Consider the following 54,971-nt stretch of genomic DNA (forward strand, 5'->3'; position numbering starts at 1 on the left):
GCCATACTTGGAGGGGACGTCGATGTACCACCCTATTCCGTCGCAGCCTGACTGCGTCTCGGCTTGGCGTGAGGCAGTGCGTCTGGCCGACAGCCAGCCGCATCATGAAGCGCATAATGTGGTGATCGACGTGCTCGATCCCGTCGGTCGTAGCACGATGGAGGACCCGGTCGTGCGCGAGGTTGACGCATTCCTGCTGGCGAAGGGGACGAAGGCGGTTGAAACCGTCGCCAACACAATTTTCCCCGCCGCTCTCTATCGCCGATACGGCGCGCCAGCGTTCTTCAACCGGTTCACCGACAACGTGTTGCCGAAAGTGCGGCGCAGCGGCGACCGTTGGTCAGGCTATTACTTCGAGCGGATGATCGCCCTGCCGCGAGAGGGCGGCGGCGAGCCGATCAACCAACTCACCGATATCATCGCCAGACTGCGCGATCCTGCGGTTCTAGCGCGCAACAAATTTGAACTCAGCGTGTTCGATCCCACCCGCGACGTCGACAAGTCCCCCTACGGTGGGCAATGCCTCAGCTTCGGCAGCTTCAAACTGCGCACGGAGGCGGGTCAGGATCGGCTGGATCTGACGGTTCTGTACCGCAATCACTTCTATATCGAGAAGCTGCTCGGCAACCTGATCGGACTCGGGCGGTTGATGCAGTTCGTCGCGACAGAGGCCGGGTTGGCCACCGGCGCGCTTACGGTGGTGTCCACCCATGCGCAGGTTGATCTGCCGGGTAAGGCGCCGACGAGCTCAACCCGCAAAGACATCACTGGTCTGCTGGCGCGGTGCGACCTGCTTGGTTGATCGCCATCCGGCGTCGTGGTCCGCAAACGGCAATTGCTGTTCGACTGACTCCTCCGGTGCGACGCCGTATAGCTCGTACATGCTGGCGATGAATTCGGTTTGACCACCATAGCTCGGGTGACGCACCGCGCTCGTCTCAAGACCAAGTTCAGAGAGCGCAAGGCTCGCATCTCGTCCGATCGCGATGATACGGCTGGGCTGGACCATTTCCACGAGAGCTTCCAGCAGGGGCCAGGTGTCGTCTCGCTCGCCCCGTGTGTGACAGCGGTTAGACATAGGGTCGCCGTCGGCGTGAGGATGGAAGGGGAAGACGTTCCAGAGGATAACAGGGGTGCCGATCCGAGCCAGGACGCGCCAGATGACCGCGGCGGTGCGTTCGGCGACCGGCGGTCCCCCGGTCGCGCGGCTCAAGGCAATACCGCCCAGGAGCGCCGCTGCCGAATCGAGGTGGACCTCGTCGGTTAAGGGGAGGCCCGTCCGCCGGCCCCCGCGATAACCCAGGTCGCGCGCGATCCACATGGTCCGTACATCAGCGCTGACCGCGGCCTCAAGGTACTCCTGCAGATTCTTCCGTCTCCGCTCAGGTGCGTTCTCAACATCATGGATCGGGCAATGATCTCGCCATGGATTGAAAACGGACGGGAGACTGGCGGCTTCCAGCGCCGAGACGAATTGGCTCGGGTTCATGGCTGAAGCTCCTCAATATGCAGTCGCCGGTTGGCGAAATCGATCGTGATGCGAGCGCGGCGGTGCGCTTGCAGAAAGCGAAAAGCTTCGTAGCCTTGGAGGATCGCCTCCTCCCAAAGCCAGAGGGGACAGGCCTCGGCCTCGTAGCCGGTGACGAACTCGCGCACATGCTTCAGCATGTCCAGCGGAAGGTCGCCGGCCTTTAGGTCCTTGAAGAACTCCAGCTGCTGGGCCTGTCCGAAAATCCAAGTGGTCACACCCTCTTCGATCAGGTTGGCCCGCGCGCCATCCTGAGCTTCATCGACCGCCGGCTCGCTCTTTCGCTTCAGTTTCAGGAGGGCGCGGATCACAGGGGACCAGCCGAGGACGGCGACATGCGCGAAGTGGAAGACATCGTGGAAGCGGTAGTCATCCGGTTCGACGGCGTTGTCCGTCAGCCGATCGCCAATGAAAATCCCGCTACAGCGTTGGAAGACGAAAGCCTGGCCCCGCACTTCTTTTTCGAAGATGTCGATAGTGAGGTTTCGCGGCAACTGTTCATCGACGTCAGACTGATCGTCAAAAGGAACGGGGTAGACTCGCTCCTTCGGCCAGCGGTCGAAGATCTTGTTGAGGTTCTTGATCGCTGCGGCTTCAAGCGTCACACCGGCCTCGTTGGCCGCCTGGATCAAACGACGCAATACCGTGACGAGGTGACCGGCGAGCGCGGCTTGGTTGTTTTCGAGCTTGCCGGCATGCTGGTCGTTGAGCAGGGCGCCTACCTCGCCCGCGAGCTGGAGCAGGGTGGCCTCAAATGCGGGTGTCGGCGTGCCGTCTCGCGAGATAAGGTCGGGCTGCAGCGCCTCGAAGGTCAGCGTGGCGTCGTCGTGCGCCCAGTCGGCGTAGCCCCGGTTCACATTCGCCGCGATGGCGCTGAGGCGGATGCCCCCTCGGCGGGCCACGGCTGAGAGGTACCAAAGGACATCGCCGAATTCCTCCACGACTGCCATGGCGTAGCCGAGGTAGGAGGCGCGATCGCGTTGCTTCTTCTTGACGACGCTGAGGAGGCTACCGGTTTCGCCAAACAGACCAAGGAGCGGAAAGCTCAGGGAGCTGGCGTCGGAGCCTTGATCCGTGGTGGCGGCTTCCTGCGCGTATAGCGCGACGGTGAGCGGTTCAAAGTCCTCTTCCGTCATGCGCGGTTCCTGCGGCGATCTTGAATCGCTCCCGACGGGACCTCGACGCCGTAGGCGTCGAGGGCTCGCAGAACGACCATCCGAATGGGCTCACGCGCCTTGGCGGCTTTTACTGCCAGGTCCAGCTTCGTCGCGGACGGCACCTGAACCTGCAGGTGTTCGTCATCGCCCTCGGCACGGTCAGAAGTCGCTTTCATATTTTCATGAAATCATGCTTTCATGAAAATAACAATGACCATGCCCGCTCGGGGCTCAGCGTCACTTGCCAGTCCGTCGCCGGTAGACTGCGGCCACCAGAGGAGGGCATGGCTTGACGGCCGACGAGATGTCATCTGGATGACTTGGTCGGAAGCGGGCGTGGCCAGATGCGGATAGACATTCCAGCCGATCTCACCGTGCTGCAGGCGTATCTGCCGCGCTTCCTCGCGTTGGTGGGCGAAGACGCCTGGTTCAAGCGCGCCGATCATCTGGAGCGGGAGGCGCAGGCATCTCCCTTCCGCTGGAAGATCGTAGCCGACTATCATTGGCTTGAGATGGCGATCAGCCATCAGAGCGACGTGCTCGCCAAACGCGGCAGCCTTGATCCACAGCTAATGGATGGCCGCGCACGGGCAGCGTTGCTGTTCGCGGCGGGGGTCGTGGAGTGCCACGACTATCTCTCGCCCCAAGGGCGGCGAACTTTGCTCGGTCGCCTGCGAGATGGTCTGAACGCTGAAACGGGCTATGCGGCGCTTTATCTAGAAATCGACTTGGCGCTGCGCCTGATGGCCGACGGGCTCGATGTAGCCTTCCCAGACATGGAGGGCGCCGGCCAGTTCGATCTCGCTTTCTCGCGGGGAGGCTTCACCGGGGAAGTGGAGTGCAAGAGCGTCTCGGAGGACGCAGGCCGGCAAATCCATCGCAAGGACTTCTACAGGCTGATGGAGCTGCTGCGACCGGCCCTCGACGCACAGGCCGAAAAGGCCGCCGCCGAGGTCTTAGTGGTAACGCTGCCCGGACGGCTTTCTCCAAATACGCTCAGCCAGCGAGATCTCGCCCGGGCGCTATCCGGCATGCTGCGAGAGGGAGGGCCGTCCCGCCTAGTGCATGCCGGCGCCGAACTCGTGCGCCAGCCCTATTCCGAGTGTCTGGGCGACGTCTCGATGGACGATAGCGTGGCCTACTACGCCGCCTGCACCGAGGTCTTTGGCGCGAACTGCCATGTTGCGGGTCAGCTTGGCGAGGGTCGCGGGTGTCTCGTGGTGTTGCGTAGCCAACGCGTCGATGATCCGTCGAAACCTGTTCTTGAGGCGCTACGCAAAGCGGCGACACAATTCAGTCGGCAACGGCCTGGGTTCATTGCGGTTCAATTTCACGGCATTGAGCCCGCCGACCTGATGCTTCCGAACTTGCGGTGGCGCATGGGCGTGCTGAGCTATGCGCTCTACGGGCACTATGGGGCCGCTCACGTCGCGGCGACCTATTTCACAGGCTTTGGCGCGGTCGTAGCGCGGGATGGCGATATCGGGACCCCAGCATTCTCCATCCCCAATCCACGCCCCACCTTTCCGGTCAGCGCCTCGGATGCTGGGCCGTTCCTGAGCCACATTCCAGACGGGGACTATGCGGCCGCTATTGGAGCCCCACTTCCTGCCGAGAATATTTCGCACCTCCCCTTGTAGCGGCATGCAGAGAGGGAGTGCGACGGCAGCCTACACAGCCACTGCACAGTGAGTTTTAGCTTGAATTTATCTAGCGAAAACAGTTAGATAATTAAGCCTGATCTCCCGCAAGGGGAGAAGGGTGACTCACGAGCATTCGCCGCCCTCCATCCCCGGCCTCAAAACCTGCCGTACTCTCTCTCCACCTCGTCGCGAGGAAAGGGCGCATGGCCAGCGACCGATTGCGGCGGCGGGGGGTGATCGAGCGGGGCTGGGTCCGAGGGGGATACTCGGACGGTCCGGGGATGGGCTTGCTGGGCTCACCCGCCCGCCGTCGGCGTGGTGGGAGGCAAAGGGGCGTGTCAGGCTGTAAGCCCGTCCTCTTCTACCGCTGGGGTCTTCCGGAAACGGAAGAGTCCGGGTCCCGGTAAGGCCTGAACAGGGCCACCCGACGGGACGCTGGCGGATAACGGTCGCGCGGAGCGTTGGGCTTCGTCGAAACGGTATTTCTATTTCCAAACTCCGGACGCTGTCCGGCGCTCCGCCTCCCTTTCCACACCTTCAGCGAGCGATCGCGTGAAGCGGCGGACGCGCATCCCCCATCCCAAGGAAGAGGCTGGCGCTCGGCGAACAATGCTCGCACACTCATTCAAACGGCCGTTCATCGGCCTTCCAGTGTCCGAGCGCGACCAACAGCGCGGGGAGGAGTACAGAAATGTCCGAGCGCCCATCAACTCAACGACGATCTTCGTGGGCCCTGGCGGCCTTCGCCTCGCCCAATATTCCGATCGCGGCGCTCGGCCTGCCGCTCGTTGTCTACCTGCCCGAATTCTACGTCAGCACGATCGGGCTCTCGCTGGCGGCGGTCGGCGCGGCCTTCCTGTTCGTGCGGCTGATCGACATCTCGCTGGACCCGTTCCTGGGCGGGATCATGGACCGCACCCGCACCAAGCTCGGACGCTTCAGGCCCTGGCTGCTGGGCGGCATGCCGATGGTGGGAATCGGGGCGCTGGCCCTGTTCATGGGCCAGCCTGGCGCGAGCGCCTTCTATCTCTGGGCCTGGCTGCTGGTCACCTATGCCGGCTATTCGATGGTCGTCCTGTCGCACACCGCCTGGGGCGGGGTGCTCTCCAGCGACTATCAGCAGCGCTCGCGGATCTATGGCTGGTGGCAGGCTGGCAACATGGTCGGCATGATCCTGGTGCTGTGCCTGCCGCCGCTGCTGGTGGGCGTCTTCAAAACGGGTCACGCCGAGGGCGTGCGCGCCATGGGCTGGTTCATCGTCGCCCTGCTGCCGATCACCATCCTGATGGCCGTCCGCGTCGTGGGCGAGCCGGCCGCGCCGGTCGCGCGGCATGCGGCCGGCATCAAGCAGTACCTGGCCTTGCTGGGCCGTCCGTCGGTGCGCATGCTGCTGTTCGCCGACCTTTTGATGGGTCTGGCGCCAGGCATCGCCGGGGCGCTGTTCCTGTTCTTCTTCGAGCGGGTGAAGCACTTCGACAAGACGCAGTCGGGCGTGCTGCTGCTGATCTATTTCCTGGCCGGCCTGCTCAGCGCGCCGCTGTGGCCCCTGCTGGCCAAGCGAATCGGCAAGCACCGGGCCCTGTCCGTCGCGGCCGTGATCTACGCCATCGTCCAGGTCGCCACCGTGTTCACGCCGGTCGGCAATTCCGGCATCGGCACGCTCGTCCTGATCTTGGCGGGGATCCCCTACACCGCCGCGCCGGTGCTGGTGCGCTCCATGATGGCCGACATCGGCGACGAGGAGCGGCTCACCAGCGGCGTCGACCGCACCGGCCTGCTCTACGCCATCCTGACCGGCACGGTGAAGCTGGGCTACGCCCTGGCGATCGGGGCCTTCCCTGTCCTGCAATGGATGGGTTTCGACCCCAAGGTTCCGACCGTCTCCGGCGACAACGCGCTGATCGCCATGTACGCCGTCGTCCCGGCGACGATGGGACTGGTGGTCGCCGCCGTCATGTTGCGCTATCCGCTGGATGCGACCCGGGTCGCCGAGATTCAGCGCCAGCTCGGGGCGCGGGACGCGGCCGAGGGGGACGCCCCCACAGCGGAGCCGCCACCGAATGTCCTCCCCCAGCAAATCCCCGCCCCTGGCCCCGCCGAATGAAGGCTCTCAAGGCGAGGATGGCCACCCCATCTTCCGCCTGGTGGAGATCATGGCCAAGCTGCGCGATCCGGACGGCGGCTGCCCCTGGGACCTGGAGCAGACCTTCGCGACGATCGCGCCCTACACGGTCGAGGAAGCCTACGAGGTCGCCGACGCCATCGAGCGCAACGACCTGCCGGAGCTGCGCGACGAGTTGGGCGACCTGCTGCTGCAGGTGGTGTTCCATTCGCGGATGGCCGAGGAACAGGGCGCGTTCGACCTGAAGGACGTGGCGGCCGCCATCTCCGACAAGATGATCCGCCGGCATCCACATGTGTTCGGCGATCACGCCTATGAAGACCTCTCGGCCCAGGTCGCTGGCTGGGAAGAGCTGAAGGCCCAGGAGCGCAAGGCCAAGGCCAAGACCGGCGTGCTGGACGACGTGCCAGCGGGGCTCCCCGCCCTCACCCGCGCCGTCAAGCTGACCAAGCGCGCCGCCCGCGTCGGCTTCGACTGGCCCTCGGCCCGCGAGGTGCTGGACAAGCTGCGCGAGGAGACCGCCGAGATCGAGGTCGAGATCGAGGCCGGCGACATGGCCAAGGCCCGCGAGGAACTGGGCGACATCCTGTTCGTCTGCGCCAACCTGGCCCGCAAGCTGGACGTCGACCCCGAGGACGCCCTGCGCGCCACCAACGCCAAGTTCGCCCGCCGCTTCGCCTTCGTCGAGGCGGGCCTGGCCGAGCGCGGCAGGACGCCCGACCAGTCCGATCTGGCGGAAATGGACGCCCTGTGGAACGACGCCAAGGCGGCGGAAAAGAAGGGCTAGCCGCCCCCTCTCGTCGCGCTTTCTAGTCGATCGTCCCCACGAGGGCGCCGGGGTACTGTCGCTCGAACCGCCCCTGCGCCTGGCTGTCGAGCCGGGTGACGATCGTGACGTCGCCGTCCGGACCGTCGTAGCGGTTCAGCACCCGGCCGTTGCGGTAGATCCAGGCGATGGCCTGACCATCCTGGGCCTTCAGCTGAATCTCGACCGGCGGGGAGTCGTCGATCAGCCCGCTGATCCGGCGCAGCAGGGCCTCACAACCCTCGCCGGTGACGGCCGAGACCGTCGAGGCCTCCTTGCGACGGGCCTGGCCCTCGATGACCTCGCGATCCTCTTCGGACAGCAGGTCGATCTTGTTCCAGACCTCGACGACGGTCTTGCCCTCGTCGAACGTCACGCCCAGTTCGGCCAGCACGCTCTGGACGTCGCGGGCCTGGGCCTCGCTGTCGGGATTGGCCACGTCGCGGACGTGCAGAACCACGTCGGCCTCCTGAACCTCCTCGAGGGTGGCGCGGAAGGCCTCGACCAACTCGTGCGGCAGGTCGGAGATGAAGCCGACGGTGTCGGACATGATCGCCGGCCGCCCGTCGGGCAGCTTCACGGTGCGCAAGGTCGGGTCCAGCGTCGCGAACAGCATGTCCTTGGCCAGGACTTCCGCTTCGGTCAGGCGGTTGAACAGCGTGGACTTGCCGGCGTTGGTGTAACCGACAAGGGCGACGGTCGGGTACGGGACTTTCTTGCGGGCGCTGCGGTGCAGGGTCCGCGTCCGGCGCACCTCCTCCAGCTCCTTCTTGAGCTTGAGGATGTTGTCGCGGATCAGGCGGCGGTCCAGTTCGATCTGGGTTTCGCCAGGACCGCCGGTATTGCCGGTGCCGCCGCGCTGGCGCTCAAGGTGGGTCCAGGTGCGGACGAGGCGCGAGCGTTCGTATTCGAGCCTGGCCAGCTCGACCTGCAGGCGGCCTTCCCGGGTCCGGGCCCTGCGGGCGAAGATCTCGAGGATCAGCCCGGTGCGGTCCACGACCTTCACCCCCAGCGCCTTCTCGAGATTGCGCTGTTGGATAGGCGTGAGCTGATCGTCGAAGACGGCGACGTCGATGTGCTCGACCTCGCAGATCGCCGCGAACTCCTCGACCTTGCCCTTGCCGAACAAGGTGGCGGGCGTGACGGCGCGCAGTGGCGCGATCATCGTCTCGACGACGTCGAGATCGAGCGCGGTGGCGAGACCGACGGCTTCCTCGAGCCGGGCATTGGGATCCCGGGCCTCAAGGGCCGCCTGGCCGCGCAGCTGCCGCGCCGGATGGATGACGAGCGCCTTCAGGATCGGCGCGGCGTGGTCAATCGACCTGGATGTGGATTTGGACAAGCGTCTCTAAATTCAGTCGTCGGAGTCGGCGCTGGGCTCATAGAGCTGAACAGGCTGAGCCGGCATGATGGTGGAAATGGCGTGCTTGTAGACCAGTTGCGACTGACCGTCGCGACGCAGCAGGACGCAGAAATTGTCGAACCAGCTGACCACGCCCTGCAGCTTCACGCCGTTGACGAGGAAAATGGTGAGCGGCGTCTTCGACTTGCGCACGCTGTTCAGGAAGGTGTCCTGAAGGTTTTGCTTCTTCTCGGCAGACATCGGGGGTTCCCCTCTCGTTGTTATCGGAGGGCAACACGCCCCCCACACAAACAAGGCCATGCTAGAGGATTTTTCGCTGAAAGCGACAAGCGCGCAGGGAAAATTTCCGCAAGGCCGTACGCCATCAAAACGTTTGGATCGAATATTGCTCCGATCTCAGACGGATTTCAGGCGCGCTCGCTCCATATAGGAACGCCGCAGGCCGATCGCCACCGGCCCCGGTTGTCCGTCGCCCAGCTTGACGCCGTCGATCTGGGTGATCGGGGTGACCAGCGAGCCGGCGCTGGTGATGAACGCTTCCTTGGCGGCTTGGGCCTCGGCGATGGTGAACGGCTTCTCGCTGAAGGGCAGGCCGGTTTCGCGGATCACTTCCAGCAGGGTCGAACGGGTTACGCCGCGCAGGATGTTGGCGTTGGTGTCGCGGGTCCGCAGGGCGCCCTCGGCGTCGATGATCCAGGCGTTGGACGATGCGCCCTCGGTCACCAGGCCCATGTCGTCGACGAACCAGGCCTCCAGCGCGCCGCGCTCACGCGCCGCCTGCTTGGCCAGGACGTTGGGCAGCAGGCCGATCGACTTGATGTCGCAGCGGGCCCAGCGGTTCTCGGGGACCGAGATCACCGAAGCGCCCTTGGCGGCCTTGGCCTCGGTAGCCGCGCGATCCAGCGACTTGGCGGTGACGACGATCGCCGGCGGCACGGCCGGGTTCGGGAAGGCATGGTCGCGCTTGGCGACGCCGCGGGTGATCTGCAGATAGCAGAGCCCCTCCTTGACCTTGTTGCGACGCACGGCCTCGCGCAGGACCATGGTCAGCGCCGCTTGGCTCATGGGATGGGCGATGCGCAGCGCGTCGAGACTGCGCCACAGGCGAGCGAAGTGCCCCTCGGCGTCGGCTAGCTTGCCGTCGAACACGGCCCAGACCTCGTACACGCCGTCGGCCAGCTGATAGCCGCGATCCTCGATATGCACGGCGGCCTCGCCGTGACGCACGAAGCGGCCGTTCACATAGGCGAAACGCGACATCTACTCTTCCTCTTCCGCCCGGGCGCCGGCCACGCCCAGGGACTTGAGCTTCCTGTGCAGCGCCGAGCGCTCCATGCCGATGAAATTGGCGGTGCGCGAGATGTTGCCGCCAAACCGCAGGATCTGGGCGTTCAGGTACTCGCGTTCGAACAGCTCGCGGGCCTCGCGCAGCGGCAGGGCGATGATCCGCTCGGCCCCGATCGCTCCGGCGTTGCCAGCGCTGGGTTGATCGGCCCCCGCCAGCATCTCGGCGGTGATCACCTCGCCGGGCTCGCCCGAGGCCAGGATCAGCATGCGCTCCACGTTGTTGCGCAACTGGCGGACATTGCCGGGCCAGGTCTGCACTTGCAGCGTGGCCAGGGCGTCCTCGCCCAGCTTGCGGCGCGCCAGGCCGGTGGCCTCGCTGATCTTGTCGACGAAATAGGCGATCAGTTCGGGGATGTCCTCGCGGCGCTCGGCCAGGCCCGGCACGCGCACCGGCACCACGTTCAGGCGGTGGAACAGATCCTCGCGGAAGCGACCACTGGTGATCTCGTCGCGCAGGTCCCGCGAGCTGGACGAGATCACCCGCACGTCGACCTGGACGTCGTTGTCGCCGCCGACCCGACGGAAGCGCTGCTCGACCAGCACGCGTAGGATGCGACCTTGCGTCTCGCGCGGCATGTCGGCGACTTCGTCGAGATAGAGCGTGCCGCTATGAGCGCGTTCGAACACGCCGATCTTGCGCGGGCGACCGCCCTCGCCTTCCTCGCCGAACAGCTCGACATCGAGCCGCTCGGGGGCCATGCCCGCGGCGCTGACGGCGACGAACTCCTGCTTGGCGCGGGCGCTGGCGCCGTGGATCAGGCGCGCCACCAGTTCCTTGCCCGAGCCGGGTGGGCCGGAGACCAGAATGCGGCTATTGGCCGGCGCGACCTTGAGGATCAGCTGCCGCAGGGCCTGGGCCGGCGCCGACTTGCCGATCAGGCCGTCCGGCGTCAGGGTCTGGGTCCGCAGCCGGCGGTTCTCGCGGCGCAGGCCCGCCGCCTCCAGCGCCCGCTCGACGATCATCAGCAGCCGGTCGGACTTGAACGGCTTTTCCAGAAACTCGTAGGCGCCGCGCTTGATGGCGCTGACCGCGGTCTCGATATTGCCGTGCCCCGAGATCATGATCACCGGCAGGTCGGCGTCCAGTCCCTTGACCATGTCCAGCAATTCCAGGCCGTCCATGCCGCCGCCCTGCATCCAGATGTCCAGGACCAGCAGGGCCGGCTTGCGGGCCCGGATCGCGGCCAGGGCCTGGTCGGAGTCGGCGGCCGTACGCACGGCATAGCCCTCATCCTCGAGGATGCCGGCCACCAGCTCGCGGATATCGGCTTCGTCATCGACCACAAGAACGTCGGCGCTCATATCATCTCCTCGGCGCCACTCTGGTCCGCATAATTGGGGGCCGTGGCGTGCAGTCGTACGGTCGTCGGGAATTTCAGGATCACGCGGGCTCCGGGAAGCTCGCGGGCGTCGGTCAGGGCCAGGCCGCCGCCGTGGTCCTCCATGATCCGCTTGACGATGGCCAGGCCCAGGCCCGTCCCCTTCTCGCGGGTAGTCACATAGGGTTCGGTGAGGCGATCGCGGTCCTTGGCGGGCAGGCCGACGCCGTTGTCCTCGATCGTCACGCACAGCTCGTCGGCGTCAGAGCTGAGGATCGCGGTGATCCGGCCCTTCAGGTTGGGATCGGCCAGCCGGCGCGCGCCGACCGCCTCGCCGGCGTTCTTCAGGATATTGGTCAGAACCTGGCCGATCATCCGTTCGTCGCAGGTGATCCAGACATCCTCGCCGCCCGGCTCCCGCAGCTTGACCTCGATCTCGGCGTCCTGGAACCGCTGCGCGAAGACGGCCTGACGCAGCATCTCGGTCAAGTTGGCCGGCTCGAAGCGCGGCGCCGGCATCCGGGCGAAGGCCGAGAACTCGTCGACCATCCGGCCGATATCGCCGACCTGGCGGATGATCGTCTCGGTGCAGCGGTCGAAGGTCTCCAGGTCGCTGGCGATCTCCTTGCGGTACTTGCGCCTCAGGCGCTCGGCCGACAGCTGGATCGGGGTCAGCGGGTTCTTGATCTCGTGGGCGATGCGGCGCGCCACATCCTTCCAGGCGGCGTTGCGCTGGGCGGCCATCAGGCGCGTGATGTCGTCGAAGGTCAGAACGAGCCCCTCGGCCACGTGGCCGGCGGCGCGCACCCGCAGGCGGCGGGTCTCGCCCTCGCGCTGAATATCGACCTCGACGTCGGTGTCGGGGCGGCTCTCCTGCAGCGCCTGCATCACCGTCTCGAACTCGGGCGCCAGTTGAATGAGATCGGTTCCAAGGGCGCCCTCCGGCAAGCCGAGCAGGGTCACGGCGCGACGGTTCACCGCCGAGACCTTGCCGTGCTCGTTCAGGCTGACGACGCCGGCGCTGACGCCCGACAGCACCGTTTCGATGAACAGGCGGCGGCTCTCGGCGTCGAGGCTGGCGGCCTTCAGCGCGGCCTGCTGCAACTGCAGCTCGCTGGTCATCATGTTGAAGGCGTTGGACAGCGCCCGGATTTCCTCGGGGCCGGTGTCGGCCTCAACCCGGGCGTCGAGGTCGCCGCCCGAGACGCGGCCCGCCGCCTCGACCAGGCCCGCCACCGGGCCGGCGATCGAGTTGGCGGCGGCGATCCCCACCCAGATGGCGGCCACGAGGACCAGCAGCGCCGTCTCCAGATAACTGAGGCCGAAGATCGCCTGGATCCGGCCGCGGCTGCGTTCGGCGTCGCGGTACGAGACCAGGGCGTCCTGAGTCTCGATCAGGTGGGTCAGGATGCCCTTTTCGATCGGCCGGACGACATAGAGATAGGCGTCCGGGAAGCCGTTCAGCTTGTAGAGCGCCCGGAAAAGATCGGTCGAGACGAAGCGCTGGGCGGTGACCTCGCCGCTGTCGGTGGCCTGGTAGCTGGACGGTGGCGGCGCCAGGAATGGCGGCGCGTCGCGCAGTTCGGCCCGGGCCAGGACGCGGCCGTCACGGTCGAGGATGTAGGCGGCGGCGAAGCCGTTGTTCCTGGTCTCGTCCGCCAGGAAGTGCCCGAACGCCACCGGCGAATGGGCCAGGGCCGGCGCGGCCTCATTCAGGTTGGCCGCCATCGGGCCGATGTGCTCGGAGATATAGTTCTTCTGCTGCTCGACATACGAGATGGCGACCTTGGCCGAGTTGCCGACCACGGTTTGGACTCGCTGGCTGAACCAGCCATCCACGCCGCGGTTGACCAGCACCCCGAAGAACAGCGCCACGATCACCGCCGGGGCCACCGCCGCCAACGAGAACAGGCCGACGAAGCGTAGGTGCAGACGGGCGCCGGCGTCGCTGGCCCGGGCGTCGATCAGGTCGTAGAGGCGCAGGCCCACCACGGTGGCCACGCCCAGGATCAGCACCAGATTGAAGCCCAGCACCACCAGGATGACCGTCGAGGCCGTGCTGATCGAATCGGTCTTGGGCGGCGACGAGGCCAGGGCGACGCTGGCGACGGTCAGGATCACCGCCAAGGCGTAGGCCCCGCCGGTCAGGTAGCGCGACCGCAGAAGCTCTCGCCACCAGGCCCGGCTGAACCGGGTCGGCGGGGCTTCCGATCCCGTCGCGTAAGCCACTGAAGACATCGGCGGGGAGTTTAGGAGCGTGTGTCCTAAATTCAACAGCTATGTGCCGAGAAAGCTTCAGCGCCACGGAGCGCGCCCGGCGCGCTCCGCTCCTTTTCGAGACTAGGGCCTGCTCAAGCAGGCCCTACCGGCGACCGCGCGTCATCTCCACGCCCAGGTCCTGAATCTTCTTGCGCAGGGTGTTGCGGTTCAGGCCTAGGATCTCGGCGGCCCGCACCTGGTTGCCACGCGTGGCCGACAGGGTCAGCTGGATCAGAGGACGCTCCACCTCCTCCAGGATCCGGTCGTAGAGGCCGGGCGGCGGCACGCCGTCGGGCTGGTCGGCGAAGTGCGAGGCCAGGTGGCGCTCGACCAGCATGGACAGGGTGAGCGGCCCCTCCTCCGAGCGGACGGCCGGGGTGTGATCCTGCAGCTCGCGGTCGACGATGCGGGCGGTGATCAGCTCCTCGGCATAGAGGGCGCACATCCGGCGCATCAGGTTCTCAAGCTCACGGACGTTGCCCGGCCACGGATGGGTCTTCAGGCGGTCCAGGGCGCTCTGATCGATCGTCTTGGCCGGCAGGCCTTCTCGGGCGGCGCGCAGCAGGAAGGTGCGGGCCAGGTCCGGGATGTCTTCCACGCGATCGCGCAGCGGCGGCAGGCGCACCGGCGCGACGTTCAGGCGGAAGAACAGATCCTCGCGGAACAAGCCCTGCTGGATCAGGCCGCGCAGGTCCCGGTTGGTGGCGGCGATGATCCGCACGTTGGGACGACGACCGGTCTTGGGATTGATCACCGGCTCCGTGCCGTCGATCACGCGCAGCAGGCGGGTCTGGGCGTCCAACGGCATGTCGCCGATCTCGTCCAGGAACAGGGTGCCGCCATCAGCCTCTATCAGGCGCCCATTGTCGCCCTCCCCGCGTCCGAACAGCTCGGTTTCGACCCGCTCGCGCGGCACGGCGGCAAGGTTGATGACCACGAACTTGCCGTCGCGGCGGCGACCCAGCTCGTGCAGAGCGCGGGCGACCAGCTCCTTGCCGGTGCCGCTTTCGCCCAGGATCAGGACCGTCAGGTCGGCTCCGACCAGTCGGGCGATGGTGCGATAGACCTCCTGCATCGGCGCCGAGCGGCCGATCAGCGGCAGGCGCTCATCGCGCATGGCGCGGGCTTGGGCCTTGGAGGCCTCGGCGTCGGCCGGCCGCGACAGGGCCCGGCGCGCCGCGGCGGTGATGTCGTCGAGGTCGAAGGGTTTGGAGACATATTCGAACGCCCCGGCGTCGGCGGCGTTGACCGCCGTCAGCAGGGTGTTCTGCGCGCTCATCACGATGATCGGCAGCTTGGGCCGCTCCTTGCGGATGCGCGGCAGCACATCGAACACGTTCTCGTCCGGCATCATCACGTCGGTGACGACCAGGTCGCCCTCCCCGTCCGTGACCCACTTGAGCAGGGTGGTGGCGTTGCCCGTGGCGCGGACCTGATAGCCGAGGCGGGTGAAGGCCTGGCTGAGCACCAGACGCACCGAGCTGTCGTCGTCGGCGATCAGAATCTTCTTGCTCGCGGCGTTCATGCTCAGGCGTCTCCGAAGGCAGTTTCAGTGTTCGAGATTTCTGGGGCGACCGGCAGCAGCACGCGGAAGATGGTGCGGCCGGGCTCGGACTCGAAATCGATCAGACCGCCGTGGGCGGTGACGAGCTTGGTGACCAGGGCCAGGCCCAGGCCCGTGCCATTGGCCTTGGTGGTCACGAAGGGCTGGAACAGGTGGTCGCGCAGGCTGGCCGGCACGCCCGGTCCGTTGTCGATCACCTTCACCTCGATCGGGGCGCCGCTGGCGGTCTTGCCGTCGGCGCCCCGCACGCGGACGCCGGGGCGCCAGGCGGTGTGGATCGAGATCTGGCCGCGATCGTCACCCCGCATGTGGGCGGCCTCGGCCGCGTTCTTGGTCAGGTTCAGGAAGACCTGGATCAGGTGATCCTCATCGCCCCACACAGGCGGCAGCGAGGGGTCGTAGCTTTCCTTCAGCGTCAGGCCGTCGGCCACGCCGTTGGCGACCAGCGCCCGGACACGGTCCAGCACCTGGTGGATGTTGACCGGCTCGCGCGGCGTCGGCGCGGCTTCGGAGAAAGCCTCCATGCGGTCGACCAGGCGGCGGATGCGGTCTGTCTCATCGACGATCAGCTGGGCCAGCGGCTGGTCGACGGCGCTGGCGCCGGTCTTCAGCAACTGGGCGGCGCCGCGAATACCGGCCAGCGGGTTCTTGATCTCGTGAGCCAACATCTTGCCCAGGCCCACGACCGAGCGCAGGCCGGCCGCATCGGCGGCCTTGTCGACACCCAGGACGCCCTTGACGTGCAGGGTTAGCAGCACCGAACCATCGCCCAGCGGGACGGCGGCGCCGTCGGCCTCGAACGGCGGCTGGCCGAACAGGTTGACCTCGACGCCGTGCTCACGGACCAGCGCGCCTTCGAAGATCGCACGGTCCAACAGCGAGACCAGCACCGAACCCGGCGGCAGGGCGGCGCGGAAGCGGCCGCGCGCCAACAGCGACAGGCCGTGTCCGAACAGAGCCTCGGCGGCCTCGTTCACCGCCACCAGCCCACCGTCGCGGTCCACCACCAGGGCGGGCTCGGGGCTGAGATCGAAGGCGGCGGCCTTAAGGGCCTCGGGCGTGAGGCCGCCGAATACGCGGGCGTGGTCGGTCATGCGGCTAATCTCCCGCCCGCCAGCCAGAGGTCGCGCAAGGCGATCTCAACGGCGGCGGGGTCTTCCAAGCGGCACAGGGTCGCGCGAGCGGCCCGGCGCGCCTCGGCCGTTTCCGGCCAGGGCGCGGCCTCGATGTATGAGGCCAGGTGCTTGCGAAACATCTTCAAGCCCAGTTTCTCGCCGTAGAACTCTAGGCTGCGGCGGAAATGAGTGAGGGCGATGGACAGGCGCTCTTCGGCTTCCGGCTCGGCGAAGCCCCTGCCTTCGAGCGCGGCCTCGATCGCGCAGGCTATCCAGGGGCGGCCATAGACGCCCCGGCCGATCATCACGCCATCGGCGCCGGACTGTTCAAGCGCCATGCGGGCGCTGTCGCCGTCGATGATGTCGCCATTGACCAGCACCGGCACCGAGACGGCCTTCTTGACCGCCGCGATGGCGGTCCAGTCGGCGACGCCCTTGTAGAATTGGTTGCGGGTGCGGCCGTGAACCGTGATCGCCTTGGCCCCGGCGGCTTCGGCCCGGCGGGCGATATCGGGTGCGTTCAGGCAATCGACGTCCCAACCCAGGCGCATCTTCACCGTCACGGGAACGTCGACGGCCTTGACGGCGGCGGCGACCAGAGCCTCGGCAAGGTCAGGCTCGCGCATCAGGGCCGAGCCGCAGGCGACGCCCTTGGTGACTTCCTTGGCCGGGCAACCGAAGTTCAGATCGATGATCTCGGCCCCGGCCTCCTGCGCCATGCGGGCGCCCTGGGCCATGAAGGCGATGTCGCGGCCGACCAGTTGGATCACGGTCAGCGGCAGGCCATCGCCGACCGCCGCGCGGCGCACGACATCCGGCCGCCCCCGCGCGAGCTCCGCGCTGGCCACCATCTCCGTCGCCACGTAAGGCGCGCCGAGCGCCGTGGCCGTTTCTCTAAAAGGCAGATCCGAAACCCCGGTCATGGGCGCGATCCACACCCGACCGGGAACTTCGACCCCGCCGACCTCGAGCGTGTTGCTCATTTTATGATCATCCCCGCAGCATTCTTTTTAGGCACATTGTGCAGCGCAGTAAAGCCCAGATCGACTAGACTTCGGCGGCCACCGGACTAAACAGCCGCCATGACCTTTTCCGCCGTGATCGTCGCCGCCGGTTCGGGAAGCCGAGCCGGTCCGGGCCAGGCCAAGCAGTGGCGTCCCGTGGCGGGTAAAGCCGTTCTGCGCTGGTCGGTCGAGGCCTTCCTGGCGGCCGGGGCTGCCGAAATCGTCATCGTAACGACCGAAGACGGCGAAAACGCGCTCCCAGAGGTGCTGAATGGCCTCCCTGGCTGGCGTGTGGCCCGTGGCGGCGCGACGCGGGCGCTGTCGGTGCGGTCGGGCCTCGCGGCGCTCTCCGATCGTCCCGACGACGAGGCGGTCCTGATCCACGACGCCGCCCGTCCCTTCCTGACCGGCGCGATCATCGACGGCGTGCTGAAGGCGCTCGAGAGCGCCGACGCCGTCCTGCCCGCCCTGCCCGTCGCCGACACGCTCAAGCGCGGCGAGCCCGGCCAGAACCTGATGACGATCTCGCGCGAGCACCTCTGGCGCGCACAGACGCCGCAGGCCGCGCGCCGCGACACTCTGCTCGCCGCCTATGCCGCCTGGGCCGGGGACGAGCCGACCGACGACGCCCAGGTGGTGGAAGCCGCGGGGGGGCGCGTGGCTATCGCGCCGGGCGGCCCGCTTCTGATGAAACTCACCTATCCCGAGGACTTCGCCATGGCTGAAAGGCTCGCCGGCGCGGCGCGCATCACTCGAGTCGGCCAGGGCTTCGACGCCCACCGCTGGGGTCCGGGCGAAGAGGTCTGGCTTTGCGGCGTGGCCATCAAGCACGACGAGACGCTGATCGGACATTCGGACGCCGACGCTGGCCTGCACGCCCTGACCGACGCGATCCTGGGCGCGATCGGCGAAGGCGACATCGGCGACCACTTCCCGCCGACCGACCCGAAGTGGAAGGGCGCGGCCTCGGACCAGTTCCTCAGGCGCGCCGCCGAGCTGGTCGCGGCCAAGGGCGGGGCGATCGTCAATGTCGACGTGACCCTGATCTGCGAGCGGCCGAAGATCAAACCGCATCGGTTGGCCATGCGTGAGAGGCTGGCCGAGATCCTCGACCTCCCGCTCGACCGGGTCAGCGTCAAGGCGACCACGACCGAGAAGATGGGCTTCACCGGTCGTGGCGAGGGTTTGGCCGCGTCCGCCGTCGTGGCGGTCGAGACGCCGGCCTGAACGGTCTAAGCTAAGGCCTACGAATCCGGAGACGCCGATGTTCCCGCTGGAAATCGAGACCCTGGCCCGGCTGCTGATCGACGAGGCGCGCGCCAAGTCGCTTCGCCTCGTGTCGGCCGAGAGTTGCACCGGCGGCCTGGTGGCCGGGGCGATCTGCTCGATCTCCGGCGCGTCCGACGTCTTCGAGCGCGGGTTCGTGACCTACACCAACCGCGCCAAGTCCGAGATGCTGGGCGTGCCGGGCGACCTGATCGCCGACCACGGCGCGGTGTCCGAGCCGGTGGCGCGGATGATGGCCGAGGGCGCTCTGCGCGAGAGCAATGGCCATGTCGCTGTATCGATCACCGGCATCGCCGGTCCTGGCGGCGGCACGCCGATGAAGCCGGTTGGCACGGTCCACTTCGCCGTGGCTCGCGCCAATCGCTCCGTGGTCCATAGGCGCGAGCACTTCGCCGGCGAGACCCGCGAGGCCGTGCAGTTGGCGGCGGTGCGAACCGCGCTGGAAATGCTCCGCGAGGCGGTGGCCTAGTGCCCGAAACCGCGCCCAGCGACTGGCGGCGCTTCGCGGGCGCCGGCCTCTCGCAGAAGGCGCTGAAGGCCGCGGCGGCCCGCAAGACCGAAATCCGGCACGCGATCCGAGTGTCGGCCGCGGTCGGCGCGGCCTTCGCCCTGGCCACCCTGCTGCGCCTGCCGCAAGGGTATTGGGCGGTGTTCACCGCCGTGATCGTGGTGCAGTCCAGCCTGGGGGCGACCATCACCGCCTCGATGGAGCGCTTCATGGGCACGGTCGTCGGCGCCCTGGCCGGCGCCGTGGCGGCCTATTTCCATGCCAAGTGGCCGGAGTTCGGCGGCGTGATCCTTTGCGTGACGGTGGCGCTGCTGTCGTTCGTGGTCTCGATGCGGCCGGCGCTGAAGGTCGCGCCGGTCACCGCCGTGATCATGCTGATCGGCCAGACGACCCATATGGACCCGCTGATCGCCGCCAGCCTGCGGGTCGCCGAGATCACGGTAGGCAGCCTGGTGGGCGTCGCCGCCACCCTGCTGATCTTCCCGGCCCGCGCCCACGCCTCGGTGGTGACCAGCGTCCAGAAGATCGCCGGCCTGCAGGCGCACATCCTCGACAGCTATATTCTCATGCTGCGCGGCGCGCCGGGACCAACCGACTATCTCAAGGCCCAGGACGATCTGCGCGCGGCGCTGGCCAAGCTGCAGACGTCGATGACCGAGGCCGATCGTGAGAACGCCAGCAAGCTCAGCGAGCGATCGGTGTCAGACGCCCTTCCACGCACGCTCTGGCGGCTGCGCAACGACACGGTGATGGTCGGCCGCACCTTGCGCGAGCCCTTGCCGGCCGAGGGGCTGGCGCCGGCCGCCGCCGACATGCTGGAGGCCAGCGCCAAGTTCCTGCGCGGCGCGGCCGACCTGCTGGCCGGCGGCCCGCGTCCGGACCGCGTGGCCTTCGCCGAAGTCCACCAGACCTTCCAGGCTTGCGTCGAGGGTTTGCGCCAGAAGGGTCTCACCCGCGGGCTTGAGTTCGACGACGCCGCGCGGGTGTTCGGCCTGGTCTTCGCGATCGAGAACCTGTTCGGCAACCTCGGCGACTTCGAGGAGCGGATCGAGGAAGCCGTGGCCAAGAAGGACTAAGCTAGGAACGATCGGGCTTCGCGCCGTAAATCTGCCTCGCCCGATCCTCGAAGCAGGCGATCAGCTTGTTGGCGGCCTTGTCGATATTGGCGGCCAGCATGGCGTCCAGCAGCGCCGCCTTGAAGGCGAAGTCGATCACGAACTCGACGCGGGTCGCGTCGCCCTCGGGCGCGAAGCGCCAGCCATTGGTCAGGCGCTTGAAGGGGCCGTAGAGCAGGCTGACGTCGATGCTCAGCGCGTCGCGATCGCGGCGGACGCGGGTGGCGAACTTCTCGCGCAGGAACGAGAAGCCGACCTGGGCCTCGGCGTCGACCGTGCTGATGGGGCCGTCGACGCGGCCGTTCCAGGTGCGCATGCCGGTGATCCACGGCACGAACTTCGGATAGGCCTCGACGTCGCCAACCAGTTCGAACAGTTGCTCGGGCGCGTACGGAAGCACCCGCGTGACCACGTGACGATGCACGGCTTTTTACGCGGTGCGGGCGTCGAGCGCGCGACGAGCGGCCTGCAGCTTGGCGAAGTCGTCGCCCGCGTGGTGCGACGAGCGGGTCAACGGGCTGGACGACACCATCAGGAAGCCCTTGGCCCGGGCGATCGCCTCATAGGCCTTGAATTCTTCCGGCGTCACGAACCGGTCGATGGCCGCGTGCTTGCGGGTGGGCTGCAGGTACTGGCCGATGGTGATGAAGTCGACGCCGGCCGAGCGCATGTCGTCCATGACCTGCATGACCTCCTCCTTGGTTTCGCCCAGACCGACCATCAGGCCGGACTTGGTGAACTGGGAGGGATCGCGCTGCTTCACGCGGTCCAGCAGGCGCAGCGAGTTGTAGTAGCGAGCGCCGGGGCGGATCTTCAGGTAGAGCCGCGGCACGGTCTCGAGGTTGTGATTGAAGACGTCCGGCCTGGAGTCGATCACCACGTTCTCGGCGTTGTCCTTGCGCAGGAAGTCCGGCGTCAGGATCTCGATGGTGGTGCTCGGCGCGGCCGCGCGAATGGCGGTGACCACTTCCGCGAAGTGGCGAGCGCCGCCGTCCAGCAGGTCATCGCGGTCCACCGAGGTGATGACCACGTGCTTGAGGCCCATCTTGGCGACAGCCTCGGCCACGCGGCGCGGCTCGTCGGGATCCAGCTGGGTCGGCAAGCCGGTGGTGACGTTGCAGAAGGCGCAGGCGCGCGTGCAGATCTCGCCCATGATCATCATGGTCGCGTGCTTCTGGCTCCAGCACTCGCCGATGTTCGGACAGGCCGCTTCCTCGCAGACCGTGGTCAGCTTGTGCTCGCGCACGATGCCCTTGGTCTCGTTGTATTGACCCGTGCCGGGCGCGCGGACTCGCAGCCACTCGGGCTTGCGAAGCACCGGCGTGTCCGGGCGGTTCTGCTTTTCGGGGTGGCGCGCCGCCCGGTCATCCGAGCCGCGAGCCTTGAGGGTGTCGATCACCGTGGCCATGGCGCCTAAATCGGTCTTCTTGGCTCGCGGATCAAGCGCTTGATCTTGCTTAAGTCAGCAACGCGCGAAATGACTGTGCCGGTATGCGTCGCCGCCTCCTCGCTATCGCCCTAGCCTTGACCGTTTCCGCCTGCGGCGACGGGGGCTCGCGCGCGCCGTTCGCCGAGAGCCGGACGCCGCCGTCACTGAGCGCGCGGTTCTACCCGCCCCAGGGCTGGGCCTGGGGCTACGTGCGCAGCGGCGAGGGCCTGGTGCAGCGCTACGGCGTCACCGCGCCGCCCGTCGCGCCCAGGGCGACGATCCTGATTCTGACCGGCTACGGCGAAAGCGCCGAGAAATGGTTCGAGACCGTCACGGACCTGACGGCGCAAGGCTTCTCGGTGTGGGTGCTGGAGCGTCAGGGCCAGGGCGGATCCGAGCGCGAGACACCCTGGCGCGACCTCGGCCATGTCGACAGCTTCGATCCCGACGTCGACGCCGTACGCGCCCTGGTGAAAGGTGTGATCCGGCCTGGACCCGACATGCCGCTTGTGGTGCTGGGCCATTCCGAGGGCGGGCTCGTGGCCCTGCGCGCCGCTCAGCAAGGCCTGGCCATGGACGGACTCGTCCTCTCTTCCCCCGCCTTCGGCCTGACCGCCCTGCCCCGGCCGCGCTCGGACTTCGCCAGGTTCACCCCCGCGATGCGGTTCCTTCGCTTGGGCTGGATCAAGACCCCGGACCAGCCCGGCTGGCGGCGGGACGCGCCAGATGACGGCCTTACCCACGACCCGGTTCGCGGCAGGGTGCAGGCGGCCTGGATGCTGGCCAATCCCGACCTGCGTATGGGGGGGCGGAGCCTGGGTTGGTTCGCGGCGTTCTTCGACGCCTCCGAAGCCGCCGCCCACGACATCCGTAGAACGAACGTTCCAACGCTGATGCTGACCGCCGACCACGACAAGGCCGTTTCGGCCACGCCGCAGACCCGGCTTTGCGCGGCGATGGCCACCTGTCAGGAGACCCGTTACCCGATGTCGGGACATGACCTGCACATGGAATCGGACGCGGTTCGCCAGGCCTGGCTGGCCGCGATCGTAGATTTCACCCGAACCCGGACAGCCGCCAAGGCCCTGCCTCGCAAGGGGTGACCCTCACGGTTTGTGACTCTTTCTTGCAAAACCGGACCTTCCCCGGCAGACTCGACGTTTAAGAACGGGAGCGCGCTTTCGCTCTTCGGGGAGGTTTCGCCGGGATGCCGGTAGCTTACGACGCGCAAGCTGGCCACAAGGCCATCTTCGACGCCCTCATCGACGCCCGCGACAAGTATGGCGCCAAGAAGCCGATCCTGGAGGACCAGGACCGCAATCCTCTGTCCTATACGGATCTGATCCGCGCCAGCTTCGCACTGGGCCGCAAGATCGCGGCCATGACGAAGCCGGGTGAGAACGTCGGCATTCTATTGCCGTCGGGCTCGGGTTCGGTGGTGACGTTTTTCGCCCTGCACGCCTTCGGCCGCGTGCCGACCATGCTGAACTTCACGGCGGGTTTGCGGAACATCAAGGCCGCCTGCAAGCTGGCCAAGATCAAGCGCGTGCTGACCGCCCACAAGTTCATCGAACTGGGCAAGCTGCACGACATCGTCGACGCGATCGGCGAGCACGCCGAGGTCACCTATCTGGAAGACGTGCGCGGGACGATCGGCTTCGGCGACAAGCTGTTCGCCGCCGCCGCGGGCCTCTTCCCACGGCGGTTCCGCGCCCCGGCCAAGCCGTCGGACAAGGGCGTCGTGCTGTTCACCTCGGGCAGCTTCGGCGCGCCGCGCGGCGTGGTGCTGACCCAGGCCAACCTAGTGTCGAACGCCCAGCAGATCGCCGCCCACATCGCGCTGGATCCGGCCTGGGTGTTCTTCAATCCGCTGCCGGTCTTCCATTGCTTCGGTCTGACCGCTGGAGTGATCCTGCCGCTGATGACCGGCATGAAGGCGTTCCAGTACCCCTCGCCGCTGCACACCAAGCAGATCCCGCCGCTGATGAAGGACGTCGGAGCCTCGGTGCTTCTGGCGACGGACACCTTCGTCAACCAGTACGCCCGCTCCGCCGAACCCGACGAGATGTCGGGCCTGAAATTCATCGTCTGTGGCGCCGAGAAGGTTCGCGACGAGACGCATAACCTCATCGCCGAAAAGTTCGGCGGCGTGCCGGTGCTGGAAGGCTATGGCGCGACCGAGGCGTCGCCGGTGATCGCGGTCAACAAGCCCGATGACAATCGACGGGGCACCGTCGGCGGCCTGTTGCCGGGCCAGGAGTGGAAAATCGAGCCCGTCGAAGGCATCCCTGAGGGCGGCAAGCTGCTGGTGCGCGGCCCGAACATCATGGCGGGCTATCTTCGCGAGGATGGCGGCGTCGACGCGCCCCAAGGCGGCTGGCATGATACGGGCGACGTGGTCACCATGACCGACGACCTGTGGATCACGATCAAGGGCCGCGTGAAACGCTTCGCCAAGATCGGCGGCGAGATGGTCTCGCTGACAGCCGCCGAGGACCTGGCCTCGGCCGTGTGGCCCGACGGCCGTCACGCCGTGATCTCGATGCCCGACAAGAAGAAGGGCGAGAAACTGATCCTGGTCACCGACCGTCCCGACGCCGCCGTGGCCTCGCTGGTCGCCCACGCCCAGACGATCGGCGCGCCCGAACTGGCCGTGCCGCGCAAGATTCTCAAGGTGCAGGAAGTGCCCGTTCTGGGCAGCGGCAAGACCGACTATGTCGCCATCCAGCGGATGGCGGAAACCGACGCGCGCGCCGCCTAGGTCGAAATCCGGCGAAGCTGATCAAGCTTCGCCGGAACGTTCCTGTCCCAAGGACTTTGGGCGCTGCCTAGAGCACGCTTCCAAGGGCTTCGAGCTCCGCCCGAAAGCCCTGCTTGCGGCCATGCATGGCGCGCAGGTCGGCCACGAAGGCCTGATGATCGGGATACTCGCCGTAGTCGCCGATCATGACCGACAGCGACTCCGCCTCCAGCAGCTGACGGGCGGCCTCCGCGTAGCGCGCCGCGACGCCGTAGGTCAGCACGTACTGGATCGAGGCGCGCAGCAGCAGCGTCGCGGCCATGGGATAGGCGCCCTCCAGCCGGCGCGCGGCTTCGGCTATCAGGGTGTCGTCGGCGCCGCTGATCTCGCCGGCGCGGGCCAGCACCAGCCGTGAGGCGGCCATCAGGTCCGGCCACGAGACCAGGAACGCCAGCGCCCTGTCGAACTGCGGGAAACGCTTGGCGACCGCCTTGGCCTGATCCTCGGCCTCGACATCGTCGAAGTCCGGCAGGCCTTTCAGATAGGTCCTCAGACGCGGGATCGACAGCGTGCGCTCGAATTCCGCCCAGCGGCGTTTCTGGGCCTCCTCGTGGTGACCGGTGGCCTCCAGGGCGTCGAGCATCGCCTCTTCCCAGGCGTCGCGCTCCTCCAGAGAGCTCTGGTGACGGCCGCGCTGGTCACCGGGCGCGCCGGCATGCAGGGTCGCCAAGGCGTCCTCGGCGCGCCCGGCCTCCAGCAAGCGGCGCGCGATCTCGGCCGAGACCAGGGGCGTACGGCGCAGCTCCGGCGCGAAGGTCGCCTCGAAGGCGTCGACATCGCCGCTGGCGTCGGCCAACCGGCGCAGGGCGTCCCTGTAGATCCCGCTGCGAGCGTCGCGGATGGTGCGCGCGGCCAGCAGCTTTTCCAAGGTCTCGCGGAGGTGGGCCTGCCCCTTCTCGCCAAGCAAGGGTCCCAACGCGTTCACCACGGGTCCGAACTGGGCGTAGTCGTCGCGACGCAGCAGGTTGGCGATCCGGTCGGCGAGGACAATCGGATCCGGCATGGCCCCGGCGGCGATCGCGCCGACCCCGTCGCGAGCGGCCAGGAACACGTCGCCGATGGGCCCCTCGGCCTGGCTGAGGCGATCCAGGGTCGGCGTCGCCAGATCCAGCAGGTCCAGCATCAAATCGAGCGCCGCGGTGGCGTCGTCCTGCGCCAACCGCTCGATCATCCCCCGATGCAGGTCGAGGTCTCTGGCGAAGGCCGCGCGCTTGCGCCAGTTGATGCGAGACGACGACTTGCCGATCGCCGTCAGGCGCTTGGAGATCTCCAGCGCCAAGCCTTCGGTGTTCGACTCGGCGAACAGTTCCAGCCGCAACACGCGCTTGACGTGGCTGTCGCTGGACAGGTCGAGGAGGATGGCGGCCAGGCGCTCAGGACCGAGGTCGACCAGATTGGCCTCGGAAAGGGTCGTCTTCGATCCTTTCCGGGCCTTGGCCGGCTTCACCTTGTCCGAAGCATCATCCGTCGTCGTCGCGGCCTTGCGCGCCATCCAGTCTCCTAGGTCGCCCTAGATGTGCAGGACTCGGCCGTAAGCGTCCAGAGCGGCTTCGTGCATCGCCTCCGACATGGTCGGGTGGGCGTAGACGATGCCGTGCAGATCTTCCTCGGTCGCTTCCAGGGTGATGGCCGTGACGAAGCCCTGGATCATTTCGGTCACTTCGTGGCCGATCATGTGGGCGCCGATCAGGGCGCCGGTCTTGGCGTCGAATACGGTTTTCACGAAGCCTTCGGTCTCGCCCGCGGCCACGGCCTTGCCATTGACCTTGAACGGGAAGCGCCCCGCCTTGACCTCGATACCGGCCGCCTTGGCGCCGGCCTCGGTGTAGCCGACCGAGGCGACCTGCGGATTGGCGTAGGTGCAGCCCGGAATCGGCGAGTGAACGTTCGGGGTCTTGTAGCCGGCGATCGCCTCCGCGGCGTGGATGCCTTCGTGACTGGCCTTGTGGGCCAGCCAGGGCGCGCCGGCGATGTCGCCAATGGCGTAGAGGCCCGGGACATTGGTCTTGCCGTGCTTGTCGGTGACGGCGTGACCACGATCCAGGTTCAGGCCGACGGCGTCCAGACCCTCGCTGTTCGGCGCGATGCCGACGGCGACGATGCACTTCTCGGCCGTCAGCTGTTCGATCTTACCGCCGACGTCGACGGTGACCGAGACGCCGTCCTTGGTCTTCTCGACCTTGCTGACCTTGGCGCCGATGCGGAACTTGATGCCGCGCTTCTCGAACGCCTTCTGGGCGGCCTTGGAGACCTCGGCGTCCTCGACCGGCATGATCCGGTCCAGGGCTTCGACGACGGTCACCTCGGCGCCCAGGGCGCGGTAGAAGCTGGCGAACTCGATACCGATGGCGCCCGAGCCGATCACGACCAGCGACTTGGGCATGGTCTTGGGCGCCAGGGCGTCGCGATAGGTCCAGATCTTGTCGCCGTCCGAGACCGCGCCGATCGCCGGAATCTCGCGAGCGCGGGCGCCGCTGGCCAGGATGACGTTCTTGGCCTGGACCGTACGGCTGCCGCCGGCCTTCAGGGCGATGACGAGCTTGGGCGCGGGATCGCCTTTCTCCAGCTTGGCCTCGCCCTCGATGACCTCGATCTTGTGCTTCTTCATCAGGAAGGCGATGCCGCCCGACATGGTCTTGGCCACGCCGCGCGAACGCTCGATGATCTTGGTGAAGTCGAAGGCCGGCTTTTCGACCGACAGACCGTAGCTGTCCAGGTGCGACAGCTGTTCGAAGATCTCGCCCGACTTCAGCAGGGCCTTGGTGGGAATGCAGCCCCAGTTCAGGCAGATGCCGCCCAGGTTCTCACGCTCGACGATCGCCGTCTTCAGACCCAATTGGCTGGCGCGGATCGCGGCCACATAGCCGCCAGGACCGGCGCCGATGACGACGACATCGAATTCCGTGGACATGTTCATCTAACCCTAGCTTGGACGTCGTCCGTGGGAAGCCGGACGGCCTAGATCGATCGGCCCGCGAGCCGATCCGGGAGAAACTAAAGCAGCGCCTCGACCGCGACCTTGAGGTCTTCGGGCTTCACGGTCGGCGCGAAACGTTCGACGACCTCGCCGTCCTTGCCGATCAGGAACTTGGTGAAGTTCCATTTGATCGCCTCGGTGCCCAGCAGGCCCTTCTGCTCCTTCTTGAGGTAGCGGTAGAGCGGGTGGGCGTCGGCGCCGTTGACGTCGATCTTGCTCATCACCGGGAAGGTCACGTCGTAGGTCAGCGAGCAGAAGTTCGCGATCTCCTCGGCGTTTCCCGGCTCCTGAGCGCCGAACTGGTTGCAGGGGAAGGCAAGGACTGTGAAGCTGCGATCCTTGTAGGCCTTGTAGAGCGTCTCGAGGCCCTCGTACTGAGGCGTGAACCCGCACTTGCTGGCGGTGTTCACGATCAGCAGCACCTGGCCGCGATAGTCGGCCAGGCTCACGTCCTGGCCGTCCAGCGTCTTGGCCGAATAATCGTAGACCGACATGCTCGCCTCCAGCCCTGAACCAGATCAAACGATCAGGGTCAGCGGCTCTTCGATCAGCGGCTTGAAGGCCGCCAGGAACTTGGCGCCGATAGCCCCGTCGACCACGCGGTGATCGCAGGTGAGGGTCACGGTCATCACGGTGGCCACGGCCAGTTGGCCGTCCTTGACCACCGGACGCTGCTCGCCGGCCCCGACGCTCATGATCGCGCCCTGCGGCTCGTTGATGATCGAGGCGAACGCCTTGATGCCGAACATGCCGAGGTTGCTGACCGAGAAGGTGCCGCCCTGGAATTCCTCGGGCTTCAGCTTCTTGGACTTGGCGCGAGCGGCCAGATCCTTCACCTCGGCCGAGATCTGGGCCAGGCCCTTGGTCTCGGCGGCGCGGACGATCGGGGTGATCAGGCCGCCGTCGATGGCCACGGCCACGGCGATGTCGGCATGCTTGTGCATGGCGATGCCTTCCGGCGTGTAGGAGGCGTTGGCCTCCGGCACGCGCTTCAGGGCCACGGCCACGGCCTTGATGATGATGTCGTTGACCGACACCTTCACGCCCTGGTCGCTCAGCAGGCTGTTGATCTTGGCGCGCGCGGCCAGCAGGGCGTCGATCTCCAGATCGATCGTCAGCGGGAAGTGCGGCACGTCGCGGAAGCTGTCCGTCAGGCGGCGCGCGATCGTCTTGCGCATGCCGTCCAGCGGAATGAGGTCGTAGGAGCCGGCGGGGATGCCCATCTGCTCCAGCGACTGGACCTTGCGCGGCTCGGCGGCGGCCGGAGCGGCGGCGGCGGGCGCCGCAGCTGGCGCAGCCTTGGCGGCCGGAGCGCCCGACTTGGCGGCTTCCACGTCGGTCTTGACCACGCGGCCGTGCGGACCCGTGCCCTTGATGCCCTTCAGGTCCAGGCCGGCGGCCGAAGCCAGGCGGCGGGCCAGCGGCGAGGCGAAGACACGCGAACCGTCGGCGGCGACCGGCGCCGGCGCGGCGGGAGCCGGGGCCGCTGCGGGCGCGGCGGCAGGCGTCGGAGCGGCGGCGGCCTTGGGCGCTTCAGCCTTCGGAGCCGGCGCGGGGCTTTCGCCCTCGCCCGCCAGCTTGGCGATCAGGGCGTTGACCTTGACGTTCTCGGTCCCGGCGTCGACCAGGATGGCTTCGACGACGCCTTCATCGACGGCTTCGACTTCCATCGTCGCCTTGTCGGTCTCGATCTCGGCGATCACGTCGCCGGCCTTGACGGTGTCGCCGACCTTGACGTGCCACTTGGCGAGGGTTCCCTCCTCCATGGTGGGCGACAGGGCGGGCATCAGGATGTCGATCGACATTGAGCTTTTTCCTCAATCGTTCGGGACTGTGTCGGCCCATGGTGTGCTGGGGCGCCGTCCGCGATACCCCGCTTGAAACGGGATGAATTCATTGGCCGAGACGATGCGGCCCCTGCCCGTCTGGAGCAAGGGCCGCGCCGGTCTTAGCGGTAGCTGACCGCCTTGGCCGCCTTGACGATCTTCTCGACCGAAGGCAGCGACAGGGCTTCCAGGTTGGCCGCGTACGGGAGCGGTACGTCTTCCTGGTGAACCCGCAGCGGCGGGGCGTCCAGGTAGTCGAAGCCGAACTCCGTGATCCGGGCGACGATCTCGGCGCCGACGCCCATCGGGCCCCAACCTTCCTCGACCGTGACCAGGCGATTGGTCTTCTTGACGCTTTCCAGGACGGTGGCGTGGTCCATCGGGCGGATCGTGCGCAGGTCGACGACCTCGGCCGAAATGCCTTCCTTCTCCAGCTCCTCGGCCGCCTTAAGCGCGAAGCCGACCATGCGGCTGTAGGCCACCAGCGTCACGTCCGAGCCTTCGCGACGGACCTTGGCCTTGCCGATCGGCACGACCCAGTCCTCGACGTCCGGAATGTCGAATTCGTGGCCGTACATCATCTCGTGTTCGAGGAAGACGACCGGATTCGGATCGCGGATCGCGGCCTTCAGCAGGCCCTTGGCGTCGGCCGCGTCGTACGGCGCGATGACCTTCAGACCCGGGACGTTGCCGTACCAGGCGGCGTAGTCCTGGCTGTGCTGGGCGCCGACGCGCGAGGCCGCGCCGTTGGGGCCGCGGAACACGATCGACGACTTGATCTGGCCGCCCGACATGTAGAGGGTCTTGGCGGCCGAGTTGATGATGTGGTCGATCGCCTGCATGGCGAAATTCCAGGTCATGAACTCGACGATCGGCTTCAGCCCGGCCATCGCCGCGCCGACGCCCATGCCGGCGAAGCCGTGCTCAGTAATCGGGGTGTCGATGACGCGCTTGTCGCCGAACTCCTGCAGCAGTTCACGGCTGACCTTGTAGGCGCCCTGGTACTGGGCGACTTCCTCGCCCATCAGGAAGACGCGGTCGTCCTTGCGCATTTCCTCGGCCATGGCGTCGCGCAGGGCGTCGCGGACCGTGATCTTCTTCATCGGCGTACCCGCCGGGATTTCCGGGTCGGCGAAGGTCGAGGCGGCCGAGATCGGGCCGGCGGCGGCAGGAGCAGCGGCGACCGGAGCCGGGGCGGCTTCAGCGGCGGGGGCGGCGGCCGGAGCGGCCGGAGCCGCGGCTTCGCCCTCGCCCTTCAGGCGCGCGATCAGGGTGTTGACCTTGACGTTCTCGCTGCCGGCCGGAACCAGGATGGCTTCCACCACGCCTTCATCGACGGCTTCGACTTCCATCGTCGCCTTGTCGGTCTCGATCTCGGCGATCACGTCGCCAGCCTTGATGGTGTCGCCTTCCTTGACGAGCCACTTGGCCAGGGTGCCTTCCTCCATCGTGGGGGAAAGCGCGGGCATCAGGATGTCCGTCACTCGGCGGCCTCCAGGTAGACGTCAGTATACAGTTCCGAGGGATCAGGCTCGGGGCTCGTGCGAGCGAACTCGGCGGCCTCGGCGACAATGCGCTTCACGTCCGCGTCGACGCCCTTCAGGTCGTCCTCGGTCACGCCGGCCGCGGCCAGGCGTTCCTTGATGTGGTCGATCGGGTCGCGGGTCGTCTTGACCTCGTCAACCTCTTCCTTGGTGCGGTACTTGGCCGGGTCCGACATCGAGTGGCCGCGATAGCGATAGGTCTTCATCTCGAGGATGTACGGACCCTGGCCGCTGCGGGCGTGCTCCGTGGCGCGGGCGCCGGCTTCACGGACGGCGACGACGTCCATGCCGTCGACTTCCTCGCCCGGAATGCGGAACGACGTGCCGCGCTTGTGGAACGCGGTTTCCGAGGCGGCGCGCTCGACGCTGGTGCCCATGGCGTACTGGTTGTTCTCGATCACGTACACGACCGGCAGCTTCCACAGCTGGGCCATGTTGAAGCTCTCGTAGACCTGGCCCTGGTTGGCCGCGCCATCGCCCATATAGGCGTACGAGACCTTGCCGTTGCCCTTGTAGTGGTTGGCCAGCGCAAGGCCGGTGCCGAGCGCGACCTGGGCGCCGACGATGCCGTGCCCGCCGTAGAAGCCAGCGGCGACGTCGAACATGTGCATCGACCCGCCCTTGCCCTTGGACGAACCGCCGGCGCGGCCGGTCAGCTCGGCCATGACTTCTCGGGGATCCATGCCCGCGGCCAGCATGTGACCGTGATCACGGTAGCCCGTGATGATCTGGTCGCCCTCCTGCGAAATCGACTGCATGCCGACCGCGATGGCTTCCTGACCGATGTAGAGGTGGCAGAAGCCGCCGATCAGGCCCATGCCGTACAGCTGGCCGGCGCGCTCCTCGAAGCGGCGGATCAGCAGCATGTCCTGATAGAATTTCAGGAGTTCGTCTTTCCCGACGAAAGCGTTGACACCGGTGTCTACCGCCTTCCCCGCCGAGGCCTCAGCCTTGCGCGTGCGCGCCATTCAAATCTCCCTGGCCAATCTTCATCGCGGCCTTCGTCCTGAGAGCGCCACCCGCCGAAAAAACGTCGGTTCCGCGTGGGAGGCGCCCTGGTGTCTCGCCAAGATCAATCCGGGATCGGGTGATCCACGTACTGACCGACAGCCGATTCCAAGAATAGGCGACCCGTCAGCTCGGACGCTTGACCCGGATCACATAGTCCCTCGGGTCGGCATATCCTAGAAGCGAGCGCGCGCGCTCCTCCAGGAGATCAGCCGACAGACTGCCGCTGCGTAATAGACGAGCACGGGCCTCAAGGTCCATCCTCTCCGCGCGTATCTTCCTGAGTTCCTTTGTTTTTGCTGCGAGGTCCGCATTGCGCTGCGAAATGGACAGCAGACCCCGATCACCTGTCAGAGCGTGAAAGGCGAAGTAGAAAATCAGGAAAAAGATCGCCGCGGTCGGCAGGAAGGGTTGCAGTCGGGCGAACATCTCAGGGTCCCAGAGAGGGATTCGTAGGATCGCCGACCGTGCTTAACGCCTTCTAAATCCAGGTGTTGAGCGGTGTCTTTAACAGTTCGCCACTCAGGCGAACGATGCTTTCACGTGAGATCGTTTCACGCGCATCTAGATACTGCGCCGCCGAAGCCATTTCGCGACCGCGAAGGGCGCGGAAATGGTCTCGCTTGAAACCACTGCCGAGCTTTTAGAAAATTTGTGGGTTAACGGTGTCGGGGACCGCACGAACGTCTTCGTCATTCGGCCTGGCGACCAGAATCGCACCAGAAATGCAAAAGGCGCGGCCCTTTTCGGAAGCCGCGCCTTCGCGAGATCTAGCGATCTGGAGGGTCTTAGCGGCCCTTCAGCGCCGCGCGGCCGGCATAGACGCCTTGATCGTCCAGCATCTCTTCGATGCGCAGCAGCTGGTTGTACTTGGCGGTGCGGTCCGAGCGGGCCAGCGAGCCCGTCTTGATCTGACCGCAGTTCAGGGCGACGGCCAAGTCGGCGATCGTGCTGTCCTCGGTTTCGCCCGAGCGGTGGCTCATGACGCTGGTGTAGCCGTGGCGGTGCGCCAGATCGACGGCGTCGATGGTTTCCGACAGCGTGCCGATCTGGTTGACCTTCACCAGGATCGAATTGGCCAGGCCCTTGTCCAGGCCCATCTGCAGGCGCTTGGGGTTGGTCACGAACAGATCGTCGCCGACCAGTTGCACCTTCTTGCCCAGGGTGTCGGTCAGCAGCTTCCAGCCGTCGAAGTCGTCCTCGGCCATGCCGTCCTCGATCGACAGGATCGGGAACTTCGAGGCCAGGCCGGCCAGGTAGTCGACCATCTGGGCCGGGTCGAGAGACCTGCCCTCGCCTTCCAGCTCGTACTTGCCGTTCTTGAAGAACTCGGTCGAGGCGACGTCCAGGCCCAGGACGAAGTCCTCGCCAGCCTTATAGCCGGCCTTCTCGCCAGCCTTGACGATGAAGTCGAGCGCGGCTTCGGCCGAGGCCAGGTTCGGGGCGAAGCCGCCCTCGTCGCCGACGTTGGTGTTGTGGCCGGCGTCCTTCAGAGCCTTCTTCAGGCTGTGGAAGATCTCGGCGCCCATGCGCAGGGCTTCGCGGAATTCCTTGGCGCCGGTCGGCAGGATCATGAATTCCTGGATGTCGATCGGATTGTCGGCGTGGGCGCCGCCGTTGATGATGTTCATCATCGGGGTCGGCAGCACGCGGGCGTTCACGCCGCCGACGTACTTGTAGAGCGGTTGGCCGGCCGACTCGGCGGCGGCCTTGGCCGTGGCCAGCGAGACGCCGAGAATGGCGTTGGCGCCCAGGCGGGCCTTGTTCGGCGTGCCGTCCAGCTCGATCAGTAGATTGTCGACGCGGCGCTGGTCCTCGGCGTCCACGCCGGCAAGGGCGTCGAAGATCTCGCCGTTGACCGCGTCCACGGCCTGCAGGACGCCCTTGCCCAGGTAGCGGGCCTTGTCGCCATCACGCTTCTCGTTGGCTTCATGGGCGCCCGTCGAGGCGCCCGATGGCACCGCGGCGCGGCCGAAGGCGCCGTCGTCCAGGATCACGTCGACTTCGACGGTCGGGTTGCCCCGGCTGTCGAGAATTTCGCGGGCGATGATGTCGACGATCTCGGTCATGGGCTGCTCCTAGAGGCCAAAAGGCGCGCCCGCCTTTAGCCGCCAAGCGCCGCGGGCGCAACTTGACTTCCCCTGGACAGGCGCCGATCACCGGTCACAACGGCGGAAACATGCCTCAGACGTTGTAGATCGGCGTGAGGCCGTTCCTCTGGCCCAGCTTGAACAGGACCCTGTCCGAGCCGAAGTCGAGCTCGACCTTGGCGAACAGCTTCAGCACGTCCACGCCCAGCAGAACCGCCGGTCGGTCATTCAGCGACCAGACGTCGAAGATGTGCACGTCGGCGAAGGCCATGGGGATGTTGGTCAGCTGCAGATTGCCCATGGTGATCGACGGCACGACGCGGAACTCGCCCAGATAGACCTCGCCGCCGGCCGTCAGCAGGCGTGCGGGCTTGACGAAGTCCGGCACGCGCCGCCGCTTGGCGGCGACCGCCCGCTGCAGGGCCATGTTTCCAATCGATACGCCGCCGCCAGAATCGATGAAGGCCACCGAGCGCGTGCCGGCGACCCGGGCGTCGGTCAGGGTCAGGCGCCCGAAGCGGGCGTCGGCCGGCAATGAGATCTCATCGGCCTTGCGGGTCATTTCCGAGAAGAACTGGCTGCGGCGGATCAGGAGTCGCCGGTTGCGGAAGTCCATGACGACGTTGCGCCGGTCGAGGATGTCGACGCCCAGCAGGCCGTCGGCCCCGACGCGTTCGTAGGGCAGCACGGGCAGGACCGCCGCGCCCATCCGAGCTTCGCCGGCCCGCATGCTGTCGATCCGCGCCGTCGGACTGGTTATGGCGCTGGAGATGCCGTGGATGAGGATCTGCGGGCCCGCCGCCAGGTTCAGCTTCTCGGCGACCGCCGGCGTCAGCACACTGCGCCCGGCTCCGGTGTCCACCACGAAGTTGAAGGGGCCCTGCCCGTTGATCTCGACCTCGACCGTGAGGCGATCGTCAGCGTCCAGCGAGGCGTCGAGGATCAGCACCGGATCGTCCGGCGGCGGCGGCGCGGTCGCTGACGGCAGAGTCTGATTGACGGAAACGGGGGTGATGACCTCGGCCATGGCCGACGACGCGGTCCCAGAAAGCCCTAGTCCTGAAATTCCCAGTCCCGCCGTGATATTCCGGCGTGTGAGCATGGGCGTACCTCCCAGCTCGGAGGCTAACACCTTTTTTATGCGTACGACGAAAATACGACGAAAAACGCCGCCCGGGCGAACCAGGCGGCGTTTTCGAAATCGTCACTGACGAAAGGAGACCTTAGTCTTCCTTCGGCGTCAGGATCTGCTTGCCGTTGTACATGCCGGTCTTCAGATCGACATGGTGCGGACGGCGCAGTTCGCCGGTGTCCTTGTCCTCGATGAACGAGTTGGCGCCCAGGGCGTGGTGCGACCGGCGCATGTTCCGGCGAGAAGGCGAAGTTTTTCTTTTAGGAACGGCCATCGAAGTGACTCTGCTCGTTGAGCGTGAAAATCGAGAGCGGCGACTCGGGGGTGCCCAGGTCGCCGCGTGAGGGCGCGCTTATGCCCGAATCTCTTCGGAGATGCAACAGCGTGCTTCAGACCAGTCGACCGTGCTCCTTGGCCGCGGCGATGAAGCTGGCGAAAAGCGGGTGCGGAGCGAACGGACGGCTCTTCAGTTCCGGGTGATACTGCACCCCGATGAACCACGGATGGTCGTCCCGCTCGACGATCTCGGGCAGCACGCCATTGGGCGAGCGGCCGGTCAGTTTCAGGCCGGCGTCCTCCATCAGGTGGGCGTAGCCGATATTGACCTCGTAGCGGTGTCTGTGGCGCTCGCTGATCTCGGTCGCGCCGTAGATCTCGGCGACCTTCGATCCCGAGGTCAGGACGGCGTCATAGGCCCCCAGGCGCATGGTGCCGCCCAGATCGTCGTTGGCGCGGCGCTGGACCGTCTCGTTGCCCTTGATCCACTCGGTCATGATGCCGACCACGGGACGCTCGGTGGGGCCGAACTCGGACGAGCTGGCGTCCTTGATGCCGGCGACGTTCCGCAGGGTCTCGATAACCGCCATCTGCATGCCGAAGCAGATGCCGAAGTAAGGCACCTTCCGCTCCCGGGCGAACTGGGCCGCGCGGATCTTGCCTTCCGCGCCCCGCTCGCCGAAGCCGCCGGGCACCATGATGGCGTGGGCGTTCTCGAGACGGGCCGCGGCCGCGCCCTCGTCGCCCTCGAAGGTCTCGCTCTCGACCCAGTCCAGGTTGACCTTGACCCTGTTGGCCAGGCCGCCGTGGTGCAGGGCCTCGATCAGCGACTTGTAGGCGTCCTTGAGCACCGTGTACTTGCCCACGACGGCGATGGTGACCTCGCCGTCGGGGTGCTGGACGGTGTCGTCGATGGTCTTCCAGCGCGCCAGGTCTGGGGCCGGCGCATCGCTCATGCCGAAGACGTCGAGGACTTCGGCGTCCAGGCCCTGCTCGTGATAGTCGATCGGCACGGCGTAGATGGACGAGGAGTCCATGGCCTGGATGACCGCGCTGGGGCGGACATTGCAGAACTGGGCGATCTTGCGCTTTTCCTCGGCCGGGATCTCCTGCTCGCAACGGCAGAGCAGGATGTCCGGCTGGATGCCGATCGAGCGCAGTTCCTTGACCGAGTGCTGGGTCGGCTTGGTCTTCATCTCGCCGGCCGTCTTGATGAACGGCAGCAGGGTCAGGTGCAGGTAGCAGCTCTGGCCGCGCGGCAGGTCCTGGCGCAGTTGGCGGATGGCTTCGAAGAACGGCAGCCCCTCGATGTCGCCGACCGTGCCGCCGATCTCGACCAGCACGAAGTCGACGGGCTTCTTGCCCGTCTCGTCCATGGCCGGCGACAGGACGAAGTCCTTGATCTCGTTGGTGACGTGCGGAATCACCTGGACGGTCGCGCCGAGGTAGTCGCCGCGGCGCTCCTTCTCGATGATCGTCTTGTAGATCTGGCCCGTCGTGATGTTGTCGGCCTTCTTGGCCGACACGCCGGTGAAGCGCTCGTAGTGGCCCAGGTCGAGGTCGGTCTCGGCCCCGTCATCGGTCACGAAGACCTCGCCGTGCTGATACGGGCTCATCGTGCCCGGATCGACGTTGAGATAGGGGTCGAGCTTGCGAAGGCGAACCGTGTAGCCACGCGCTTGCAGCAGCGCGCCGAGCGCCGCCGAGGCCAAACCCTTGCCAAGCGAGGAAACCACGCCGCCGGTGATGAAAATGTACCGCGTCATGGGCGATCAGTTTACCCGTGATTCGACGACGCCGGAAAAAGACCTGCGTTCATCAACAAGATTAAACCCCCGAGGTCGCCCTCGGGGGTCAGTGGAAGACCGTCTTGGGACGGTTATTGTTGTTTGGGCTGTTCCGCTGGCGGGGCCGCGACCGTCGGGGTCGGGGCGGCGGCGGCCGGCTTTTCAGCCGGTTTGGCGGGCTTCTTGGCTTCGGCCTTGGGGACCGACGGGGTCGGCGCCAGAAGCGCGGGTTGCGCGGCGGCCGGGGCCGGCGTGTTGATCTGCGGGGTCGGGGCCTGGATGGCGCCCGGCTGGTTGTCCGGCGAGGCCGGCAGCGAGTTCAGCGACCCGGGCGGCGGGGTCGGCGCGGCGTTCAGCGTCTTGGCGTCCAGGCCCTTGACCTGGTCGGCCACCGATCCGCCGGTATTGGCGCGCCCCGTCAGAATGGTCAGGGTCAGGCTGATCAGCAGGAAGACCGAGAACAGGATCCAGGTGATGCGGGTCAGAAGGTCACCGGCGCCGCGGGCGGTCATGAAGCCGGAGTTGCCGCCACCCATGCCCAGCGCGCCGCCTTCGGAGCGCTGCATGAGCACTACCCCGATCAGGCAAAGGCAGACGACGATATTGATGGCCAGCAGGACGCCGATAAGCATGTGGAATGTATTCTCGATCCGGGCGCGGGCGAAATGCCGCGTTAAAAACGAAGCGGCCCCTCTACCACTAGCGAGCGCTCCGCGCCATAGCTGGGAAGCGCGCCGACAAACGCAACCCCGAAAGCCAGACCGCCCCATCGCATGATCATCGAGACCGAACGCCTGACCCTCACGCCGCTGACGGTCGACGACGCGCCCCTGATCTATCCGTTCCTCAGCGACGCCGAGGTGATGTCCAACCTCGACCAGGAGCCGATCGAGGATCCCGACGAGGTGGCCAGCCGCGTCGCCGCCCAGGTGGAGGAGATGGCCGCCGGCGACGCCGCCTACTGGAGCATCCGCCACACCCAGAGCGGCGACTACCTGGGCTATTGCGAATTCGTCGACATCGACCGGCGTCACGATCGGGCCGAGATTCGCTTCGTCATCGACCGCAAGGGCTGGGGCCAGGGCTTCGGCGCCGAGGCGGTCAGCGCCCTCCTCGCCCATGCCGCTGGCAGCGGCCTCAAGAGCCTGGTGGCCAGCATCCATGTCGGCGACAACCGCGCCGAGCGCCTTCTGGACAAGCTGGGCTTCAAGGCCGAGGGCTACCTGAAGGGCGCGGTGCACCGCGACGGCGAGCGGCGGGATCGGCGGCTGTACGGGCTGCGGCTGTAGACGCACGGCTTCGCCGCTTCACGCGATCGCTCGCTGAAGGTGTGGAAAGGGAGGCGGAGCGCCGGACAGCGTCCGGAGTTTGGAAATAGAAATACCGTTTCGACGAAGCCCAACGCTCCGCGCGATCGTTATTCGCCAGCGTCCCGTCGGGTGGCCCTGTTCAGGCCTTACCGGGACCCGGACTCTTCCGTTTCCGGAAGACCCCAGCGGTCGAAGAGGACGGGCTTACAGCCTGACACGCCCTTTTGCCTCCAACCACGCCGACGGCGGGCGGGTGAGCCCAGCAAGCCCATCCCCGGACCGTCCGAGTATCCCCCTCGAACCTGACCCCGCTCGATCACCCCCCGCCGCCGCAATCGGTCGCTGGCCATGCGCCCTTTCCTCGCGACGAGGTGGAGAGAGAATACGACAGGTTTTAAGGCCGGGGATGGAGGGCGGCGAATGCTCGTGAGTCACCCTTCTCCCCTTGAGGGAGAAGGTGGCCGCCGAGGGCGGTCGGATGAGGGGTCACACGGGGCTAACCGCTTGCGCCGTAAAGCTAATCCGACAGGCTTGTCACCCCCTCATCCGGCGCCGCGCGCCACCTTCTCCCGCAAGGGGAGAAGGAAAAACGCTCGCATGCAAACGGGATTGGCGGCCCGCCCTACTCCTTGGCCAGCCGGGCCAGCACGGTGAGTATCTTCTCCGCCGCGTCGAGGCGTTGGGCCGGGGTGTCCCACTCGCCCTTGACTACGACCTTCTGGTCCGGACGCACCTTCCAGATCAGGCTGTTCTTGCCGACGTACTGCATCAGCCCCAGCGGATTGGCGTAGGTGTCGTTGCGGAAGCTGGCGACCGCGCCCTTGGGCCCGACGTCGATCTTGGCGACATTGGCCTCGCGGCACAGGCCCTTGATGGCGACGACCTTGAGCAAGCTGTCGGTCTCGGGCGGCAGCGGGCCGAAACGGTCGATCATCTCGGCGGCCAGGGCTTCACGATCGGCGGCCTGCTCGGCGTCGGACAGGCGGCGATAGAGCGACAGGCGCACGTTCAGGTCGGGAACATACTCGTCGGGGATCATCACGGCCGCGCCGGTGTTGATCTGCGGCGACCAGCCCCGGTCTTCCAGCAAGGCCTCCTGGCCCTGCCGCTGGCGCAGCTCGGCGACGGCGTCCTCCAGCATCTGCTGATAGAGCTCGACGCCGATCTCCTTGATGTGGCCGCTCTGCTCGTCGCCCAGCAGGTTGCCGCCGCCGCGCTGGTCCAGGTCGTGGCTGGCCAGCTGGAAGCCGGCCCCCAGGCTGTCCAGCGACTGCAGCACCTGCAGGCGCTTCTCGGCCGACAGGGTCAGCGACTTCTCGACCGGCGTGGTCAGATAGGCGTAGGCGCGGGCCTTGGAGCGGCCGACGCGTCCGCGGATCTGATAGAGCTGGGCAAGGCCGAACATGTCGGCGCGGTGGACGATCAAGGTGTTGGCCGACGGGATATCGAGCCCACTTTCCACGATCGTGGTCGCAAGGAGAACGTCGTACTGGCCCTCGTAGAAGGCCGTCATCACGTCTTCCAGCTGGGTGGCCGCCATCTGGCCGTGGCCGACGACGTACTTCACCTCGGGCACCTGGGTGCGGAGGAACTTCTCGATGTCCTCCAGGTCCTTGATGCGCGGCACCACGTAGTAGGACTGGCCGCCGCGATATTTCTCGCGCAGCAGCGCCTCGCGCAGGGTCACCGGATCGAACGGGCTGATATAGGTCCGCACCGCCAGGCGATCGACCGGCGGGGTGGCGATGATCGACATCTCGCGGATGCCCGACAGCGCCATCTGCAGGGTGCGCGGGATCGGCGTGGCGGTCAGGGTCAGCATGTGCACGTCGGCGCGAAGCTCCTTGAGCTTCTCCTTGTGCTTGACCCCGAAGTGCTGCTCCTCGTCGACGATGACCAGGCCCAGGTCCTTGAACGACACCTGCTTGGACAGGATGGCGTGGGTGCCGACCACGATCTCCATCTGACCATTGGCCAAGCCCTCGCGGGTTTCGGCGGCTTCCTTGCCGGTGACCAGCCGCGACAGGCGCGTGACCTTGACCGGCCAGCCCTGGAAGCGGTCCTTGAAGGTCTTGTAGTGCTGCCGGGCCAGCAAGGTCGTCGGGCAGACGACCGCCACCTGCTTGCCGCTCATCGCCACCACGAAGGCCGCGCGCAGGGCCACTTCTGTCTTGCCGAAGCCGACGTCGCCGCAGATCAGGCGGTCCATCGGCTTGCCGGACGACAGGTCCTCCAGCACGTCGTGGATGGCGCTGAGCTGGTCGTCCGTCTCCTCGTAGGGGAAGCGGGCGCAGAACTCGTCGAACACGCCGTGTGGCGGGTCGGTCGACTCGACGGACTTGAGCTGGCGGGCCGCCGCGATCTGGATCAGGCCCTCGGCCATGACCCGCAGGCGCTCCTTGGCCTTGGCCTTGCGGCCCTGCCAGGCGGCGCCGCCCAGCTTGTCCAGCTGCACGGTCTCGGGATCCGAGGCGCCGTAGCGGGTCAGCAGATCGATGTTCTCGACCGGCAGGTACAGCTTGGCCTCGCCGCCGTAGAGCAGGTCCAGGCAATCGTGCGGCGCGCCCTGGACGTCGAGGGTCTTGAGGCCCTCGTAGCGGCCGATGCCGTGATCGATGTGGACGACCAGGTCGCCCGGCGTCAGGGCGCTGGCCTCGGCCAGGAAGTTGGCGGCGCGGCGCTTCTTGCGCGGGCGGGCCAGGCGATCGCCGAGAATGTCGGTCTCGGAGATGACGGCCAGGCTGTCGGTCTCGAAGCCGTGGTCCAGCGGCAGCACGACGCGCTGCGGGATCTTCGGATCGTTGGCCTTGGCCGCCTGCCAGTAGGCGGCATAGGGGATCTTCTTGAGGCCGTGGTCGGCCAGCATGGTCCCCAGGCGCTCGGACGAGCCCTCGGACCACGAGCCGAACAGCACCCGCTTGCCGGCGGCGGCCAGGGCCTTGGCGTGGTCGGCGGTGGCCTCGAACAGGTTGACGCTGTCCTGGGCCCGCTCGGCGGCGAAGACCCGGCCCAGCTTGGCGCCCATGTCGACGACGTCCAAGCCCTGGGGCTGGAACGGCGTGAACAGGCGGTGGGTGCGGTCGGTGAGCTCGCGGTCCCATTCGGCGGCGGTCTGGTAGAGCGCCTGCGGCGCCAGCGGGCGATAGGCCGACTTGCGGTCGGCGCTGGCGCGGGCCTCGTAGGCGTCCAGGATCATCGACAGGCGCTCGTCGCGAGCCTCGGTCGTCTGATGGTCGACGCCGATCAGCGCGCCGGCCGGCAGATAGTCGAACAGGCTGGACATCCGCTCATAGAACAGCGGCAGCCAGTGCTCGAGCCCGGCGCGGCGGCCGCCCTCGCTGACGGCGGCGTAGAGCGGATCATCGCCAGGCGCGCCAAACGCCGCGACATAGCCCTTGCGGAACCGCGAAATTCCGTCGGCGTCCAGCAGGGCCTCGCTGACCGGCAGAAGGTCGATCGCCTTCAGCTGCTTGGTCGAGCGCTGGGTCTCGGGGTCGAAGGCGCGGATGCTCTCCAGCGTGTCGCCGAACAGATCCAGGCGCACCGGCTCCTCGGCGGCCGGCGGATAGACGTCGATGACGCCCCCGCGGATCGCGAACTCGCCGCGCTCGGAGACGGTGGAGGCGCGGGCGTAGCCGTTGACCGCGAAATAGCGCTCCAGGTCCTTGATATCGACGACATTGCCGACCCTGGCGCTGTAGCTGGCGCGCAGCAGCACATCCTTGGTCGGCACGCGCTGCAGCAGGGCCGGCGCGGGCATGACGAGAATGGCGGGCTTCGTCTCGCCCAGCCCCCGGGCCAGACGCGACAGGGTCGCCATCCGCGTGGCCGAAACACCCGAGGACGGGCCGATGCGGTCGTAAGGCAGGCAGTCCCACGAGGGCAGCAGCACCGCCTCGATCTCGGGGGCGAAGAACTTCAGGGCGTCGACGAAGGCGTTGGCGCGAGCGGTGTCGCGGGCCACGAACGCGGTCAGGCCGCCGCGCGCCCGGGCGATGTCGGCCATCACCAGCGCGTCGAAGCCTTCCGGCGCGCCCGCGAGCGTCAGGCCGCCGGCGGCCTTGGCGATCTGTTTAGCGTCGTAACTCATGTTTCTAGGCGCCGTCCCCGGCCGGGCGCGAGGCGTGCGCCTGGAACCTGAACGCGCGGATCATCGCCAGGACGTCCGTCTCGAACTTTTCCGGGGTCGGCTCCTGGCCGACGATCCAGGCGTAGATCTCGCGATCCGACTCCTCGAGCAGCGTCTCGAGCGTGTCGATCTGCGCCGGGGTCAGGTTCGGGCCATGGACGTCCGCGAACGGGCCCAGAATGAGGTCCGCTTCCCGGAAGCCGCGATGCCAGGCGCGGAAACGAAGGCGCCTTAGGCGGGAGTCGTGGTCGATGGTCATGTGTCGGCCGATATAGAGCGGCGTCAGGGCTTGCGCCACTCCATGATGACCCAACCTGGTCTTCCCAATGCGCCTATCACCTTGCCTAGATTGACTTTGGCGACTTTCGGCTTATTTATCCCCAGCTTCGGAGCAGGTCTGGCGAATCCGCGCCGCCCGCTCGCCCAAGCACGGGCGGCTCCGGGTTTCAGACCAGCGTGTAAATGACCGAATTTTCCGACCTCGGGCTTTCGCCCACGACCCTGCAGGCGGTCGCCGATACCGGCTATACCACTGCGACCCCCATTCAGGCCCAGGCCATCCCAGTCGCCCTCGCGGGCCAGGACGTCCTCGGCATCGCCCAGACGGGCACCGGCAAGACCGCCGCCTTCACCTTGCCGCTGATCGACAAGCTGATGAACGGCCGCGCCAAGGCCCGCATGCCGCGCGCCCTGGTCATCGCCCCGACCCGCGAGCTGGCCGACCAGGTCGCCTCCAGCTTCGAGAAGTACGCCAAGGGCACCAAGCTCTCGTGGGCGCTGCTGATCGGCGGCGTGTCGTTCGGCGACCAGGAAAAGAAGCTGGACCGCGGCGTCGACGTCCTGATCGCCACCCCCGGCCGCCTGCTCGACCACTTCGAGCGCGGCAAGCTGCTGATGACCGGCGTGCAGTTCCTGGTCGTCGACGAAGCCGACCGCATGCTGGACATGGGCTTCATCCCCGACATCGAGCGCATCTTCAAGATGACGCCGCCCAAGAAGCAGACGCTGTTCTTCTCGGCCACCATGCCGCCGGAAATCACGCGCCTGACCAAACAGTTCCTCAAGGATCCGGTGCGGATCGAGGTGGCCAAGCCCGCCACGACCAACGCCAATATCACCCAATTGCTGGTCAAGGTCCCCTCCTCCGACCCGAAGGCCAAGCGCCTGGCGCTGCGGGCCCTGATCGAGAAGGCCCAGATCGAGACCGGCATCGTGTTCTGCAACCGCAAGACCGAGGTCGACATCGTCGCCAAGTCGCTGCGGTCGCATGGCTTCGACGCCGCCGCGATCCATGGCGACCTGGACCAGTCCCAGCGCACGAAGACCCTGGCGGACTTCCGCTCGGGCGCGCTGAAGATCCTGGTGGCCTCGGACGTCGCCGCGCGCGGCCTGGACATCCCGGCCGTCAGCCACGTCTTCAACTATGACGTCCCGCACCATGCCGACGACTACGTCCACCGCATCGGCCGCACCGGTCGGGCCGGACGCACCGGCATCACCTACATGCTGGTCACCCCGGGCGACGACAAGGGCTTCGACAAGGTCGTCAAGCTGATCGGTTCGACCCCCGAAGAAGAGAAGCTCGACCTCGACTACTCGAACGCCGTGACGGTGAAGCGCGAAGGCGATCGCGATCGCAAGCGCGGTCCCCGTGATCGCGGAGACCGCCCCGACCGCGGTGAGCGTCCGGCGCCGCGCGCCCGTGGCCGTCGCACCGAGGAAGCCGCCGCCGAGCCAGTCGAGGCCGCCGTTGTCGCCGCCGAGGCGCCGGAAGCCGCCGTCGCCGAGGAACGTCCCGCCCGCGAGCGTCGCCCGCGCCGCGAACGCGAACCCCGCGCCGCCGCCCCCACCGCAGAGACCGAGCGTCCCGAACGCGCGGAACGCCCCGCCCGCGCCGAACGTCCGGAGCGTGCTGAACGCGCCGACCGTCCGGAACGCGGCGAACGCGCCAGCGAGCGTCCCGAGCGCCCGGTGCGCGGCGTCCAGCCGATCCGTGATCGCGACGACGACGACCGTCGCGTGGTCGGCTTCGGCAACGACGTCCCCGCCTTCCTGGTGCGTCCGCCGCGCGGCAAGTAAGCCCAGGCCGATCCTCCGAAAAGCAGAAGCGCCGGGCTCTCGTCCGGCGCTTTTCTTTTTGCGCCTCCCCGCCGCGTGGGAAGGATGGCTCCATTCGCGGAACGCTGTTATCCTGATGCTCGTTTTCGGCTCGATCGCGCCGAACAGGCCGGTCGCGCCCCACAAGAATATGGGAGACGCACATGGCCGCCATCGAACCCGACACCCTGCTCGCCGATAAGGAAGCCGTCCTGATCGCGCACGAGAAGACCTATCACGGTTTCTCGGTGCTGCTGCGCTGGTGCATGCTGGGCCTGGCGTCAACGATCAGTGCACTGACGGTCATGTTCGCGACGCCGGGCGGCTTCTGGGGCGGCCTCGTCACCTTCCTTGTGGTCTGGGTCGCCGGCTACTACGGCATGGTCCACCGCGAGGAGCAGCAGTCGCTCGACCCTTGGGCGCCCGGCCGCAAGGGCATCCTCTAAAGCGCCCTGATTTCTAGAGAGCGGCGTCCACGACGCCCAGCAGGTCGTCGAGCGGCGGCCTGAAGGCGAACTTGAAGCCGCGACGCAGTCGGGCCAGAACCGGCGCCTGCCGCGACGGGGCCGGTGACGCGCAGACATAGCCGCGCCAGTCGACGCCGACCTGGCGACAGGCCGCCCGCACCCACTGGCTGGTGAAGTTCAGCGGCTGGATTTCCACGACCCGCGCGCCCTTGGGCAGGAAGACCGCGTTGGCCAGGGCCGCGCCGCTGGCGCCGACCACGACCTCGGCGTCACGCATCAGGGCGACCTGCTCGGCCGCGCCCAGGGTCTCGGGCCGAACGATCGTGAAGCCGCGCGCGGCCAACGCCGTCTCGAAGGCCGCCTCGCCGATCATCACCCGCATCGACTGGCCGCGCCGCGAGAGATAGACGCGGCGCGCGCGCCGTCCGGTCGGCGCCCGGGCCAGCACGCGGGCGGCGACATCCGCGACCAGACCGTTCGGGTGATGCAGGAAGTGGTCCATGCTGGTGGCGAACACCGCCCGCTTCACCCGCGCGACTGGCGCGGCGACCTCGCGAATCTCAAGATCCGGAAAGGCCATGCCGATCAGGTCGCGTTGCCAGGCGGTTAGCTTGGGCGCCAGGGCCGGAACGCCGTCCAGCAGACCCGCCTGCTCCAACGTCAGCAGCGACGGCAGGGCGTCGATGACGAAATGACCGTAGTTGAAGGTCGCGCCCCAGGGCAGGAACACGGCGCCGGCCTCGATCTCAGGCGCCGACGCCGGCGGGACGAAGCGCGCGGCGTTGTCCAGCACGCCCGGAAGGGCCGACAGATCCCCCGACCCATGTCGGGCCTCGCCGATCGTGGCGTTGTAGAGCGCGCCGTCCGCGCTGATCAGCCCGCCGAACCGCGGAAACCACCAGCTGTCGCCGACCGCGCAGAACGCCGGAACATTGACCGGCGGGCGCGCGGCGATGTCGTAAGGCCAGGCGGCGGCCTCCGGTCCGGCCAGCGTTCCCGGCGGCGCGCCGATGGAGGCGTCATACTCCGGCGCGAACGCCACCCCGGTCTCGCCCCGCCTGAACCGCTCGCGCAGTTCCGCCGTCAGCATGGGCGGCAGGTCGCGAGCTTCGACGATGGGGCGCAGGAACAGCGGCGCGGTCATGCGCCGCTTGGAGCATGACCCGCCGCGCTTGGCTACGTCTTGGAACCCTACTTCTTGATTTCGCCCGCCAGGTACTTGCGGATCCCCTCCCCGTAGGGCGGGCGCAGGCCCAGCATCGGCGCGATGTCCTTCTTCAACTGCTGGAACACCGCCTTGCGGTGGCTGAACTCTCGGAAGCCGTCATGGCCGTGATAGGCGCCCATGCCCGCCGGACCGACGCCGCCGAACGGCAGGTCTTCCTGGGCGACGTGGAAGATCACGTCGTTGACCGTCACGCCGCCGCTGGTGGTGCCCGCCAGCACGCGGTCCTTCTCGGCTTCGTCGGTCCCGAACCAGTAGAGGGCCAGCGGCCGGTCGTGGGCGTTCACATAGGCCACGGCCTCATCGACGGTCTTGTAGCCCTTCACCGGCAGGACGGGGCCGAAGATCTCCTCCTGCATCACCGTCATGTCGTCGGTGGGATCCAGGATCAGGGTCGGGGCGATCTTGCGGTGCTCCTGCTGGGACAGGTCCTCGCCGCCCGGATTGATCTCGATCACCCGCGCGCCCTTGGCCCGGGCGTCGTCGACATAGCCCTTGACCCGGTCGTAGTGACGCTGAGCGACCACGGCCGTGTAGTCGGGATTGTCCTTGATGGTCGGGAAGTAGCGGCCGACGGCGGCCTGGGCTTCCTTGACGAAGTTCTCGACCTCTTCCTGCGGGGCCAGGACATAGTCGGGCGCCAGGCAGATCTGGCCGGCGTTCAGGGTCTTGCCGTTCATGATCCGCGCCGCGGCCGTGGCCATGTCGGCCCCGCGCGACAGGATCACCGGGCTCTTGCCGCCCAGCTCCAGGGTCACCGGCACCAGATTCTCGGCCGCCGCCCGCATCACGTGGCGCGCCACCGAGGTCGCGCCGGTGAAGACCAGGTGGTCGAAGGCCAGTCCCGAGAAGGCCTGCCCGACCTCGGGGCCGCCGACGAACACCGCGACCTCCTCCTCAGAGAACGCCTTGGCGAACATCGCCTTCAGCAGGTCGGAGGTCGCCGGCGTGAACTCCGAGGGCTTGATCATCGCCCGGTTGCCGGCCGCGAACACTCCAGCCAGGGGCGCGAAGGTCAGGTTGACCGGGAAGTTCCATGGACTGATCACTCCGACCACGCCCTTGGGCTGCCACTGCACCGTGGCCTTGGCGCCGAACAGGCCCAGGATCGCCGGCGTGGTCTTGCGCTTCTCCGGCCTCATCCATTTGGCCAGGTTCTCGCGGGCGAACTTCAGCGGGCCGATCGAGCCGGCGACGTCGGTCAGGGCCGTGGCCTCGGGCGAGCGCGAGCCGAAATCTTCGTTAACCGCCTTGGCGATCTGCGCCTGGTGGCCGACCAGCAGGTCGATCGAACGGTTCAGCCAGTCGATCCGCTTCTCGGCGCTGGGCGCGCCATCGCGCAGATGCGCGGCCTTTTGACGCCGCAGGACGTCGCTCATGGCCGCCTTGTGGGCGTCGAACGACAGATTGACCGGTGCGTTCATGATGTTCGCCTCCCTACCTCACCCGGCGCCATGGCGGCGCGGTGCTCATCTTATCGATGATAACCATGAAGGTTGGTCGTTTCTTACGCAAGAGAACGTCGTTCTTAACGCCTCGTAAGAACTCTCCGCCTTAAGGTCGCGCTCCAAGCGTCGGCGTTTCCGCGAGGGGAACCGCTGAACGGGGGAAGAAGAGATGTCGGACGTCGAAACCACGTTGCGCGGTCCCGAGGCCTACAAGATTGCTTCGCGCGCTCTGGAGCTCATGGAGCGTCACCAGGTGTGGCCGACCGCGCTGAACTTCGAGCTGTGGACCCACTATGTGGCCGATCCCGACGGCGCCCTGGCCCGCGAACTGACGCGTCTGATTTCCCTCGGCGAGCCGATGACCGAACTGGTCAGCGAAGAGCTGGCCGCGACCTACCTGCCCAAGGCGCGCCTGAACGAACAGATCCGTGACGCCGGCGACCTTCTGTCGAAGGAACTGGAAGCGGTCTCCAAGGCCATCCACAACGCCCAGAAATCCAACGCCGCCTTCGGCAAGGAACTGGCCGGGGCGACCAAGAGCCTGGACAGGACGACCGACGTCGACGCCATCAAGACCCTGGTCGGCAGCCTGGCCGAAGCCACCCGCCGCGTGCACAAGGAAAACCAGTCGCTGGAAACGCGCCTGGCCGACTCCACCGCCGAGGTCGAGCGCCTGCGCGAGCATCTTGAACAGGTTCGCCGCGACGCCACCACCGACGGCCTGACCAACCTGGCCAACCGCAAGGCCTTCGACGAAGAGCTGGAGCGCGCCTGCGCCGAGGCCGACGAGCAGAGCGCCTGCATCTGCCTGGCCGTGCTCGACATCGACCACTTCAAGGGTTTCAACGACACCTGGGGCCACCAGACCGGCGACCAGGTCATTCGCTATGTCGCCTCGGTGATCGGCCGCGTCGCCGCCCCGCCGCGGTTCGCCGCCCGCTACGGCGGCGAGGAATTCGCCATGATCTTCCCGCGCGAGTCGGCCGCGACCGTCGGCGCCACCCTGGAAGAAATCCGCGTCGAGGTCTCCTCGCGCATGCTCAAGCGCCGCTCGACCAACGAGGACCTGGGCGCCATCACCATTTCGTCGGGCTTCGCCGAGCGCAAACCGGGCGAGAGCGGACACTCGATCATGGAACGCGCCGACGTGGCGCTCTACGCCTCCAAGCGTGGCGGCCGCAACCGGGTCACGGCGGCGGAATCCATGCCGGCCTCGGCCAACGCGGCCTAAACCTCTTCAGCAGAAGACCTACCTTGGACGCCGCCGGTCTCACGATCGGCGGCGTTTCCTTTTGAAGATTCCACTAGCCTTCCCAAGGGGCAAAGGCGCTTAGACTCCCGCCAAAGACCAAGGGAGGCCTGCCGTGGACTATCAGAAGATCCGTGTCTCGACCGAGGGCGGCGTCGCCACCGTGACCCTCGCCGATCCGTCCACGCTGAACGCCGCCAGCCTGGAGGTCGCCCGCGAACTGATCCACGCCTTCTCATCGATCGCCGCTGGCAAGATCGAGGCGCGCGCGGTGATCCTGACCGGCGAAGGCCGTGGCTTCTGCTCGGGCGCCAACCTGTCGGGCGGCGGCGCGGCCGGGCGCGAACTGGACGTTGACGGCAAACCCGACGCCGGGTCGGCGCTGGAAAGCACCTACAACCCGCTGATGACCCTGCTGAAGGACTTCCCGCTGCCGATCGTGACGGCGGTGAACGGCCCGGCGGCCGGCGTCGGCTGCTCGATCGCCCTGATGGGCGACATCATCGTGGCGGCCGAGAGCGCCTACTTCCTGCAGGCCTTCCGCCGCATCGGCCTGGCGCCCGACGGCGGCTCGACCTACCTGCTGCCGCGCCTGATCGGCAAGGCGCGGGCCATGGAAATGATGCTGCTGGGCGACAAGATCCCGGCGGCCACGGCCCTGCAATGGGGTTTGGTCAACCGCTGCGTCCCGGACGACGAGCTGATCGGCGCCGCCACGGCGATCGCCCTGGAGCTGGCGCGGGGCCCGGCGGCGCTGGGGTTGATCCGCAAGCTGGTGTGGGACAGCCTCGACGCCGACTGGACTGGCCAACTTCACGCCGAGCGCAAGGCCCAGAAGCTCGCCGGCAAGACCGAGGACTTCCTCGAAGGCGTCAGCGCCTTCCTGCAAAAGCGCGCGGCGGCGTTCAAGGGGCGGTAGCGCCTCGCCATGCTGTGAGAAATCGGCCGGCGAACCGACTACCTCTGTATCTGGGGGAAGTCGGAGCCCATGGCCGAGCGTTCACAACAGCACGAACAGTATGTCCTCGCCTCGAAGGCGTTCGGGGCGGGACTAGCTCGCCTGTCCAGGGCCTACGAGGCCGACACCGACCTATGTCGCGATCTCCTTCAGGAGATTCATGTCGCATTGTGGCGCAGCCTCGCCCGCTTCGACGGGCGTTGCAGCCTGCGGACCTGGGCCTATCGCGTGGCGCACAATGTCGGCGCATCGCACATCGTCAAGCAGCGCGCGCACCTGTCGGGTCTGGTGACCCTGGACGACATCGACCCGCCCGCGCCCGATCCCACGCCCGAGGAGGCCGTCGGCGACCGGCAGGCGCACCGTCGATTGATGACGATCGTTCAGCGCCTGAAGCCGCCCGATCGCCAGGTGATGCTGCTCTACCTGGAAGACTTTGAAGCGAGCGAGATCGCCGAAGTCACGGGCCTGTCGCCGGGCGCCGTGGCGACGCGCATCTATCGCGCCAAGGCCTTGCTGGCCGCCGCCTTCGCGGAGAGAGATCGCCATGATTGACCCGAAAACCCTCTGGCTTGAACAGTCCCTGGAAGGACAGGACATGCGCCTGGAAGGCCTCCAGGCAAAGGTCCACGCCGAACTTGCCCGCGTTCGACGCGCGCGGGTCCTGTTGGTCTTGGCCGCCCTGGCGGGCATGAGCATAGGTGTGCTTCAGGCCGTCCTGGCGTCGACCCTGCTGGTGCGACTTGGCGAGGGCCTGCTCGCGGCGGGGTTTCTGCTCTTCCTGGTCCTGGGCTGGCGTCGGCTGGCGCGGACACCGCCCGACACCGCGGAGACCTGCGTGGCCTTCCTGCGGCAGAGCCTTGTCCGGCGGCGCGAGGCGGCGCTGGGCGGATGGGTTATTTTCGTGGCGCCGCTGCTGCCAGGGCTGTGGGTGACCTTCATCGGCCTCGCCATCGCCGCTGGGCGTCATTGGGAGCGGCTCTTGCCCATTGCGGCGCTCCTGGTCGCATGGCTGGTGATCGCGATGGCGTTGCAAGCCAGGGAGGCCTTCAAGGTCGCCGTCGAGATCGCCCGTTTCGATCGCGACGCCCTAGGCCGAGGCCTGTAACGCCAGCAGCACGGCCAAGGCCTCCTCAGCCCGTTCGATCGGCACGAAGACATGGTCGTGATTGAGCGCCGCGACCATGTTGCAGGCGATCCCGGCCCGCGCCAGAGCGGTCGCCACCGCAGCGGTCAGGCCGACGCCGTCGAGGGCCGAGTAGATATTCAGGGTGATCAGGGCCATCGGCGCTTCGACCGGGAAGCCGGCCGCCCGCGCCGCGCCGTGCTCCAGGATCAGGCTGACGCCCTCGGCTTCGCGGAACATGGCCAGTGGCGCCAGCGCCGCCCAGTCGCGGTCGCCGGCGGCGCAGAAGACATAGGCGCCGGGCTTCAGGTCCGGCGTCATGCCGGCGACCATTTCCCGAGCGCCGCGAATGACTTGCGTCATCCTTTCGAGGTCGCGAGATAGGGCTTGTAGCTCTTTTCCTCGACGATCTCCGAGCCGGCGGCTTCGTTGATGGCGCGCTTGATGGCGGCGCGCTTGTCGTTGTCGATATAGACGCGGCGGGCCAGGGCCACGAAGTCCGGGCCGAAGTCCTGGCGGCGTTCGCAGTCGCGCTTGCCGTCCTCGATATCCCAGAGGGCGGCGTTGACCGTGGTCAGTTCCTCGGTCAGCCGGGCGATGTCGGGATTGTCGGGCAGGTGCTCGGCCGCCGTGGCTTCCAGCAGGGTCAGTTCCTTGCGGACATTGGCTTCCTTGGCCGGATCGCCGATGCGCTGAGCCTTGACCCGCAGGATGGTGATCTTGTCGACGAGTTCGCCCGCCGAGATCGGCGCGAGGATGGACATTCAGGCGGTTCCCGTAACCAGACGTTCGAGCGCCGCCCAGGCCGCGTCGACCGGCAGGGCGCCCATGCCGCTTCCGTAGTCCTCCGCGACCAGCATCTCAAGGCGCCGAGCGGCGGGGCGGAACTTCACCGACTTGCGGCGGTCCTGCTGCAGAGACAGCAGCGGCGCGCCGCCGGCGGCCAGCATGTGGCCGGGGCCGGCGTCGTTGGCGACACCCGCCGCCAGTCGTCCGGCCAGGGCGATGACCAGCAGCGGCCCCTTCACGGCCGTGAAGCCGTCCGTGCGGTGGCGCTCGGGCTGCAGGGCCTGAGGGATTTCTCGCGCGACCACGGCGGCGTCTTCGGCCTCGTCGGGGCCGAAGAAGAACACCGGCGTCCAGCCCTTGGCGACGATCCGGCGGGCGAGCTCAAGATAGTGCTCCAGCGGCCAGCGCTTGTCCTGACCGCCCGCGCCGGGCGCCAGGCCGACATAGGTCGGGCCGGTCGGCAGCAGGGCCTCGGCGGCGTTGAGAGCATCGACATTATTGAGCGCCAGGGGCTTCGGCGCGCCCTGCCCGTCCGTGGCCAGAGCCAGCAGTCGCGCCAGGCGGTCGGTGACGGCCGCCGGCCAGTCCTTGTCGCGCGCGTGACGGGCGGCCGAGACGAAGCGCCCGCTCACGCCGCGCCGGGCGACGCCGCTGCGGCGGAGGTTCTCCTGGGTGTCGATGACGAGGTCGAACTTGCGGCCGCCGAACGGCTTGCTCCACGGCAGGCTATCCATCGGTCGCGCGCCGTTGCGGCCCTGCAGAATCACCTCGTCGACATAGCCGGCGACCACGGCCTTCAGCGGCCCGGCATAGACCGTCTCGCCCTTGGCCGCGCACCAGCTGATGCGGGCCTCGGGAAAGGCCGCGCGCAGGCCGGCGATGAAGGGCAGCTTGATCAGGCCGTCGCCGATCACCTCGCCCATCGAATAGATCAGAACCGTCTGGACCATGCGCCGGCTTAGACCGCGGCGCGCCGATCCGCTAGCCTCCGACTCTCACGGAGGAGATCGTCGGTGCGCAGCGCGCTGTTCAACGCCTACTACTGGGTCCTGTCGATCTTCTACGGCCTGTCGGCGGCCTTCGCCGCCCTGGCGCCGGGCCGCGACGCCGTGACCTTCACGCTGCGGCTTTACAGCCGCCGGATGCTGTGGGGGCTGGACGTCCTGGCCGGGGTGAAGGTTGAGCTGAAAGGCCGCGAAAACCTGCCTGACGGTCCCTGCATCCTCGCCGCCAAACACCACAGCTGGGGCGATGGCTTCGTGATGTTCGCCCATGTCGACAACCTCAGCTTCGTGACCGGCGATCACCTGGAGAAGTTCCCGCTGGTTGGAGCGATCCTCAAGAAGTTCGGGGCTATCGTCGTCGACAGCTGCGGCGGCCCGGAAGCTCGCGCGGCCCTGTCGGAAAGCGCCGCCCAGGTCGCCGCCGAGGGCCGGCGCATCCTGATCTATCCCGAAGGCCACCTAGCCGCCCCGGGCGAACGGTTCCGCTACCGCACCGGCGTCTACTATATGAGCAAGGACTTCGGCCTGCCGGTCGTGCCGGTGGCGACCAACCTGGGCTGTTTCTGGAAGCAGCAGGAGAAGGCCAAGACGCCCGGGATCGCCACCATCGAGTTCCTGCCCGCCCTGCCCCAAGGCCTGGAGAAGGACGACTTCATGGCGCGGATGGAGGCGGCGATCGAAGGCCGCACCAACGAACTGATCGCCCAGGCGCGCGGAGAGCCGGTGAAGCCATCGGTGCTGGTCGAATGGAACGGCCGGGAGAATGTGCTGGCGACGCCGAAGGCGGTCACCGCATGAACACCCTGCTCGCCTTCTGGGCGGCTCAGCTCGCCGCTCTCGGTCTGGTCTTCTTTGCGGTTCGACACCCTAGTGGCGGTCGCAAGGGTCTTCTCCTGCTCCTGACGGCTCTACCTTTTGTCCTGTGCATGCTCTGGGGTTCGCACTTCAAGGTCACGCCGGGCGCGATAGGAGCAGACCCCAGCTCTCCAGTGGCTAAGGCGCCGCTGGGATTTGCGCTCGCCAGCGTCCCGATCTCGCTCTGGCTGGTCCTTGCACTCAAGGGCGCGCGCTGGATCGCGGCGGCTGTCGGGCTGATTGAAATCATCAGCGCCTTCCTGACAGCCATGCTGGCGACGATGCAGGTCACCGGGTCCTGGCTGTAGCTAGACCTCGACCGGGCACTCCGTGGGAATCGCCACGAAAGTCCCCTCGGCGCGGCGTTTGGCGAAGTGGGTCTGGGCGCAGGTCGAGGAGCACAGCAGGCCGGTGTCCGACCAGTACAGGGGCGCCTCGTCCTCGTGCTTGAAGCGCGGCGCGCCCCAGGCCAGGCCGCATTCGACGCAGGAAGGAGTCTTGGCGAGCATCAGTCCTGAACCTCGGCGGCGGGCTGGATCGTCACGCTTTCACCGCAGCCGCAGGCGTCGGTCTCGTTCGGATTGTGGAACACGAACTTCGAGGACAGCTTGGTGATCTCGTAGTCGATCTCGGTGCCGATCAGGAACAGCACCGCCTTGGGCTCGATCAGGATGGTGACATCCTTGTCCTCGACCACCTCGTCCATCGGGCCGCGTTCGGTGGCATATTCGAAGACGTATTCCGAACCCGCGCAGCCGCCGTTCTTCACGCCCACCCGCAGGCCGGCATAGGGCTTGTCGGCGCGCGCCATGATCTCCTTCACGCGCGCGGCCGCGGCGTCGGTCAGGGTGACGACCTTGGGGCGCGGGCGGCGGGGACGGATTGTAACGGTCGGTTCCATGGGCTCGAACACTCCCTTTTCCCGATCTCCCCGGCGGATGCCGGGGTCCAGATTCATCCGGAACGGCTCTAGGTTTCATCTGGGGCCCGGCTTTCGCCGGGAAGATCGGAAGAAAGAAAACTAGAACATATTCAACTGCAGCTTGGCCTCGTCGCTCATCCGCGAGGAATCCCACGGCGGCTCGAAGACCAGCTCGACATTGCACGACTTCAGGCCAGGGATTTCCATGACCGCGTCGCGCACCCAGCCCGGCATTTCCCCGGCCACCGGGCAGCCCGGGGCGGTCAGGGTCATGTCGATGGCCACGTCCTTGTCGTCGCTGACGTCGACCTTGTAGATCAGGCCCAGCTCGTAGATGTCGACCGGGATTTCCGGGTCGTAGACGGTCTTCAGCTTCTCGATCAGCTG

General features: G+C 67.1%; 53 protein-coding genes and 1 pseudogene (2 of these 54 only partly in view). 19 read left to right on the top strand and 35 right to left on the bottom strand.

What is annotated here, in order from left to right; translation table 11 throughout:
- Nucleotides 1-51 carry the 3' end of a C1 family peptidase gene (locus AC07R7_RS15325; protein WP_494635767.1) on the top strand. 639 nt of this gene lie to the left of the window's left edge, so only the last 51 of its 690 coding nucleotides appear in the window; its start codon lies beyond the left edge, outside the window; its stop codon occupies nt 49-51.
- A gap of 25 nt (nt 52-76) precedes the next feature.
- Nucleotides 77-802 (top strand): thymidylate synthase family protein, encoded by a 726-nt coding sequence (locus tag AC07R7_RS15330; protein ID WP_494635768.1) that lies wholly within the window; start codon nt 77-79, stop codon nt 800-802.
- On the opposite strand, the gene AC07R7_RS15335 is transcribed toward AC07R7_RS15330, so the two are convergent.
- Both AC07R7_RS15335 and AC07R7_RS15340 read right to left on the bottom strand, forming a co-directional pair.
- Entirely contained in the window at nt 749-1,489 is a 741-nt protein-coding gene (locus AC07R7_RS15335; RefSeq protein WP_494635769.1) for a uracil-DNA glycosylase, read from the bottom strand. The two genes, AC07R7_RS15330 and AC07R7_RS15335, sit on opposite strands and share 54 nt — an antisense overlap.
- Nucleotides 1,486-2,664, bottom strand: coding sequence for a nucleoside triphosphate pyrophosphohydrolase family protein (locus AC07R7_RS15340; protein WP_494635770.1), 1,179 nt, complete (start codon nt 2,662-2,664; stop codon nt 1,486-1,488). The genes AC07R7_RS15335 and AC07R7_RS15340 overlap by 4 nt, the downstream gene beginning before the upstream one ends.
- Before the next feature lie 365 nt (nt 2,665-3,029).
- Here AC07R7_RS15340 and AC07R7_RS15345 point away from each other — a divergent pair, with 365 nt between their 5' ends.
- The 3 genes from AC07R7_RS15345 to mazG all read left to right on the top strand — a co-directional run bounded on the left by AC07R7_RS15345 (nt 3,030) and on the right by mazG (nt 7,237).
- Complete coding sequence (locus AC07R7_RS15345; protein ID WP_494635771.1) at nt 3,030-4,325, top strand: hypothetical protein; 1,296 nt, start codon at nt 3,030-3,032, stop codon at nt 4,323-4,325.
- A 694-nt stretch (nt 4,326-5,019) separates the two neighbouring features.
- Nucleotides 5,020-6,432 carry an MFS transporter gene (locus AC07R7_RS15350; RefSeq protein WP_492885205.1) on the top strand — a complete coding sequence of 471 codons (1,413 nt, stop codon included), beginning with the start codon at nt 5,020-5,022 and terminating at the stop codon, nt 6,430-6,432.
- The gene (gene mazG / locus AC07R7_RS15355; protein WP_494635772.1) at nt 6,389-7,237 is read left to right on the top strand and encodes a nucleoside triphosphate pyrophosphohydrolase; all 849 of its coding nucleotides are present in this window, start codon (nt 6,389-6,391) and stop codon (nt 7,235-7,237) included. Before AC07R7_RS15350 ends, mazG begins: the two co-directional genes overlap by 44 nt.
- A 22-nt stretch (nt 7,238-7,259) precedes the next feature.
- On the opposite strand, the gene hflX is transcribed toward mazG, so the two are convergent.
- From hflX to dusB, 8 genes are all read right to left on the bottom strand, one after another.
- Nucleotides 7,260-8,597 (bottom strand): GTPase HflX, encoded by a 1,338-nt coding sequence (gene hflX, locus AC07R7_RS15360; protein ID WP_494635773.1) that lies wholly within the window; start codon nt 8,595-8,597, stop codon nt 7,260-7,262.
- Nucleotides 8,598-8,609: 12 nt separating this feature from the next.
- Nucleotides 8,610-8,858, bottom strand: a complete 249-nt coding sequence (gene hfq / locus AC07R7_RS15365; protein ID WP_013079113.1) for an RNA chaperone Hfq — start codon at nt 8,856-8,858, stop codon at nt 8,610-8,612.
- Nucleotides 8,859-9,014: 156 nt separating this feature from the next.
- Nucleotides 9,015-9,878 (bottom strand): D-amino-acid transaminase, encoded by an 864-nt coding sequence (locus AC07R7_RS15370; protein WP_494635774.1) that lies wholly within the window; start codon nt 9,876-9,878, stop codon nt 9,015-9,017.
- The gene (gene ntrX, locus AC07R7_RS15375) at nt 9,879-11,267 is read right to left on the bottom strand and encodes a nitrogen assimilation response regulator NtrX (RefSeq protein ID WP_494635775.1); all 1,389 of its coding nucleotides are present in this window, start codon (nt 11,265-11,267) and stop codon (nt 9,879-9,881) included. It lies immediately after the preceding gene.
- A complete protein-coding gene (locus AC07R7_RS15380; RefSeq protein ID WP_494635776.1) occupies nt 11,264-13,522 on the bottom strand; it encodes a sensor histidine kinase NtrY-like in 2,259 nt (752 codons plus the stop codon). Before AC07R7_RS15380 ends, ntrX begins: the two co-directional genes overlap by 4 nt.
- Nucleotides 13,523-13,646: 124 nt before the next feature.
- Nucleotides 13,647-15,068, bottom strand: a complete 1,422-nt coding sequence (locus tag AC07R7_RS15385) for a sigma 54-interacting transcriptional regulator (protein ID WP_492885195.1) — start codon at nt 15,066-15,068, stop codon at nt 13,647-13,649.
- Nucleotides 15,069-15,070: 2 nt separating this feature from the next.
- Nucleotides 15,071-16,201 carry a two-component system sensor histidine kinase NtrB gene (locus AC07R7_RS15390; RefSeq protein WP_494635777.1) on the bottom strand — a complete coding sequence of 377 codons (1,131 nt, stop codon included), beginning with the start codon at nt 16,199-16,201 and terminating at the stop codon, nt 15,071-15,073.
- Complete coding sequence (gene dusB / locus AC07R7_RS15395) at nt 16,198-17,205, bottom strand: tRNA dihydrouridine synthase DusB (protein ID WP_494635778.1); 1,008 nt, start codon at nt 17,203-17,205, stop codon at nt 16,198-16,200. Before dusB ends, AC07R7_RS15390 begins: the two co-directional genes overlap by 4 nt.
- Nucleotides 17,206-17,304: 99 nt before the next feature.
- Here dusB and AC07R7_RS15400 point away from each other — a divergent pair, with 99 nt between their 5' ends.
- From AC07R7_RS15400 to AC07R7_RS15410, 3 genes are read left to right on the top strand one after another with little or no spacing between them, the layout of a single operon-like run.
- Nucleotides 17,305-18,453 carry a bifunctional 2-C-methyl-D-erythritol 4-phosphate cytidylyltransferase/2-C-methyl-D-erythritol 2,4-cyclodiphosphate synthase gene (locus tag AC07R7_RS15400; protein ID WP_494635780.1) on the top strand — a complete coding sequence of 383 codons (1,149 nt, stop codon included), beginning with the start codon at nt 17,305-17,307 and terminating at the stop codon, nt 18,451-18,453.
- Between the two features lie 37 nt (nt 18,454-18,490).
- Nucleotides 18,491-18,982 (top strand): CinA family protein, encoded by a 492-nt coding sequence (locus AC07R7_RS15405; protein ID WP_492885187.1) that lies wholly within the window; start codon nt 18,491-18,493, stop codon nt 18,980-18,982.
- A complete protein-coding gene (locus AC07R7_RS15410) occupies nt 18,982-20,097 on the top strand; it encodes an FUSC family protein (RefSeq protein WP_492885185.1) in 1,116 nt (371 codons plus the stop codon). The genes AC07R7_RS15405 and AC07R7_RS15410 overlap by 1 nt, the downstream gene beginning before the upstream one ends.
- Before the next feature lies 1 nt (nt 20,098).
- On the opposite strand, the gene AC07R7_RS15415 is transcribed toward AC07R7_RS15410, so the two are convergent.
- Both AC07R7_RS15415 and lipA read right to left on the bottom strand, forming a co-directional pair.
- Entirely contained in the window at nt 20,099-20,560 is a 462-nt protein-coding gene (locus AC07R7_RS15415) for a type II toxin-antitoxin system RatA family toxin (protein ID WP_492885183.1), read from the bottom strand.
- Between the two features lie 6 nt (nt 20,561-20,566).
- Nucleotides 20,567-21,544, bottom strand: a complete 978-nt coding sequence (gene lipA / locus AC07R7_RS15420; RefSeq protein WP_492838458.1) for a lipoyl synthase — start codon at nt 21,542-21,544, stop codon at nt 20,567-20,569.
- 83 nt (nt 21,545-21,627) lie between these two features.
- Between lipA and AC07R7_RS15425 the strand changes: the two genes are divergently transcribed.
- Together AC07R7_RS15425 and AC07R7_RS15430 are read left to right on the top strand one after the other, a co-directional pair.
- Entirely contained in the window at nt 21,628-22,668 is a 1,041-nt protein-coding gene (locus AC07R7_RS15425) for an alpha/beta fold hydrolase (RefSeq protein WP_494635782.1), read from the top strand.
- 104 nt (nt 22,669-22,772) lie between these two features.
- The gene (locus tag AC07R7_RS15430) at nt 22,773-24,326 is read left to right on the top strand and encodes an AMP-binding protein (protein WP_494635783.1); all 1,554 of its coding nucleotides are present in this window, start codon (nt 22,773-22,775) and stop codon (nt 24,324-24,326) included.
- Between the two features lie 67 nt (nt 24,327-24,393).
- Here AC07R7_RS15430 and AC07R7_RS15435 read toward each other — a convergent pair whose 3' ends face one another.
- The 12 genes from AC07R7_RS15435 to secG form a co-directional block, all read right to left on the bottom strand.
- A complete protein-coding gene (locus tag AC07R7_RS15435) occupies nt 24,394-25,857 on the bottom strand; it encodes a DUF6880 family protein (protein WP_494635784.1) in 1,464 nt (487 codons plus the stop codon).
- Nucleotides 25,858-25,875: 18 nt separating this feature from the next.
- The gene (gene lpdA / locus AC07R7_RS15440) at nt 25,876-27,276 is read right to left on the bottom strand and encodes a dihydrolipoyl dehydrogenase (RefSeq protein WP_492885176.1); all 1,401 of its coding nucleotides are present in this window, start codon (nt 27,274-27,276) and stop codon (nt 25,876-25,878) included.
- 83 nt (nt 27,277-27,359) lie between these two features.
- Nucleotides 27,360-27,836: a glutathione peroxidase gene (locus tag AC07R7_RS15445; protein WP_494635785.1), complete on the bottom strand. Its 477-nt coding sequence runs from the start codon at nt 27,834-27,836 to the stop codon at nt 27,360-27,362.
- Between the two features lie 24 nt (nt 27,837-27,860).
- On the bottom strand, nt 27,861-29,147 hold the full coding sequence (locus AC07R7_RS15450; RefSeq protein WP_494635786.1) for a pyruvate dehydrogenase complex dihydrolipoamide acetyltransferase: 1,287 nt from the start codon (nt 29,145-29,147) through the stop codon (nt 27,861-27,863).
- A gap of 143 nt (nt 29,148-29,290) precedes the next feature.
- Entirely contained in the window at nt 29,291-30,652 is a 1,362-nt protein-coding gene (locus AC07R7_RS15455) for a pyruvate dehydrogenase complex E1 component subunit beta (RefSeq protein ID WP_494635787.1), read from the bottom strand.
- Entirely contained in the window at nt 30,649-31,680 is a 1,032-nt protein-coding gene (gene pdhA, locus AC07R7_RS15460; protein ID WP_492885168.1) for a pyruvate dehydrogenase (acetyl-transferring) E1 component subunit alpha, read from the bottom strand. Before pdhA ends, AC07R7_RS15455 begins: the two co-directional genes overlap by 4 nt.
- Nucleotides 31,681-31,846: 166 nt before the next feature.
- Nucleotides 31,847-32,149: an FtsB family cell division protein gene (locus AC07R7_RS15465; protein ID WP_047405705.1), complete on the bottom strand. Its 303-nt coding sequence runs from the start codon at nt 32,147-32,149 to the stop codon at nt 31,847-31,849.
- A gap of 359 nt (nt 32,150-32,508) precedes the next feature.
- Complete coding sequence (gene eno, locus AC07R7_RS15470) at nt 32,509-33,789, bottom strand: phosphopyruvate hydratase (RefSeq protein WP_492885166.1); 1,281 nt, start codon at nt 33,787-33,789, stop codon at nt 32,509-32,511.
- 115 nt (nt 33,790-33,904) lie between these two features.
- Nucleotides 33,905-34,837 carry an aspartyl protease family protein gene (locus AC07R7_RS15475; protein ID WP_494635788.1) on the bottom strand — a complete coding sequence of 311 codons (933 nt, stop codon included), beginning with the start codon at nt 34,835-34,837 and terminating at the stop codon, nt 33,905-33,907.
- 196 nt (nt 34,838-35,033) lie between these two features.
- Nucleotides 35,034-35,216, bottom strand: coding sequence for a 50S ribosomal protein L32 (rpmF, locus tag AC07R7_RS15480; RefSeq protein ID WP_010919589.1), 183 nt, complete (start codon nt 35,214-35,216; stop codon nt 35,034-35,036).
- A gap of 115 nt (nt 35,217-35,331) precedes the next feature.
- A complete protein-coding gene (gene pyrG, locus AC07R7_RS15485) occupies nt 35,332-36,984 on the bottom strand; it encodes a CTP synthase (RefSeq protein ID WP_492838472.1) in 1,653 nt (550 codons plus the stop codon).
- A gap of 113 nt (nt 36,985-37,097) precedes the next feature.
- The gene (gene secG, locus AC07R7_RS15490; protein WP_494635789.1) at nt 37,098-37,637 is read right to left on the bottom strand and encodes a preprotein translocase subunit SecG; all 540 of its coding nucleotides are present in this window, start codon (nt 37,635-37,637) and stop codon (nt 37,098-37,100) included.
- Nucleotides 37,638-37,778: 141 nt separating this feature from the next.
- Between secG and AC07R7_RS15495 the strand changes: the two genes are divergently transcribed.
- The gene (locus tag AC07R7_RS15495; protein WP_494635790.1) at nt 37,779-38,294 is read left to right on the top strand and encodes a GNAT family N-acetyltransferase; all 516 of its coding nucleotides are present in this window, start codon (nt 37,779-37,781) and stop codon (nt 38,292-38,294) included.
- A gap of 234 nt (nt 38,295-38,528) precedes the next feature.
- On the opposite strand, the pseudogene AC07R7_RS15500 reads toward AC07R7_RS15495, so the two are convergent.
- The 3 genes and pseudogenes from AC07R7_RS15500 to AC07R7_RS15510 form a co-directional block, all read right to left on the bottom strand.
- Nucleotides 38,529-38,651, bottom strand: a pseudogene (locus AC07R7_RS15500) (hypothetical protein); the annotation flags it as partial.
- Nucleotides 38,652-38,937: 286 nt separating this feature from the next.
- Nucleotides 38,938-42,405, bottom strand: coding sequence for a transcription-repair coupling factor (gene mfd / locus AC07R7_RS15505; protein ID WP_494635791.1), 3,468 nt, complete (start codon nt 42,403-42,405; stop codon nt 38,938-38,940).
- Between the two features lie 4 nt (nt 42,406-42,409).
- The gene (locus tag AC07R7_RS15510) at nt 42,410-42,703 is read right to left on the bottom strand and encodes an FAD assembly factor SdhE (protein WP_492885514.1); all 294 of its coding nucleotides are present in this window, start codon (nt 42,701-42,703) and stop codon (nt 42,410-42,412) included.
- 203 nt (nt 42,704-42,906) lie between these two features.
- Between AC07R7_RS15510 and AC07R7_RS15515 the strand changes: the two genes are divergently transcribed.
- Complete coding sequence (locus AC07R7_RS15515; protein ID WP_494635792.1) at nt 42,907-44,523, top strand: DEAD/DEAH box helicase; 1,617 nt, start codon at nt 42,907-42,909, stop codon at nt 44,521-44,523.
- Between the two features lie 182 nt (nt 44,524-44,705).
- Nucleotides 44,706-44,987 carry a hypothetical protein gene (locus AC07R7_RS15520; RefSeq protein WP_494635793.1) on the top strand — a complete coding sequence of 94 codons (282 nt, stop codon included), beginning with the start codon at nt 44,706-44,708 and terminating at the stop codon, nt 44,985-44,987.
- 13 nt (nt 44,988-45,000) lie between these two features.
- Here AC07R7_RS15520 and AC07R7_RS15525 read toward each other — a convergent pair whose 3' ends face one another.
- Both AC07R7_RS15525 and AC07R7_RS15530 read right to left on the bottom strand, forming a co-directional pair.
- On the bottom strand, nt 45,001-46,152 hold the full coding sequence (locus AC07R7_RS15525) for a glycosyltransferase family 61 protein (protein WP_494635794.1): 1,152 nt from the start codon (nt 46,150-46,152) through the stop codon (nt 45,001-45,003).
- A 47-nt stretch (nt 46,153-46,199) separates the two neighbouring features.
- Entirely contained in the window at nt 46,200-47,657 is a 1,458-nt protein-coding gene (locus AC07R7_RS15530) for a coniferyl aldehyde dehydrogenase (protein ID WP_494635795.1), read from the bottom strand.
- 193 nt (nt 47,658-47,850) lie between these two features.
- Here AC07R7_RS15530 and AC07R7_RS15535 point away from each other — a divergent pair, with 193 nt between their 5' ends.
- The 4 genes from AC07R7_RS15535 to AC07R7_RS15550 all read left to right on the top strand — a co-directional run bounded on the left by AC07R7_RS15535 (nt 47,851) and on the right by AC07R7_RS15550 (nt 50,996).
- The gene (locus tag AC07R7_RS15535) at nt 47,851-48,912 is read left to right on the top strand and encodes a GGDEF domain-containing protein (protein ID WP_494635796.1); all 1,062 of its coding nucleotides are present in this window, start codon (nt 47,851-47,853) and stop codon (nt 48,910-48,912) included.
- A 133-nt stretch (nt 48,913-49,045) separates the two neighbouring features.
- Complete coding sequence (locus AC07R7_RS15540) at nt 49,046-49,849, top strand: enoyl-CoA hydratase/isomerase (RefSeq protein ID WP_494635797.1); 804 nt, start codon at nt 49,046-49,048, stop codon at nt 49,847-49,849.
- Nucleotides 49,850-49,918: 69 nt separating this feature from the next.
- Entirely contained in the window at nt 49,919-50,443 is a 525-nt protein-coding gene (locus AC07R7_RS15545) for an RNA polymerase sigma factor (protein ID WP_494635798.1), read from the top strand.
- On the top strand, nt 50,436-50,996 hold the full coding sequence (locus AC07R7_RS15550; protein ID WP_492885143.1) for a hypothetical protein: 561 nt from the start codon (nt 50,436-50,438) through the stop codon (nt 50,994-50,996). Before AC07R7_RS15545 ends, AC07R7_RS15550 begins: the two co-directional genes overlap by 8 nt.
- Here the strand turns inward: AC07R7_RS15550 and AC07R7_RS15555 are convergent.
- The 3 genes from AC07R7_RS15555 to AC07R7_RS15565 are packed head-to-tail and all read right to left on the bottom strand — an operon-like array spanning nt 50,979 to nt 52,753.
- Nucleotides 50,979-51,377, bottom strand: coding sequence for an ACT domain-containing protein (locus tag AC07R7_RS15555; RefSeq protein WP_494635799.1), 399 nt, complete (start codon nt 51,375-51,377; stop codon nt 50,979-50,981). The two genes, AC07R7_RS15550 and AC07R7_RS15555, sit on opposite strands and share 18 nt — an antisense overlap.
- Entirely contained in the window at nt 51,374-51,778 is a 405-nt protein-coding gene (locus tag AC07R7_RS15560) for a DUF6165 family protein (protein ID WP_494635800.1), read from the bottom strand. The genes AC07R7_RS15555 and AC07R7_RS15560 overlap by 4 nt, the downstream gene beginning before the upstream one ends.
- A complete protein-coding gene (locus AC07R7_RS15565; RefSeq protein WP_494635801.1) occupies nt 51,779-52,753 on the bottom strand; it encodes a glycosyltransferase family 9 protein in 975 nt (324 codons plus the stop codon).
- A 63-nt stretch (nt 52,754-52,816) separates the two neighbouring features.
- Between AC07R7_RS15565 and AC07R7_RS15570 the strand changes: the two genes are divergently transcribed.
- Both AC07R7_RS15570 and AC07R7_RS15575 read left to right on the top strand, forming a co-directional pair.
- Nucleotides 52,817-53,605 (top strand): lysophospholipid acyltransferase family protein, encoded by a 789-nt coding sequence (locus tag AC07R7_RS15570; protein WP_494635802.1) that lies wholly within the window; start codon nt 52,817-52,819, stop codon nt 53,603-53,605.
- A complete protein-coding gene (locus AC07R7_RS15575) occupies nt 53,602-53,970 on the top strand; it encodes a hypothetical protein (RefSeq protein ID WP_494635803.1) in 369 nt (122 codons plus the stop codon). Before AC07R7_RS15570 ends, AC07R7_RS15575 begins: the two co-directional genes overlap by 4 nt.
- Here the strand turns inward: AC07R7_RS15575 and AC07R7_RS15580 are convergent, their stop codons facing one another.
- The 3 genes from AC07R7_RS15580 to AC07R7_RS15590 all read right to left on the bottom strand — a co-directional run.
- A complete protein-coding gene (locus AC07R7_RS15580; protein ID WP_494635804.1) occupies nt 53,971-54,171 on the bottom strand; it encodes a hypothetical protein in 201 nt (66 codons plus the stop codon).
- Nucleotides 54,171-54,620 (bottom strand): HesB/IscA family protein, encoded by a 450-nt coding sequence (locus tag AC07R7_RS15585; protein ID WP_494635805.1) that lies wholly within the window; start codon nt 54,618-54,620, stop codon nt 54,171-54,173. The genes AC07R7_RS15580 and AC07R7_RS15585 overlap by 1 nt, the downstream gene beginning before the upstream one ends.
- 63 nt (nt 54,621-54,683) lie before the next feature.
- Nucleotides 54,684-54,971 carry the 3' portion of an SUF system Fe-S cluster assembly protein gene (locus AC07R7_RS15590; protein ID WP_492104582.1) on the bottom strand. 72 nt of this gene lie beyond the right edge of the window, so only the last 288 of its 360 coding nucleotides appear in the window; the start codon falls outside the window, past its right edge; it ends in the stop codon at nt 54,684-54,686.

The sequence above is a fragment of the Caulobacter sp. GW821-FHT05F04 genome (assembly GCF_059419665.1).

What these genes read in the sequence shown, in the direction of transcription:
- AC07R7_RS15580 (WP_494635804.1), bottom strand. Translation starts at nt 54,171, where the DNA reads ATGCTCGCCAAGACTCCTTCCTGCGTCGAATGCGGCCTGGCCTGGGGC.
- AC07R7_RS15445 (WP_494635785.1), bottom strand. Translation starts at nt 27,836, where the DNA reads ATGTCGGTCTACGATTATTCGGCCAAGACGCTGGACGGCCAGGACGTG.
- AC07R7_RS15390 (WP_494635777.1), bottom strand. Translation starts at nt 16,201, where the DNA reads ATGACCGACCACGCCCGCGTATTCGGCGGCCTCACGCCCGAGGCCCTT.
- AC07R7_RS15565 (WP_494635801.1), bottom strand. Translation starts at nt 52,753, where the DNA reads ATGGTCCAGACGGTTCTGATCTATTCGATGGGCGAGGTGATCGGCGAC.
- AC07R7_RS15550 (WP_492885143.1), top strand. Translation starts at nt 50,436, where the DNA reads ATGATTGACCCGAAAACCCTCTGGCTTGAACAGTCCCTGGAAGGACAG.
- AC07R7_RS15510 (WP_492885514.1), bottom strand. Translation starts at nt 42,703, where the DNA reads ATGACCATCGACCACGACTCCCGCCTAAGGCGCCTTCGTTTCCGCGCC.
- pyrG (WP_492838472.1), bottom strand. Translation starts at nt 36,984, where the DNA reads ATGACGCGGTACATTTTCATCACCGGCGGCGTGGTTTCCTCGCTTGGC.
- lpdA (WP_492885176.1), bottom strand. Translation starts at nt 27,276, where the DNA reads ATGTCCACGGAATTCGATGTCGTCGTCATCGGCGCCGGTCCTGGCGGC.
- AC07R7_RS15515 (WP_494635792.1), top strand. Translation starts at nt 42,907, where the DNA reads ATGACCGAATTTTCCGACCTCGGGCTTTCGCCCACGACCCTGCAGGCG.
- AC07R7_RS15335 (WP_494635769.1), bottom strand. Translation starts at nt 1,489, where the DNA reads ATGAACCCGAGCCAATTCGTCTCGGCGCTGGAAGCCGCCAGTCTCCCG.
- AC07R7_RS15535 (WP_494635796.1), top strand. Translation starts at nt 47,851, where the DNA reads ATGTCGGACGTCGAAACCACGTTGCGCGGTCCCGAGGCCTACAAGATT.
- AC07R7_RS15435 (WP_494635784.1), bottom strand. Translation starts at nt 25,857, where the DNA reads ATGGCGCGCAAGGCCGCGACGACGACGGATGATGCTTCGGACAAGGTG.
- AC07R7_RS15400 (WP_494635780.1), top strand. Translation starts at nt 17,305, where the DNA reads ATGACCTTTTCCGCCGTGATCGTCGCCGCCGGTTCGGGAAGCCGAGCC.
- AC07R7_RS15530 (WP_494635795.1), bottom strand. Translation starts at nt 47,657, where the DNA reads ATGAACGCACCGGTCAATCTGTCGTTCGACGCCCACAAGGCGGCCATG.
- AC07R7_RS15430 (WP_494635783.1), top strand. Translation starts at nt 22,773, where the DNA reads ATGCCGGTAGCTTACGACGCGCAAGCTGGCCACAAGGCCATCTTCGAC.
- AC07R7_RS15560 (WP_494635800.1), bottom strand. Translation starts at nt 51,778, where the DNA reads ATGTCCATCCTCGCGCCGATCTCGGCGGGCGAACTCGTCGACAAGATC.
- AC07R7_RS15475 (WP_494635788.1), bottom strand. Translation starts at nt 34,837, where the DNA reads ATGGCCGAGGTCATCACCCCCGTTTCCGTCAATCAGACTCTGCCGTCA.
- AC07R7_RS15405 (WP_492885187.1), top strand. Translation starts at nt 18,491, where the DNA reads ATGTTCCCGCTGGAAATCGAGACCCTGGCCCGGCTGCTGATCGACGAG.
- AC07R7_RS15575 (WP_494635803.1), top strand. Translation starts at nt 53,602, where the DNA reads ATGAACACCCTGCTCGCCTTCTGGGCGGCTCAGCTCGCCGCTCTCGGT.
- secG (WP_494635789.1), bottom strand. Translation starts at nt 37,637, where the DNA reads ATGCTTATCGGCGTCCTGCTGGCCATCAATATCGTCGTCTGCCTTTGC.
- AC07R7_RS15555 (WP_494635799.1), bottom strand. Translation starts at nt 51,377, where the DNA reads ATGACGCAAGTCATTCGCGGCGCTCGGGAAATGGTCGCCGGCATGACG.
- dusB (WP_494635778.1), bottom strand. Translation starts at nt 17,205, where the DNA reads ATGAGCAACACGCTCGAGGTCGGCGGGGTCGAAGTTCCCGGTCGGGTG.
- AC07R7_RS15345 (WP_494635771.1), top strand. Translation starts at nt 3,030, where the DNA reads ATGCGGATAGACATTCCAGCCGATCTCACCGTGCTGCAGGCGTATCTG.
- AC07R7_RS15465 (WP_047405705.1), bottom strand. Translation starts at nt 32,149, where the DNA reads ATGTTCGCCCGACTGCAACCCTTCCTGCCGACCGCGGCGATCTTTTTC.
- mazG (WP_494635772.1), top strand. Translation starts at nt 6,389, where the DNA reads ATGTCCTCCCCCAGCAAATCCCCGCCCCTGGCCCCGCCGAATGAAGGC.
- AC07R7_RS15385 (WP_492885195.1), bottom strand. Translation starts at nt 15,068, where the DNA reads ATGAACGCCGCGAGCAAGAAGATTCTGATCGCCGACGACGACAGCTCG.
- AC07R7_RS15585 (WP_494635805.1), bottom strand. Translation starts at nt 54,620, where the DNA reads ATGAATCTGGACCCCGGCATCCGCCGGGGAGATCGGGAAAAGGGAGTG.
- hfq (WP_013079113.1), bottom strand. Translation starts at nt 8,858, where the DNA reads ATGTCTGCCGAGAAGAAGCAAAACCTTCAGGACACCTTCCTGAACAGC.
- AC07R7_RS15350 (WP_492885205.1), top strand. Translation starts at nt 5,020, where the DNA reads ATGTCCGAGCGCCCATCAACTCAACGACGATCTTCGTGGGCCCTGGCG.
- lipA (WP_492838458.1), bottom strand. Translation starts at nt 21,544, where the DNA reads ATGGCCACGGTGATCGACACCCTCAAGGCTCGCGGCTCGGATGACCGG.
- AC07R7_RS15450 (WP_494635786.1), bottom strand. Translation starts at nt 29,147, where the DNA reads ATGTCGATCGACATCCTGATGCCCGCCCTGTCGCCCACCATGGAGGAG.
- AC07R7_RS15520 (WP_494635793.1), top strand. Translation starts at nt 44,706, where the DNA reads ATGGCCGCCATCGAACCCGACACCCTGCTCGCCGATAAGGAAGCCGTC.
- pdhA (WP_492885168.1), bottom strand. Translation starts at nt 31,680, where the DNA reads ATGGCGCGCACGCGCAAGGCTGAGGCCTCGGCGGGGAAGGCGGTAGAC.
- eno (WP_492885166.1), bottom strand. Translation starts at nt 33,789, where the DNA reads ATGACCGAGATCGTCGACATCATCGCCCGCGAAATTCTCGACAGCCGG.
- rpmF (WP_010919589.1), bottom strand. Translation starts at nt 35,216, where the DNA reads ATGGCCGTTCCTAAAAGAAAAACTTCGCCTTCTCGCCGGAACATGCGC.
- AC07R7_RS15525 (WP_494635794.1), bottom strand. Translation starts at nt 46,152, where the DNA reads ATGACCGCGCCGCTGTTCCTGCGCCCCATCGTCGAAGCTCGCGACCTG.
- AC07R7_RS15425 (WP_494635782.1), top strand. Translation starts at nt 21,628, where the DNA reads ATGCGTCGCCGCCTCCTCGCTATCGCCCTAGCCTTGACCGTTTCCGCC.
- AC07R7_RS15340 (WP_494635770.1), bottom strand. Translation starts at nt 2,664, where the DNA reads ATGACGGAAGAGGACTTTGAACCGCTCACCGTCGCGCTATACGCGCAG.
- AC07R7_RS15495 (WP_494635790.1), top strand. Translation starts at nt 37,779, where the DNA reads ATGATCATCGAGACCGAACGCCTGACCCTCACGCCGCTGACGGTCGAC.
- mfd (WP_494635791.1), bottom strand. Translation starts at nt 42,405, where the DNA reads ATGAGTTACGACGCTAAACAGATCGCCAAGGCCGCCGGCGGCCTGACG.
- ntrX (WP_494635775.1), bottom strand. Translation starts at nt 11,267, where the DNA reads ATGAGCGCCGACGTTCTTGTGGTCGATGACGAAGCCGATATCCGCGAG.
- AC07R7_RS15380 (WP_494635776.1), bottom strand. Translation starts at nt 13,522, where the DNA reads ATGTCTTCAGTGGCTTACGCGACGGGATCGGAAGCCCCGCCGACCCGG.
- AC07R7_RS15545 (WP_494635798.1), top strand. Translation starts at nt 49,919, where the DNA reads ATGGCCGAGCGTTCACAACAGCACGAACAGTATGTCCTCGCCTCGAAG.
- AC07R7_RS15370 (WP_494635774.1), bottom strand. Translation starts at nt 9,878, where the DNA reads ATGTCGCGTTTCGCCTATGTGAACGGCCGCTTCGTGCGTCACGGCGAG.